At 71.7% G+C, this 56872-nt stretch carries 52 protein-coding genes, 1 tRNA gene and 1 pseudogene; 40 read left to right on the top strand and 14 right to left on the bottom strand.

Features of this window, described 5'->3' with window-relative positions; translation table 11 throughout:
- The first annotated feature begins 29 nt into the window (after positions 1-29).
- The 7 genes from ACGWYJ_RS27975 (at position 30) to ACGWYJ_RS27945 (ending at position 6346) form a co-directional block, all read left to right on the top strand.
- The gene (locus tag ACGWYJ_RS27975) at positions 30-338 is read left to right on the top strand and encodes a hypothetical protein (RefSeq protein WP_395109360.1); all 309 of its coding nucleotides are present in this window, start codon (positions 30-32) and stop codon (positions 336-338) included.
- Between the two features lie 216 nt (positions 339-554).
- Positions 555-637 (top strand) — tRNA-Tyr (locus ACGWYJ_RS27970).
- A gap of 298 nt (positions 638-935) precedes the next feature.
- Complete coding sequence (locus tag ACGWYJ_RS27965) at positions 936-1367, top strand: glycosyltransferase family 2 protein (RefSeq protein WP_395109359.1); 432 nt, start codon at positions 936-938, stop codon at positions 1365-1367.
- A gap of 69 nt (positions 1368-1436) precedes the next feature.
- Complete coding sequence (locus ACGWYJ_RS27960) at positions 1437-2528, top strand: TetR/AcrR family transcriptional regulator (RefSeq protein WP_395109358.1); 1092 nt, start codon at positions 1437-1439, stop codon at positions 2526-2528.
- On the top strand, positions 2525-3130 hold the full coding sequence (locus tag ACGWYJ_RS27955; RefSeq protein WP_395109357.1) for a transcriptional regulator: 606 nt from the start codon (positions 2525-2527) through the stop codon (positions 3128-3130). Before ACGWYJ_RS27960 ends, ACGWYJ_RS27955 begins: the two co-directional genes overlap by 4 nt.
- Before the next feature lie 12 nt (positions 3131-3142).
- Complete coding sequence (locus tag ACGWYJ_RS27950; RefSeq protein ID WP_395109355.1) at positions 3143-4648, top strand: pyruvate, phosphate dikinase; 1506 nt, start codon at positions 3143-3145, stop codon at positions 4646-4648.
- A 69-nt stretch (positions 4649-4717) separates the two neighbouring features.
- Positions 4718-6346, top strand: coding sequence for an alpha-amylase family glycosyl hydrolase (locus tag ACGWYJ_RS27945; RefSeq protein WP_395109353.1), 1629 nt, complete (start codon positions 4718-4720; stop codon positions 6344-6346).
- Here ACGWYJ_RS27945 and ACGWYJ_RS27940 read toward each other — a convergent pair.
- The 7 genes from ACGWYJ_RS27940 to ACGWYJ_RS27910 all read right to left on the bottom strand — a co-directional run bounded on the left by ACGWYJ_RS27940 (position 6319) and on the right by ACGWYJ_RS27910 (position 11353).
- Positions 6319-7782: a hypothetical protein gene (locus ACGWYJ_RS27940; RefSeq protein WP_395109352.1), complete on the bottom strand. Its 1464-nt coding sequence runs from the start codon at positions 7780-7782 to the stop codon at positions 6319-6321. The genes ACGWYJ_RS27945 and ACGWYJ_RS27940 overlap by 28 nt on opposite strands.
- Complete coding sequence (locus ACGWYJ_RS27935; RefSeq protein WP_395109350.1) at positions 7769-8041, bottom strand: hypothetical protein; 273 nt, start codon at positions 8039-8041, stop codon at positions 7769-7771. Before ACGWYJ_RS27935 ends, ACGWYJ_RS27940 begins: the two co-directional genes overlap by 14 nt.
- 117 nt (positions 8042-8158) lie before the next feature.
- Positions 8159-8443 (bottom strand): hypothetical protein, encoded by a 285-nt coding sequence (locus ACGWYJ_RS27930; RefSeq protein WP_395109348.1) that lies wholly within the window; start codon positions 8441-8443, stop codon positions 8159-8161.
- A gap of 312 nt (positions 8444-8755) precedes the next feature.
- The gene (locus tag ACGWYJ_RS27925; protein WP_395109347.1) at positions 8756-9013 is read right to left on the bottom strand and encodes a hypothetical protein; all 258 of its coding nucleotides are present in this window, start codon (positions 9011-9013) and stop codon (positions 8756-8758) included.
- A gap of 303 nt (positions 9014-9316) precedes the next feature.
- Complete coding sequence (locus ACGWYJ_RS27920) at positions 9317-9556, bottom strand: hypothetical protein (RefSeq protein ID WP_395109346.1); 240 nt, start codon at positions 9554-9556, stop codon at positions 9317-9319.
- A 201-nt stretch (positions 9557-9757) separates the two neighbouring features.
- Positions 9758-10516 (bottom strand): cache domain-containing protein, encoded by a 759-nt coding sequence (locus tag ACGWYJ_RS27915; RefSeq protein WP_395109344.1) that lies wholly within the window; start codon positions 10514-10516, stop codon positions 9758-9760.
- A gap of 54 nt (positions 10517-10570) precedes the next feature.
- On the bottom strand, positions 10571-11353 hold the full coding sequence (locus ACGWYJ_RS27910; protein WP_395109343.1) for a FadR/GntR family transcriptional regulator: 783 nt from the start codon (positions 11351-11353) through the stop codon (positions 10571-10573).
- 505 nt (positions 11354-11858) lie between these two features.
- Here ACGWYJ_RS27910 and ACGWYJ_RS27905 point away from each other — a divergent pair.
- The 5 genes from ACGWYJ_RS27905 (at position 11859) to ACGWYJ_RS27885 (ending at position 18099) form a co-directional block, all read left to right on the top strand.
- Positions 11859-13379 (top strand): APC family permease, encoded by a 1521-nt coding sequence (locus ACGWYJ_RS27905; protein ID WP_395109341.1) that lies wholly within the window; start codon positions 11859-11861, stop codon positions 13377-13379.
- A gap of 12 nt (positions 13380-13391) precedes the next feature.
- Positions 13392-14585 carry a cytochrome P450 gene (locus tag ACGWYJ_RS27900; protein ID WP_395109340.1) on the top strand — a complete coding sequence of 398 codons (1194 nt, stop codon included), beginning with the start codon at positions 13392-13394 and terminating at the stop codon, positions 14583-14585.
- Positions 14586-14684: 99 nt separating this feature from the next.
- Positions 14685-16016 carry an NAD(P)/FAD-dependent oxidoreductase gene (locus ACGWYJ_RS27895; RefSeq protein ID WP_395109339.1) on the top strand — a complete coding sequence of 444 codons (1332 nt, stop codon included), beginning with the start codon at positions 14685-14687 and terminating at the stop codon, positions 16014-16016.
- Positions 16017-16027: 11 nt separating this feature from the next.
- On the top strand, positions 16028-17407 hold the full coding sequence (locus ACGWYJ_RS27890; protein ID WP_395109337.1) for a glutamine synthetase family protein: 1380 nt from the start codon (positions 16028-16030) through the stop codon (positions 17405-17407).
- Positions 17404-18099 carry a substrate-binding periplasmic protein gene (locus tag ACGWYJ_RS27885; RefSeq protein ID WP_395109336.1) on the top strand — a complete coding sequence of 232 codons (696 nt, stop codon included), beginning with the start codon at positions 17404-17406 and terminating at the stop codon, positions 18097-18099. Before ACGWYJ_RS27890 ends, ACGWYJ_RS27885 begins: the two co-directional genes overlap by 4 nt.
- Positions 18100-18105: 6 nt before the next feature.
- Here ACGWYJ_RS27885 and ACGWYJ_RS27880 read toward each other — a convergent pair whose 3' ends face one another.
- Together ACGWYJ_RS27880 and ACGWYJ_RS27875 are read right to left on the bottom strand one after the other, a co-directional pair.
- Positions 18106-18588, bottom strand: a complete 483-nt coding sequence (locus ACGWYJ_RS27880) for a DUF3515 domain-containing protein (RefSeq protein WP_395109335.1) — start codon at positions 18586-18588, stop codon at positions 18106-18108.
- A 13-nt stretch (positions 18589-18601) separates the two neighbouring features.
- Complete coding sequence (locus ACGWYJ_RS27875) at positions 18602-18835, bottom strand: Lrp/AsnC family transcriptional regulator (protein WP_285698818.1); 234 nt, start codon at positions 18833-18835, stop codon at positions 18602-18604.
- 94 nt (positions 18836-18929) lie between these two features.
- On the opposite strand from ACGWYJ_RS27875, the gene ACGWYJ_RS27870 reads away from it, so the two are divergent.
- The 3 genes from ACGWYJ_RS27870 (at position 18930) to thiD (ending at position 21372) form a co-directional block, all read left to right on the top strand.
- Positions 18930-19850 (top strand): thiamine-phosphate kinase, encoded by a 921-nt coding sequence (locus ACGWYJ_RS27870; RefSeq protein WP_395109334.1) that lies wholly within the window; start codon positions 18930-18932, stop codon positions 19848-19850.
- A 108-nt stretch (positions 19851-19958) separates the two neighbouring features.
- Positions 19959-20549 carry a cellulose binding domain-containing protein gene (locus tag ACGWYJ_RS27865; RefSeq protein WP_395109333.1) on the top strand — a complete coding sequence of 197 codons (591 nt, stop codon included), beginning with the start codon at positions 19959-19961 and terminating at the stop codon, positions 20547-20549.
- Between the two features lie 22 nt (positions 20550-20571).
- A complete protein-coding gene (gene thiD, locus ACGWYJ_RS27860) occupies positions 20572-21372 on the top strand; it encodes a bifunctional hydroxymethylpyrimidine kinase/phosphomethylpyrimidine kinase (protein ID WP_395109331.1) in 801 nt (266 codons plus the stop codon).
- Positions 21373-22145: 773 nt separating this feature from the next.
- Here thiD and rpmB read toward each other — a convergent pair.
- On the bottom strand, positions 22146-22340 hold the full coding sequence (rpmB, locus tag ACGWYJ_RS27855; RefSeq protein WP_395109330.1) for a 50S ribosomal protein L28: 195 nt from the start codon (positions 22338-22340) through the stop codon (positions 22146-22148).
- Between the two features lie 256 nt (positions 22341-22596).
- On the opposite strand from rpmB, the gene ACGWYJ_RS27850 reads away from it, so the two are divergent.
- The 3 genes from ACGWYJ_RS27850 (at position 22597) to ACGWYJ_RS27840 (ending at position 28396) form a co-directional block, all read left to right on the top strand.
- Entirely contained in the window at positions 22597-24171 is a 1575-nt protein-coding gene (locus tag ACGWYJ_RS27850; RefSeq protein WP_395109329.1) for a DAK2 domain-containing protein, read from the top strand.
- Between the two features lie 30 nt (positions 24172-24201).
- The gene (recG, locus tag ACGWYJ_RS27845; RefSeq protein WP_395109328.1) at positions 24202-26403 is read left to right on the top strand and encodes an ATP-dependent DNA helicase RecG; all 2202 of its coding nucleotides are present in this window, start codon (positions 24202-24204) and stop codon (positions 26401-26403) included.
- A 130-nt stretch (positions 26404-26533) separates the two neighbouring features.
- Entirely contained in the window at positions 26534-28396 is a 1863-nt protein-coding gene (locus tag ACGWYJ_RS27840; protein WP_395109326.1) for a protein kinase, read from the top strand.
- A 107-nt stretch (positions 28397-28503) separates the two neighbouring features.
- Here the strand turns inward: ACGWYJ_RS27840 and ACGWYJ_RS27835 are convergent, their stop codons facing one another.
- Positions 28504-29502 carry an LPXTG cell wall anchor domain-containing protein gene (locus tag ACGWYJ_RS27835; RefSeq protein ID WP_395109325.1) on the bottom strand — a complete coding sequence of 333 codons (999 nt, stop codon included), beginning with the start codon at positions 29500-29502 and terminating at the stop codon, positions 28504-28506.
- A 255-nt stretch (positions 29503-29757) separates the two neighbouring features.
- Between ACGWYJ_RS27835 and rsmD the strand changes: the two genes are divergently transcribed.
- From rsmD to ACGWYJ_RS27770, 13 genes are all read left to right on the top strand, one after another.
- On the top strand, positions 29758-30342 hold the full coding sequence (gene rsmD / locus ACGWYJ_RS27830) for a 16S rRNA (guanine(966)-N(2))-methyltransferase RsmD (protein ID WP_395109323.1): 585 nt from the start codon (positions 29758-29760) through the stop codon (positions 30340-30342).
- A gap of 99 nt (positions 30343-30441) precedes the next feature.
- Positions 30442-30921, top strand: a complete 480-nt coding sequence (gene coaD, locus ACGWYJ_RS27825; RefSeq protein WP_395109322.1) for a pantetheine-phosphate adenylyltransferase — start codon at positions 30442-30444, stop codon at positions 30919-30921.
- A 124-nt stretch (positions 30922-31045) separates the two neighbouring features.
- On the top strand, positions 31046-31741 hold the full coding sequence (locus ACGWYJ_RS27820) for a YceD family protein (protein ID WP_395109321.1): 696 nt from the start codon (positions 31046-31048) through the stop codon (positions 31739-31741).
- A gap of 1 nt (position 31742) precedes the next feature.
- Positions 31743-31922, top strand: a complete 180-nt coding sequence (gene rpmF, locus ACGWYJ_RS27815) for a 50S ribosomal protein L32 (RefSeq protein WP_285698798.1) — start codon at positions 31743-31745, stop codon at positions 31920-31922.
- 376 nt (positions 31923-32298) lie between these two features.
- On the top strand, positions 32299-33102 hold the full coding sequence (gene rnc, locus ACGWYJ_RS27810; RefSeq protein WP_395109320.1) for a ribonuclease III: 804 nt from the start codon (positions 32299-32301) through the stop codon (positions 33100-33102).
- Position 33103: 1 nt separating this feature from the next.
- A complete protein-coding gene (mutM, locus tag ACGWYJ_RS27805) occupies positions 33104-33982 on the top strand; it encodes a bifunctional DNA-formamidopyrimidine glycosylase/DNA-(apurinic or apyrimidinic site) lyase (protein ID WP_395109319.1) in 879 nt (292 codons plus the stop codon).
- A gap of 14 nt (positions 33983-33996) precedes the next feature.
- Positions 33997-34293: an acylphosphatase gene (locus ACGWYJ_RS27800; RefSeq protein ID WP_395109364.1), complete on the top strand. Its 297-nt coding sequence runs from the start codon at positions 33997-33999 to the stop codon at positions 34291-34293.
- A 178-nt stretch (positions 34294-34471) separates the two neighbouring features.
- On the top strand, positions 34472-34669 hold the full coding sequence (locus ACGWYJ_RS27795) for a hypothetical protein (protein ID WP_285698794.1): 198 nt from the start codon (positions 34472-34474) through the stop codon (positions 34667-34669).
- A gap of 729 nt (positions 34670-35398) precedes the next feature.
- Positions 35399-39061, top strand: coding sequence for a chromosome segregation protein SMC (gene smc / locus ACGWYJ_RS27790; protein ID WP_395109318.1), 3663 nt, complete (start codon positions 35399-35401; stop codon positions 39059-39061).
- Between the two features lie 614 nt (positions 39062-39675).
- Complete coding sequence (gene ftsY / locus ACGWYJ_RS27785) at positions 39676-40836, top strand: signal recognition particle-docking protein FtsY (RefSeq protein WP_395109317.1); 1161 nt, start codon at positions 39676-39678, stop codon at positions 40834-40836.
- Positions 40837-41017: 181 nt separating this feature from the next.
- Complete coding sequence (locus ACGWYJ_RS27780) at positions 41018-42370, top strand: ammonium transporter (RefSeq protein ID WP_395109316.1); 1353 nt, start codon at positions 41018-41020, stop codon at positions 42368-42370.
- On the top strand, positions 42367-42705 hold the full coding sequence (locus ACGWYJ_RS27775; protein WP_395109315.1) for a P-II family nitrogen regulator: 339 nt from the start codon (positions 42367-42369) through the stop codon (positions 42703-42705). The genes ACGWYJ_RS27780 and ACGWYJ_RS27775 overlap by 4 nt, the downstream gene beginning before the upstream one ends.
- A 14-nt stretch (positions 42706-42719) precedes the next feature.
- Complete coding sequence (locus ACGWYJ_RS27770; RefSeq protein WP_395109314.1) at positions 42720-45149, top strand: [protein-PII] uridylyltransferase; 2430 nt, start codon at positions 42720-42722, stop codon at positions 45147-45149.
- A 54-nt stretch (positions 45150-45203) separates the two neighbouring features.
- Here ACGWYJ_RS27770 and ACGWYJ_RS27765 read toward each other — a convergent pair whose 3' ends face one another.
- Positions 45204-46112 (bottom strand): hypothetical protein, encoded by a 909-nt coding sequence (locus tag ACGWYJ_RS27765; protein ID WP_395109312.1) that lies wholly within the window; start codon positions 46110-46112, stop codon positions 45204-45206.
- Between the two features lie 72 nt (positions 46113-46184).
- The gene (locus ACGWYJ_RS27760; RefSeq protein WP_395109310.1) at positions 46185-46898 is read right to left on the bottom strand and encodes an RNA polymerase sigma factor; all 714 of its coding nucleotides are present in this window, start codon (positions 46896-46898) and stop codon (positions 46185-46187) included.
- Positions 46899-47220: 322 nt separating this feature from the next.
- Here ACGWYJ_RS27760 and ffh point away from each other — a divergent pair, with 322 nt between their 5' ends.
- From ffh to lepB, 7 genes are all read left to right on the top strand, one after another.
- Positions 47221-48795 carry a signal recognition particle protein gene (ffh, locus tag ACGWYJ_RS27755; protein ID WP_395109309.1) on the top strand — a complete coding sequence of 525 codons (1575 nt, stop codon included), beginning with the start codon at positions 47221-47223 and terminating at the stop codon, positions 48793-48795.
- Between the two features lie 632 nt (positions 48796-49427).
- Positions 49428-49886, top strand: a complete 459-nt coding sequence (rpsP, locus tag ACGWYJ_RS27750; RefSeq protein WP_395109308.1) for a 30S ribosomal protein S16 — start codon at positions 49428-49430, stop codon at positions 49884-49886.
- A 1-nt stretch (position 49887) separates the two neighbouring features.
- A complete protein-coding gene (locus tag ACGWYJ_RS27745) occupies positions 49888-50130 on the top strand; it encodes an RNA-binding protein (RefSeq protein ID WP_026414632.1) in 243 nt (80 codons plus the stop codon).
- Positions 50131-50132: 2 nt separating this feature from the next.
- Entirely contained in the window at positions 50133-50720 is a 588-nt protein-coding gene (rimM, locus tag ACGWYJ_RS27740) for a ribosome maturation factor RimM (protein ID WP_395109306.1), read from the top strand.
- Positions 50717-51502 carry a tRNA (guanosine(37)-N1)-methyltransferase TrmD gene (gene trmD / locus ACGWYJ_RS27735; protein WP_395109305.1) on the top strand — a complete coding sequence of 262 codons (786 nt, stop codon included), beginning with the start codon at positions 50717-50719 and terminating at the stop codon, positions 51500-51502. The genes rimM and trmD overlap by 4 nt, the downstream gene beginning before the upstream one ends.
- Positions 51503-51637: 135 nt before the next feature.
- Positions 51638-51988 carry a 50S ribosomal protein L19 gene (gene rplS, locus ACGWYJ_RS27730; protein ID WP_285698780.1) on the top strand — a complete coding sequence of 117 codons (351 nt, stop codon included), beginning with the start codon at positions 51638-51640 and terminating at the stop codon, positions 51986-51988.
- Positions 51989-52473: 485 nt separating this feature from the next.
- Complete coding sequence (gene lepB, locus ACGWYJ_RS27725; protein WP_395109304.1) at positions 52474-53394, top strand: signal peptidase I; 921 nt, start codon at positions 52474-52476, stop codon at positions 53392-53394.
- A gap of 1624 nt (positions 53395-55018) precedes the next feature.
- Here the strand turns inward: lepB and ACGWYJ_RS27720 are convergent.
- Positions 55019-55750 carry an SDR family oxidoreductase gene (locus ACGWYJ_RS27720; RefSeq protein WP_395109303.1) on the bottom strand — a complete coding sequence of 244 codons (732 nt, stop codon included), beginning with the start codon at positions 55748-55750 and terminating at the stop codon, positions 55019-55021.
- A 95-nt stretch (positions 55751-55845) separates the two neighbouring features.
- Between ACGWYJ_RS27720 and ACGWYJ_RS27715 the strand changes: the two genes are divergently transcribed.
- Positions 55846-56676 carry a LysR family transcriptional regulator gene (locus ACGWYJ_RS27715; RefSeq protein WP_395109302.1) on the top strand — a complete coding sequence of 277 codons (831 nt, stop codon included), beginning with the start codon at positions 55846-55848 and terminating at the stop codon, positions 56674-56676.
- A 37-nt stretch (positions 56677-56713) separates the two neighbouring features.
- Positions 56714-56872, top strand: a pseudogene (locus ACGWYJ_RS27710) (IS5/IS1182 family transposase); the annotation flags it as partial.

Here is a 56872-nt window from a genome sequence, read left to right as displayed (position 1 = left end):
ACTGTTCTTGTTAGCCGGGGGAGGCGACCATGTATCGCCGTGTTTCCATCCTGGCCGCGCTCACGCTCGCGGCCGTGCCGCTGCTCGGCGCCTGCCAGAGCAGCTCCTACTCGTGCAGCGGCGGCGTCTGCCATGTGACCGTGAAGGGAGCCGGGCAGACCCTGGAGCTGAACCACAACTACCTCACGGTCACCGAGATTTCGGGCGACGCGATGACCGTGCGGATCGGCACCTCCGACACGGTCACCATCGCGCGGGGCCAGAGCTCCCAGGTCGGCCCCGTCACCATCAAGGTCACCTCCGTCGACGGCGACGAGGTCAAGTTCGACCTGACCTGAGGGGCACAGGGGAACGGCCGAGTACGGGGGCCGGCCGGAATTCACGGTAAGCCGCGGTCGGCGATCGCGGCCGGGCGGAAAATCGGCGGGTGAAAGCACCGGAGGTCAATGCCGCCCGGCCGTGAGAACACCATGGCCGGAGAAAATCGATGGCCCTTCCCGCCGACCGCGCGTACCGTTCTGAAAGTACGGGAGCGGCGCCGCCGCCGACCCCGAGGGGCGTCGCCGACGTGGGAGAGTCGGGCCTGGCTGTAAACCAGGTGCCTTGTGCTCAGGGGGTTCGAATCCCTCACGCCCTACCGGCCTCGGATGATGACGGCATTGCCTTCCCCGAACGAATTCTGGTCCATTTTGCCTCGCGCGTTCACCAAGCCCGGCGCTCTTAGTTCCTCCTGCGGCGTCTCTTGTAGTGACCCTTGAGGACACGCTGCGATCGCCCCGGCGCCCGGCCTTGACCACGAGCGGTCAGGGCGGTGGTTGCGGGCCGCCGATGCGGGAACCTGAAATCGGCCGAGGGGGCTGCTGAGCGCGGTCTTCCCCGGCACCCGCTGGTTCGACCCGGAGGCGCCCGGCCCGTGGTCCAGCGAGGTGCAGCAGGTGCCGGTGGTGACCGGCGGATACCTGCTCGTCTCCCGCCGGGCCTGGGAGGACACCGGGGGCTTCGACCGCGGCTTCGTCATGTACGGGGAGGACGCCGACCTGTGCCTGAGGGCCGCCGCCCTCGGCTACCGGCCCACCGTGACGGGACGGGCCGTGTTCCGCTACGAGGGCGGAGCGCCGTCCCTCGGCCCGGACAGGCTCGCCATGCTGTTCACGGGCAAGGCCACCGTGATGCGGAGGCACGTGGGCAAGGGCGCGGTGCGCTTACTGGTCTTCGGCGTGTTCCTCCGGTCCAGGCTGAGCCGCCTGGTGCGCGCCCGTTCCGCCGAGCAGGGAGGTCCCGCGATCACACGGGAGGACTGGCGCAGGCTGTGGGAGCTGCGCCGCGCATGGTCCAAGGGATGGCCGGAGGCGCGCCCCCGGAGCTGAACTCAGATGTTGAGAACATCCGGATGATGTGAGTATCTTGACTCCCGTGAGCGATATGAGGGCGGCCGGATGGCCAGGCTGACGCGGGCGCAGCAGCAGGAACGCACCAAGGCCGCGGTGCTGGCCGCCGCACGGGAAGAGTTCGCGGAACGCGGATACGCCGACGCCAAGGTCGACCGGATCGCCGAGCGCGCCGACATGACCCGCGGCGCGGTGTACTCCAACTTCCCCAGCAAGCGCGCGCTCTACCTGGCGGTCCTCCTGGACTCGCTGCGGCCCCCCGCCCCGGTCGAGCCGCCCCCCTCGCGCCTGGACGAGGCGCTGGGGGCGTTCGCCCGCGCCTGGCTCGACCGCCTGCCGCTGATGGGCGACACGTCCGCGGGCGGACGGCTGCACCTGCGGTCGCTGGCCGGGGTGTTCGACGACGGACCCGGCCGTCCGGTGCTGGCGCAGGTCATGAAGCTGGAGGCGCTGCTGCTCGGTCTCGCTCTGGAGTCGCGCGTCCCGATCCCCGCCCGTCGCGTGCGCCTGGCCGAGCTGGTCCTGACGCTGCTGGACGGCGCGGGGCACCTGGCCGAGGCGGCGCCCGGGTTCGGCGACCCCTTCGACCTGGCGCTCGCCTGCCGCCACCTCGCCGGGCTCGACCTCGGCGACACCTGGGACCGGCCGCACCTGGCCTACGCCGTCGCCGCCCATCCCGTCCGCGAGCCCTGGCGTCCCCCGGAGGAGGCGCGGGACGAGATCACCGGCCGCACGGTCACGCCCGACGCCGACGGCGTGGTCGCGGTCCTGGGGACGCGGCGGCTGGAGGCCGCGGAGGAGGCCGTGCGGGCCGCCCGGTTCGGCGACCGGGTCACCGTGGCCGTGGTGACGGCCGACCCCGCCGAGATCGGGCGCCTGGTGCGGCTCAGGATCGGCGACCTGACCGGATGCCTGCGGGGCGTGTTCGGGAACGACACCTGGCCCGGCCTCCACCTCGTCCTGGACGACGGCGCCGCCATCGCCACGGCGGCGGGGATCCAGGACCCGGACGACATCACCGAGGCGGCCGTGCGCGTCCGCGAAAACCGGATCGTCGCCCGCGCCGTGGGACGCGGCGCCGCCCACGCCGCCGCGACCGCGGAGCTTCCCGCCGGCCGTCCCTGCGAGGAGGGCCGATGAGCGGCGACCTGATGGTGCTGCACGCCCTCCGCTGCGTCGGGTTCGCCAGCGTCGAACGGCTCGCGGAGGCGACGGGGCTGCCCGAGGCCGACGTGGAGTCCGAGCTGATCGATCTCGCGGTGACCGGCCTGGTCACCTACGAGCTGGGACTGTTCCGCGCGTGGGGACTGACCGACGCCGGGCGCGCCGCCGCGGCCAAGCGGGTCTCCGACGAGCTGGACACTGCGGGGGCGCGCCAGGCGGTGGCCGCCGCCTTCGACGACTTCCTCGTGCTCAACCCGGAACTGCTCGACCTGTGCGGCGCGTGGCAGACCCGGGTCGTGGACGGGGTGACGACCGCGAACGACCACACCGACGCCGCCTACGACGGCCGTGTCCTGGACCTGTTCGCCGACTTCCACCGGCGTGCCGATGGCGTCTGCGCGGACCTGGCCGCGGCCCTGCCCCGGTTCTCGCGATACCGGGACCGGCTCACAGGCGCCATCACGCGCGCCAGGCACGGCGACCTGGGCTACCTGACCGACAGGCTCGACTCGTACCACACCGTGTGGTGCCAGCTACACGAGGATCTCCTGGTCACCCTCGGCATCCCACGGTACTGAGACCGCACGGCCATGGCCTGGATCAAGCCGCTGTCGGCGGAGACCGCGGACGACCGGACCGTCCTCGGTGGCAAGGCGCACGGCCTCGTCGTCCTGCGGCGCCTCGGACTGCCCGTGCCGCCGGGGTTCGTCATCACCACCGGGGCGTGCCGCGCCTTCCTCCGCGACCGGCGCCTTCCCGACGGCCTCACCGCCGAGCTGGCCGCCGCCGTCCGCGACCTGGAGGCCGTGACGGGACGGCGTCTCGGCGGGCGGGAACGGCCGCTGGTGGTCTCGGTCCGCTCGGGCGCGAGCGTGTCGATGCCCGGCATGATGAGCACGATCCTCAACCTCGGCCTCACCACCGCCGCCACGGCCGGGCTGGCGGCCGAGACGGGGGATGAGCGGTTCGCCGCCGCCTCACGCCGTAGGCTCCTGTCCGCTCTCACGGGGCCGGTCCCGGACGACGCGGCCCGGCAGTTGGAGCACGCCGTCGCGGCCGTGTTCTCGTCCTGGGACACCCCGCGCGCCAGGATCTACCGGGAGCTCCACGGCATCCCGCACGACCTCGGCACGGCCGTCATCGTGCAGGCCATGGTGTTCGGGAACCGCGACGGCCGCAGCGGCACCGGCGTCGCCTTCAGCCGCGACCCCAACACCGGTGAGCGCGTCCCGTACGGGGAGGTCCTGTTCGGCGCCCAAGGCGACGACGTCGTGTCGGGGAGGTCGATGACGAGGCCCCTGACCGACCTCGCCGACAGGGAACCGGCCGTGTGGGCGGACCTCCTGGGCGCCATGGCCGGGATCGAACGGCATTACCGCGACGCGTGCCAGGTGGAGTTCACCTTCGAGTCGGGTGGGCTGTGGCTGCTCCAGGTGCGGCCCGGCGGCCTCGTGGGACGCGCCGCCATCCGTGTCGCCGTCGACCTGGCCGACGAACGGGTCATCGAACGGCACGAGGCCCTGCTGAGGGTCTCACCGCGCCACGTCCACCACGCCCGTACGCCGCGGATCGAGACGGCCGGGGCGCGGCTCGACATCCTCACCCGAGGGGTGGGCGCCGTCCCGGGAGTGGCCACCGGCAGGGTGGCGACGACCGCCGAGAGGGCGGTACGGATGGCGGCCGGTGGCCCGGTCATCCTGGTGCGCCCGGAGACTTCACCGGCCGACCTGTACGGGCTGACCGCGTCCGCCGGGGTCGTCACGGCGCGCGGCGGGCCCGCGAGCCATGCCGCCGTCGTCGCCCGCGCCATGGGCAGGCCCGCCGTCGTGGGAGCCGCCGACCTCACCATCGACGCCGCCGGCTCTCTGCGGGTCGCCGGACGCACCGTCCCCGACGGCGCGCTCATCACCATCGACGGAACGGGCGGGGAGGTCGTCGCGGGCAGCGCCCCCGTGAGCACGGCCCCGGCCGACGACCACCTGCGCCGCCTGCTCGCATGGGCCGACGACGTGTCCGGCGGCTCCGGCGAGAGCGCCGACGAGGGGGCCGGTCGGCTCGCGGCGGCGCGCGCCGTCCTGCTCGGCGGGCGGCCGTGACCGGGCTCGCGGAGGCGAATGCCGGAGGGGGACTTTCAGAAGATCCACTCGCCGGGCACGATCGAAGACGTGCGCAGTGACCCCACCCCCCGCTCCCGGCCGGCCTGGCTGGCCGACGCCATCCTGTACCAGATCTATCCGCAGAGCTTCGCCGACTCCGACGGCGACGGCATCGGCGACCTCAACGGGATCACCGAACGCCTCGGCCATCTGTCCTGGCTCGGGGTGAACACCATCTGGATCAACCCCTGCTTCGCGTCGCCGTTCCGGGACGCGGGCTACGACGTCTCCGACTACTTCTCCATCGCGCCCCGGTACGGGACGGAGGACGACCTGGTACGCCTGGTGGAGACGGCGCGCCACCACGGCATCCGGGTGCTGCTCGACCTGGTCGCGGGTCACACCTCCGACGAGCACCCCTGGTTCACGGCGTCGGCGAACGACCCGTCCGACCACCGGTACATCTGGGCCGACACCGGCGAGCCTCCCCGCGGCTTCGTCCCGTCCCCCGGCGGAAGGCGCGGCGCGTACCTGCCGAACTTCTTCCCGACCCAGCCCGCGCTGAACTTCGGCTACGCCCGCAGGGCGCCGTCGGAGCCGTGGCGGCAGCCGGTGGACGCGGACGGGCCCCGCGCCAACCGGGCCACGCTGCGCGAGATCATGGACCACTGGCTGCGGCTGGGGATCGCGGGCTTCCGCGTCGACATGGCCTCGTCCCTGGTGAAGGACGATCCCGGGTTCCGCGAGACCTCGCTGTTGTGGAAGGAACTGCGCGCGTGGCTGGACCGCGCCCATCCCGACGCCGTGCTGCTGTCCGAGTGGGGAGACCCGGCGGTGTCGGTGCCCGCGGGCTTCCACGGTGACTTCTTCCTGCACTTCGGAGGCGACGGCGACGGCCTGGCCCTGCGGTCGCTGTGGAACAACCACGGCGGCATCGACATGGAGCACTGGAGGGCCGTCGACTGCTTCTTCGACGCGGGGGGCAAGGGATCGCCGCGCCCGTTCGTCCAGGCGTGGCTGGCGGCCACGGAGACGATCGGCGACGCGGGGCACATCGCGTTGCCGACGTCCAACCACGACTTCTCGCGGCTGGGCTGCGGTCCCCGGACGCCCGAGGAGCTTCCCGCGGCCTTCGCGCTGCTCCTGACCTGGCCGACGCTGCCCGCCATCTACTACGGCGACGAGATCGGCATGCGCTACATCCCGGGGCTGCCCGACAAGGAGGGCAGTGTCATCGGCTTCGCCGGTCCCGACTACAACCGCGCGGGCTCCCGCACCCCCATGCAATGGGACTCGGGGCCGAACGCGGGCTTCTCCACCGCGCCCGCCGACCGCCTGTACCTGCCGATCGACCCCGACCCGTCACGTCCCACCGTGGAGGCCCAGCGCGCCGACCCGGGCTCGCTGCTGAACCTCGTGCGCCGCCTCATCGCGCTGCGCGCGTCGTCCCCCGAGCTGGGAACCGGGGCGGAGGTGCGAGTCCTGCACGACGGCTTCCCCTTCACCTACGTACGGGGCGACCGGTACCTCGTCGTCATCAACCCCCGACGCCGGCCCGCCGCGTTCAGGCCCGCCCGGAAGTCGGGCCGGGGCGCGATCGGCACGGGGCGCCTGGTCGAGGGACGCGGCGTCACCCTCACCGGCGACGGCGTGGAGGCCGAGGGCTTCTCCTACGCCATCGTCGACCTGGCCGGCTGACCGTCGGGCACCGGCTCCGGTTCGGGCGGACCCTGGACGTACAGGACGAGCCTCCGCACCACCCACCGGGTCATCTGGTACAGGATCAGCACCACGCCCAGCGGCGGCAGCAGCAGGAGCAGGATCTGCAGTCCCGAGGTGACGAGTTCCAGCGTTCCCGCGTCCCCGGCCATCGCGGTGGCGGCGAGGTGCTCGATCATCCACCAGCCGGAGGCGAACAGCCGGGGGAGCTGCGTCGCGATCAGCCCGAGCTGGAAGGCCAGCGCGGGCAGGACCGTCAGCACCCACAGCGTCACCACCAGCTGCGGCCAGCGCTTGAGCTCCTTCAGCCGGGCGTCGGCCGGGCGGCGCAGCAGGGTGCGGCGCAGGATCGGCCCGATGTACTTGAACAGGTCGGGGACGCCGATCAGGTCGGAGATGATGTAGTACCCGTCGAACCGCAGGCTGGGCAGCAACTGCTGGACGATCTCGAAGTTGACGTACAGGATCGCCACCAGCAGCGGCTGGAACCCGGTCTGCAGGTAGAGCAGCGTCAGGGCGACGACGAAGACGCCGTTGAAGTACACCCCGGCCAGGTCGGTGCGGACGCGCCCGGCGACGCCCAGCCGGTACGACTCGGTGACGTCGGTGTAGAACGCCGGCCACACCAGGTAGATGCCGCAGCCCATGGCGCCCGGCCGGACGCCGCTGTACCGGCAGGCGGTGGCGTGGCCGATCTCGTGGAACGCGCACGACAGCACGCCCAGGCCCATGACCAGCAGAATGGTCACGGGGGCGAGGATGAGCTGGTGCAGCGCGTCGCCCAGCGAACGGGTCGTGAACAGCCAGACCTCGCTCACCAGGATGGCGGCGACCATGACCACCATCACGGCGGGGCGGAACAGCCATGAGAACAGGCCGCCGAGGAACCAGGTGGCACGCTCCGGCAGCACGGCCATCTTGAAGCGCAGCCCCAGGAACGGGTTGGCCTTCACGACCGGCGGCGGCGTCCCGTCGCTGTAGGAGGTGATGCCGAGGGGGGCGAGCTTGCGGTCGACGAGATAGACGACCTGCTCTCCGGTGATCCGGACGCCAGCGGCACGGCTGACGTCCTCGGCCACCCTTTCCAGCGTCTGGCGGGGGTCGGCGGTGGGGGCGGCGTCGCGGTACTCGCCCAGGGTCCTGACGACCAGGTACAGCAGGGTGGGAAGCCGGACGAGCTGCCGGTTGGGCAGGCAGACCAGCTGGGACGGCTCGCGGTACCCGGAGTGCTTGAACTGCCCGACCAGCTCCGCGCCGTCCGCGAGGACGGGCAGGGTCAGCGGAGCCGCCCGCATGGGCTGTCCGGCGGGGGGCTCGCCGCCGGTCCCACCGGCGGTCATATGGGAGGTGGCCGCGTCGGGGGCCTCGGCGGGGGTGCGCGGGTTCCTGGCGCGCAGGCTCCTAGCCCCGCGCATGGACGACACCGGGGACGCAGGTCATCGTGGAGTACGGCGCCTGTGCCAGCAGCCCGGTGCCGAGGACTCCGGGCGTGCCTTCGGAATGGGTCACCTGGCAGGCGTAGAACACCTCGGTGCTCGGGCTCGCCATGTAATGGACGGGGGCGGAGCCCGGTGCCGGAACGCCGTTCGACAGCGCCAGCCGCGGGGGCAGCACCTCGGCCGTCAAACGGTCGAGATCGGCATAACTCAGTTCTTGGCCACCAGAGTGGTTCATTTTGTCTGCGTTCCCTTGGCGGAGGATGTGGTGGAAATGGGGCGAGAAGAAGGGGAAGGGCTGGCATTGCGCCAGCCCTTCGCACGGGCGTGAACCCGCCTAGGTGTTGCGTGCGGCTCAGTGGCCGGAGATCGAGGTGCCCGGGACGCAGGTGAGCGACTGGTGGTCGTTCTGCGCGTGCAGGCCGACGAGCTGGAGCAGGCCGCTGTCGGGCTTGCTGATGTGGCTCTGGCAGGCGTTCTGCGCGATCGACGAGCCCGCGCCGTTGTCCCAGCCGGAGCCGTTGTTGTTGTTGTAGGAGTCGCCGCCGTTGCCGCCCACCAGGAGGGTGGAGAGCACGGCCCGCTCCGGCAGGACCTCGCCGGCCAGCTCGTCCAGCTCGGTGTAGCTGAGTGTCTTCATGGGGTTTTTCCTCTTTCTCGTCGCTTCCGGTATATAAGCCGATACCGGATGTCCTGCCCCCGCTCTCGTCGAGCGGGGGCACGTCTAGGTATATCGGCTCTCGCTTTCGACGGCAAAGGGTAAGCGGGCGCGTTTCTCTCGCACCTGCCCATACCGTCGGCAAAGGGGTTGTAAAAGGTAGGGCGATCGACCTTCAATAAAGTCCGGAATGATATTCCAAATCGGATTTACAAAGCGATCGCGGCATGGAGGGCCGGAAGATGCGAAAAGGCGGGAGGCCGGTGGCCTCCCGCCTTGGGCGTGACGACGACGTCAGCGGCGCTTCTTGTGGTGCTTGTGGATGTTGATCTTGTTGTCCTGGTCGTTGTCCGAGAGCGCGGACGTGCTGCCGCCGCAGTTGGCGTCCTTCTGGATCGCGAGGATGCCGACGTTGCAGAGCAGGTTGACCTCGAGAACCTTCTCCTGGTTCACCGTGTTGTCGTCGTCGTTGGCCATGGCGGGCGTCGCCGTGAGCATGGCCCCGCCCAGCGCGGCGGTGAGCATTCCGGCCGCTGCCAGTCGCTTGAGCATTTGAGCCTCCTAGCCTCTCTCGAGAGCGCTTCGCGCCTACAGCGGTGTAGGCACGGTTATTAGTAACACGATGTCGCGCATTTCATTCGCTGTGGAGCGCGCGAATCGGCGTCGTTGACCATAACATTGCCCGTCCGCTGGGCGCGCTTGGCGAAAATGGCCGAACGGCGATAGGTATCCGACATTCCGGGCTGTTCCAACTTCTCTGGAATATCGGAATGCGCGGTTTTGCGGGGCGGCCGGTGCGGCGGCGAAAAAAGGGCAGGGAGCCCGACGGCTCCCTGCCCCGAGTGCTGCCTCGGCTCAGCGGCGGACGTTGACCTTGGTTTCCTGGTCCCTGTCGGAGAGCACCGACTTGGTGCCGCCGCAGTTCGAGCCCTTCTGGATTCCGAGCACCGCGACGTTGCAGAGCACGTTGAGCTCGGCGACCTTCTCCTGGTTGACGGTGTTGTCGTCGTCGTTGGCCAGCGCGGGCGTGGCCGTCATCAGGGCGCCGCCGAGCGCGGTGGTCACGATGGCGCTCGCGGCCAGTCGCTTCATCATATGAGCCTCCTAAGCTCATCCGCGGAGAGTTCTGTCGATGCCTACATGAAGTAGTGCACCGTTAGAACTAGCACGCACCCTCGTCTTTCATGCGGAACGGTGTGATCAATTGACCGACCTTGACATTAATATGGGCGATCGTTGAGGCCGCTTGAAAGATGACGTCAATGGGGCGGCGCCGAAGGCAAGGCGGCGGACCTTTCAGGGAGTCAGAAGGTACAGCCGCAGCTCCCCGCAGCGGGCCAGGGTGCCCCCGCCGGGGACGGCGACCGGGGCCCCGGTGCGCTCCACCGTGGCCAGGTCCAGGCGCCGGAGTAACGCCCCCGTCACATGCCGCGCGGAACGAGAGATGATCACCCGGCCCTGCGCGTTGAGCAGGATCCCGCCCGGCGGCAGCAGCGGCAGCACGGTCTTCTCCACCGTCCGCAGGTAGAGGTCGGCACCGGTGATCCCGAGGAACGTCTCGCCCTCCAGCACGGGCGTGGACATGGTGAGGATGTACTGGTCGGTGCCGTGGTAGTCCACGTACGGGCCGTGCATGTTGGGGCCGCGCGTACGGTCGGGCACGGTGAACCAGGGGCGTCCCGTGTAGTCGTAGAAGCCGCGGCTCGCCGGGTCGAGGTCGACCACGAGCCGTTCGGGATCGCCGCCCTCGCCCGCCTGCCACCACTCCAGCCACAGCGGCGCGTCGCTGAGCAGGTCGGGCGCGGCGACGAAGCCGCTGCCGGTGACCAGGGGCGCGTGCTCCCGCAGGATGCGGAACACCTCCCGCCGCACCGGGGCGAGCTCGTCCCGCGCAGGACGGGCGCCACGGCCTGACGCCGCCCGGACCACCTCCACCACCTGGGCGCTGAGCCCCTCGATGGAGCGCAGCACGGAGTCGAAGACCTGCCCGACGGCGGACTCGCCCTGAGGGTGGCCCTCCGGAGCGGGGGTGCGTGCGGGTTGGCGTCGTCTCACGTGGGTCACCTCACGGTCGGTGGGCGCCGCCGGGTCGCGCCCAGGGCCGGGCAATCATGGTGCTACGCCTTCCGCTTCCTCGCCTCCCGATTCGACGAGGCTGAGGTGCAGTTCGACCAGGCGCTCGATGGCCTCGGTCACGTGCCGCCTGGCCAGGTCCGCCGCGCGGGCCGCGTCCTCGGCCGCGATGGCGGCGACGATCTCGCGGTGCTGCCGGTCCAGCCGGCGCCTGGTGCGGGCGTCGGCGCCCGGCAGCCACAGCAGCGGGCCGATCTCGGTCTGCAGCCGGATCTCCTCGCGGGTGAGCCGTGCCGACTGCGCGGCGGCGGCCACCTCCACGTGGAACCGCCCGTCGGCGTGGTGCCGCCGTTCGCCCGACTCTGCGTCCGCGAACGCCGCCGCCGCCTCGCCGAGCCGCTCCAGGTCGTCCGGCGAGGCGCGCTCGGCCGCGAGCAGGGCCGCGCCCGCCGCCAGCGACGAGTAGTGGTCGCCGAGGTCGCGCAGGTCGGCCACGGTCAGATCGCGCAGGCGGCGCCGCAGCCGCCCCGCGGTCTCGCCCTGCTCGGGCGCGCGCACGAAGCTGCCGCCGCCGCGCCCGCGCCGCGTCACGATCAGTCCCTGGTTGCGCAGCTCGCTCAGCGCCTCCCGGACCGTCACCGTGGCGACGCCGAGCTGCGCGGCCAGATCCGGCTCGCTGGGCAACTGCTCCCCGTCCGCGAGCAGTCCCAGCGAGATCGCGTCGGCCAGCCGGCGGGTGATGGCCTCCGCCCTGCCCAGGTTCTCCAGGGGCGCGAAGACGGCGAGCCGGGCGGTCACGGACGCGTCCGGTGCGGGCATCGTTCTCCCTTCTCTCCCTGCCTTCTTCCGCCTTTCTCGTGCCGCGGAAGGCCGGCGGGCGCGGGGCCGGGCACCAGGTGGGCGGCGAGTTCCCGCCGACCTCTTGCCAGAAAATATCTGGCGCCATATCTTTTCGGCCAGAGAGCGGTACCCCGCTCTCCGAGGTGGCCTCGCCGACATCAGTCTCGCAGGCCGGCGTCCCGGAACCCGCCGGGACGGCGGCACCGCGACCCGAACCGCAACACCCCGTCTGGGGTCCGTCCCAGACGGTTCGACGCTGCCGCGTGACCGCTGAACGCGATGGGACCGCCCCCCTGTCGACGGGTCCGGTCACGCGGTGCTTCCACCCGCCGGGCCGGTCCGCGGAGCCAAGCGCCGGCGGAGTGGAGGGGAACCGGCCCGGCCGGATCTTCCGAGGGGTGTGGGGGGCGTATCCCCGCACCGAACGGACCGGCCGTGGCGCCGAGGACGCGCCGGCACGTCCGCAGACAAGGGAGGACCACTGGTGTCCACCGGCAAGGAGACCGGGGCGGTTCCACCGCCCGCCCGACCCCTCGACGACGACGCCGAACGGCTCGCCGCGCTCGGCTACGAGAGCCACTTCCGGCGGGACATGAGCCTCTGGGCCAACTTCTCCCTCGGCTTCACCTACCTCTCGCCCGTCGTCGGCGTGTACTCGCTGTTCGCCATCTCGCTCGCCCAGGCCGGCCCGCCGATGATCTGGGCGTTCGTCATCGCGGGGCTGGGCCAGCTGCTGGTCGCGCTGGTCTTCGGCGAGATCGTCTCGCAGTACCCGGTCAGCGGCGGCATCTACCCCTGGGCGCGGCGGCTGTGGGGGCGCCGCTGGGCGTGGATGAACGGCTGGATCTACCTGGTGGCGCTGCTGGCCACCATCGCCGGCGTCAGCTACGGCGCCGGGCCGTACGCCGCGGCGATGCTCGGCTTCGACGCCTCGGTCAACGCCACGATCCTGTGCGCGCTGGCGATCCTGGCGGTCGCCACGCTGATCAACCTGTCCGGGACCCGGTGGCTGGCGATGGCCGCGATCGTCGGCTTCACCGCCGAGCTGGTCGGCGCGCTGGTCGTCGGGGTCTGGCTGCTGGTCACCGAGCGCCACCACGGGCTCGGGGTGTTCTTCGATGGCCAGGGCGCCGGGGAGGGCGGCTCGTACGCCGCCGCCTTCCTGGCCGCCTCGCTGATCGGCATCTACCAGTACTACGGCTTCGAGGCGTGCGGCGACGTGGCCGAGGAGGTCCGCGACCCGGCCCGGCGCATCCCGAAGGCGATGCGCATGACGATCTACGTGGGCGGGGCCGCCGCCACCTTCGTCGCGCTGTCGCTGGTGCTCGCCGTGGCCGACTTCGGCGCCGTCGTCTCCGGCGCGGACGCCGACCCCGTCACCACCGCGCTCACCGCCGCGTTCGGCTCCGGACCCGTCAAGATCGTCCTCGGGATCGTGCTGATCTCGTTCGTGTCCTGCGCGATGAGCCTCCAGGCCGCGGCCAGCCGGCTGACCTACGCCTACGCCAGGGACGACATGATCGTCGGCAGCCGGGTGCTGGCCAGGTTCTCGCCGACCCGGCACGTGCCGCCGTACGCGCTGCTGCTGGCCGCCGTGCTGCCCGCCGTGCTGGTCATCGGCTCCAAGCTGTCCACGGACGCCCTGACGAAGATCATCTCGTTCGCCGCGCTGGGCATCTACCTGGCCTTCCAGGCGGTGGTGCTGGCCGCGCTGCGGGCCAGGCTCAAGGGCTGGCGCCCGTCGGGGTCGTTCACGCTGGGCCGCTGGGGCCTGGTGGTCAACGTCGCCGCGCTGGTGTACGGCGTCGCCGCGATGATCAACATGTCCTGGCCGCGGACGCCCGACGTGCCCTGGTACGACAACTACATCGTGCCGCTCTCGGCCGCCATCGTGATCGTCGCCGGGCTCGCCTACATGGCCGCCACCCGCCACTACGGCCGCGGCGACACCCCTGCGGGCGACGCCGTTCCCGCGCCCGCCGCGGACCCGCTCGCGACCCGCTGAGAGGAGTGACCCGTGAGCTCCCGGACCGCGCCGTACTTCAACATCGCCGACCCCGCCTTCTCCGTCCAGTCCCAGGAGGTGCGGGACGCGCGCGAGCACGGCTGGTACGCGCGCACCAACTACGGCATCGCCGTCCTGCGGTACGAGGAGGTCGGAGAGCTCCTGACGCATCCCAAGCTGCGGCAGGGAAGCGTGAAGTGGCCCGAGCACCACGGCATCACCAGCGGGCCGTTCGCGCGATGGTGGTCCAACTGGGTGCTCAACAAGGAGGGGCAGGACCACCGCCGGCTGCGCCGCCTGATGAACCCCGCGTTCTCCCGGCGGCTCATCACCGGGCTCGTCCCGCGCTTCCAGGATCTGGCCGGCGAGCTGGTGGACGCCTTCGCCGAACCGGGCCGCTGCGAGTTCGTCACCGAGTTCGCCGAGCCCTACGCGGCCCGGGTCATCGCCATCATGCTGGGCCTGCCCGAGTCCGCATGGAGGATGATCGCCCGCGAGTCCGCCACCATCGGTCTGGCGATGGGCGTGACGATCGCCGAGGACCTGCCGAAGATCGAGGCGGCGCTGGACGACCTGTACGGCTATGTGGACGAGGTGATCGAGGACCGGCTGCGGTCGCCCCGCGACGACTTCGTCACCACCCTCGTCCAGGCCGAGGCCGACCAGGACCGGCTGAGCCGGGCCGAGCTGCGGGACTCGATGGTCCTGCTGATCTTCGGCGGGTTCGACACCACCCGCAACCAGCTCGGCCTGGCCATGCGGACGTTCCTGCGGCACCCGGACCAGTGGGCGCTGCTGGGCGAGCGGCCCGAGCTGGGGCCCAAGGCCGTGGAGGAGGTCATGCGGGTCGCCCCGACCACCACCTGGGTGACCAGGGAGGCCCTGGAGGACTTCACCTACAAGGGCCTGGACGTCGAGGCCGGGACCACCGTCCACCTGTTCACCGAGTCCGCGGGCACCGACCCGCGCGCCGTGCCGGACGGCACGTTCGACATCACCGCCGAACGTCCCGCGCACTTCGGGTTCGGCGGCGGCATCCACTACTGCCTCGGCCACCTGGTGGCCCGCACCGACATGAGCGTGGCACTGCCCCTCCTCGCGCGCCGCATGCGGGACCCGCGCGTGGACGGCGAGGTCCGCTCGCTGCCGCTCAGCGGGAACACCGGGCCCATCACACTGCCCCTCGCGTTCACCCCGAGGCCCTGAGCCCCGAGCCGCCGGGGCCTCGTCCCACCCGCCGGAACCGTAACCAGAGGAGTCCCCTTGATGAAGGTCGTACGTCCCGTCCGGATCGGGGCCTGACCGTTGGCCGGACAGGTCGTGATCGTCGGCGCCGGGCTGGCGGGACTGCGCGCGGCCGAGCACCTGCGCGCCGCCGGATGGGACCGGGCCATCACCGTCGTCGGCGCGGAGGAACACCTCCCGTACAACCGGCCGCCGCTGTCGAAGGACCTGCTCGTCGGCGGCACCGGGACCGCCGGCGCGGCGGAGGCGCACGCCTGCGCGTACCGGCGGTCCAAGAGCGTGGCCGACGTCCGCTGGCGGCTCGGCACCCCGGTCGTGCGGGCCTCGCTGCGGGCCCGGTCGGTGACGCTGGCGGACGGCACCGTCCTCACCTACGACGGGCTCGTGGTGGCCACCGGGCTGCGCCCCTCCCGCGCCGCCATCCCCGGCCCCGACTTCGGCCGGTACGTACTGCGCACCCTGGACGACGCGCTGCGGCTGAGGGAACGGCTCGTCCCCGGATGCTCGGTGGTGGTCGTCGGCGGCGGGTTCATCGGCTGCGAGGTCGCCGCCACCGCCCGAACGGCCGGATGTGAGGTCACCGTCGTCGAGGCGGGCGCCGAGCCGATGGAACGGGCGATCGGCCCCGAGCTGGGCCGCGTCCTGCGCCGCCACCACGAGGACAACGGCGTGCGGTTCGTGACCGGGCGGATCGTCTCCGAACTGCTGTCGGACGGGCCGTGCGAGCGCGTCACCGGCGCGGTGCTGGACGACGGGACCGCGATCCCCGCCGACCTCATCGTCGAGTCGGTCGGGTCCCGGCCCAACGTGGAATGGCTCGACGGCAACGGCCTCGACCTCCACGACGGGGTGGAATGCGACAACTGGATGCGGGTCGAAGGACTGCCCGGCGTGGTCGCCGCCGGGGACGTGGCCCGCTTCCCCAACCCCCGGTACGACGACGTGCCCCGCAGGGTCGAGCACTGGGGCGTCACCGGCGACACCGCCCGGCGCGCCGCCGCGACACTGGCCGCGCACCTGGGCGTGCGATCCCACGACGACGGCCCGTTCACCCCGTTGCCATCGTTCTGGAGCGACCAGTACGGCGTACGCGTGCAGAGCTACGGAGCGCCCGCCCTCGGCGACCGCTGCGTCCTGCTCGACGGCGGGCTCGACCACCCCCGGGCCCTGACCGGCGGCGTGGCGATGGCGTACTACCGCGACCGGCAGATGGTCGGGGTCGTGCTCGCCGGGATCCCCGCGTCCCGGCACCGCCACTACCGCGAACTGGTGGCCGACGCCACCGTCCCGTCCCGAGCCTGGACGCCCGAGCGCCCGGAACGCGGCCGGGCGTCCTGGCCCGGGGACGTGGGGGGCCGTCCCCCCGAAGTGATCCGACCGCTCACCGTCTGAGGGAAGGTCCCATGCCCGCCACCACGGCTCTCGACGAGCACAAGGAACGCAACGCCGCCGCGATGGACGACGTCACCGCCCGCGTCCAGGAGTCCGGTGTCGAGTTCATCTACTACCAGACCGTGTCGCTGACCGGCCGGATCGTCGGGAAGGTCGTCCCGGCCCGGCACCTGCGCCGCAACCTGGAACGCGGCGTCAACCTGCACCGCACCGCGATGTCGGACCTCCAGGTCGACCGGTTCGGCAACCTGCTCGGCGGCGGCACCGAGGCCAAGGAGTTCACCGCCGTGCCCGACGCCGACACGTTCGCGGTGCTGCCGTGGGACACCACCGTCGGCCGGTTCTTCTGCAGCGTGTACGAGCCGGGGCACTTCCCCGGGATCGGCGGCAGCCCGCTGGCCACCGACGCCCGGTCCAACCTGCGCCGCGTCCACGACGCGTTCACCGAGGCCACCGGGCTGCGGCTGCGCAGCGGCTGCGAACCCGAGATGACCTGGACGGGTCCCGGGCTCGACGTGCACGTCAAGCCCGGATCCAGCCCGTCCTACCACGTCGACAGCCTGGAGGTGATGCGCCCGATCTTCCAGCGGGTGATCCGGTACGCGCAGGCGCTCGGCCTCGACATGATCGAAGGCGACTACGAGGACCCGGGGCAGCTGGAGCTGAACTGGATGTTCGACGACGCCTGCGTCACCGCCGACCGGCTCGTCACCTACCGCCAGATCTGCAAGCAGGTGGCCCGCGAGATGGGCGTCACCGCCAGCTTCATGCCGAAGCCCGCCGCCGGGGTGATGGGCAACGGCTGCCACCACAACCTCAGCCTGTGGCGCGGCGACCGCAACATCCTCGCCGACCCCGGCGTGACGGAACTGCACCTCACCGAGGAGGGCAGGCACGCGCTCGGCGGCGTCCTCAGCCACGCCGCCGGGATGATGGCGCTGATGGGCCCCACGGTGAACTCCTACAAGCGCTACTGGGACGCGGGCCAGTTCGCCCCGTCCCAGATCAACTGGGGCATGGACAACAAGACCTGCACGGTGCGGCTGTCGGCCAACGGACGGCTCGAATGCAAGCTGCCCGACGCGTCCGTCAACCCGTACCTCTCCCACGCCGCCGTCATCGCCGCCATGAAGGACGGCCTCGACCACGCCATCGACCCCGGCCCGCCACAGGTTGCCAGCAGCTACGAGGCCGCCCCCTCGAAGTTCGAGCCGCTTCCGCTGACGCTGCGGGACGCCCTCGACGCCTTCGCCGCCGACGCCGTCGTCCGCGGCGCCTTCCCGGAGGCGATGTCCGCGCTGTACCTGGAGCTCAAGAGCGACGAGTGGGCCCGGTTCTGCGGCGCCATCACCGACTGGGAGCGCGAGATGTACACCGAGCACCTTCCGTGACCGAGCCCCTGCGGCTGGCGTGCATCGACGCGGAGGCGCCGCCGCTGTTCTCGCGCAGCCCCGACGGCGTCACCCGGCACGGCTACGAACCCGACGCGGCCGCCCTGGTGGCCGAGGTGATGGGCCGCCCGCTGCGCTGGGTCTTCATGCCGTGGGCCGAGTTCGTCCCGTCCCTCCAGGCCCACGAGGTGGACGCCGTCTGGTGCGGGCAGGGCATCACCGAGGAGCGCCTGCGCCACGTCGACTTCACCCGTCCCTACGCGGTGTTCAACGAGGCGGTCCTGGTACGGCGCGGCGCCGGCATCACCTCGCCGTCCGGACTGCGCGGCCTGCGCGTCGCGGCGATCGAGGGCAGCACCAACATGGCGCTGGCCGAGACGTTCGAGGGCGCGGCCACCGTGCCGTTCGGCGGCGAGACCGACGACGTCTTCGGCGACATGCTGGCCGCGCTGCGCTCCGGCGAGGTCGACGCCGTGGTGGACGACGACGTGGTCTTCGTCCCCTTGGCGGAGGACGCCGACTTCGACCTGGCCTTCACCGTCCCCACCGCGAACCGGTGGGGCGTGGCCGTGGCCAAGGACCGACCCGGAACACGCTCCGCCCTCGACGACGCGCTGGCCACCGTCATCGGGGACGGCCGCCTGCGGCGGATCTGGAACACCTGGATGCCGACGCTGCCCTTCCCGCTGTGAACGGCGTCAGATCTGCCCCTCGGGCTTCTTGGGGATCGTGGCGGCGATCGGGCGGCCCAGCTCGATCAGCACGTCGCCGGGCGGACTGTACTTCGGCGGGACGGTCACTTCCACGTACGTCTGCCGTGACACGGCGGTGAACGTGACCGGACGGTCCGCGGGCTGGCCGAACCAGTCGACGCCGTTCACCGTCACCAGCTGCGCGTCCGGGGTCAGCGCGGCCGGGCGCGGCACGCCGCAGCGCAACGCGATCGCGGGCGAGCCCCACGCCGCGGTCAACGGTGAGTCCGGGGAGGTGTCGCGGCGCTCGGCGCCCAGCACCTTCTCCGGGAGCCGCAGGCCCGCGCACAACCGCGCGCCCGCCGCGTCCGGCGTCGGCACCGGGACCCGCACGGCGCCCTCCCCGCATCCGGCCACCAGCAGCAGCCCGGGGAGAAGCGTGGCGAGGAGGCGCCGCCGCGCGCCTCGCCGTCCAGATCGAGCCGGCACGGGAACCTGGGAGCTAGATGTGCACGATCGGGCAGGTGAGCGTCCGGGTGATCCCCTCGACCGCCTGGATCTGCGCCACGACGAGCTTGCCCAGCTCGTCGACATTGCGCGCCTCCGCTCGCACGATCACGTCATAGGGCCCCGTCACGTCCTCCGCCAGCGTGACGCCCGGGATGCCGCCGATCTCGCGCGCCACCTCGGCCGCCTTGCCCACTTCGGTCTGGATGAGGATGTAGGCCTGCACCATCCGTCCTCCCCGGGCGGAGAATAAACGTCGGACGGTCACCGTATCGTGTTACACGCCGCCCTGGCCCCTCGGGGCGGCGGTGGGACGGGGGCGGATGAGCAGCATCGGGGAGCTGGGCGAGTTCGGGCTGATCACACGGCTGACCGATCGGCTGCGGCAGGGCCCGGCCGTGGAGCTGGGGCCCGGCGACGACGCCGCGGTGGTCCGGGCGCCCGACGGGCACGTGGTGGCCACCACCGACCTGCTCGTCGAGGGCCGCCACTTCCGGCGCGACTGGTCCGGCCCGTACGAGATCGGCTGCAAGGCCGCCGCGCAGAACTTCGCCGACGTCGTGGCCATGGGCGCGCGGCCGACCGCCCTGCTGGTCGGCCTGGCGGCACCGGCCGACACCCCGGTCGAATGGGCCGAGCAACTGTACGCGGGGCTGGGCGAGGAATGCGCGATGGCCGGCGCGTCCGTGGCCGGCGGCGACGTCGTCGCCGCGCCGCTCATCACCCTCGCGATCACCGCGCTCGGCGACCTGGCGGGCCGGCCGCCGCTGACGCGCTCCGGCGCGCGCCCCGGCGACCTCGTCGCCGTCCGGGGACGCCTCGGCCACTCCTCGGCCGGGCTGGAACTGCTCGACGCCGGCAAGGACGAGCCCGCCGAGCTGATCGAGGCGCACCGCCGGCCCCGCCCCCCGTACACGGCGGGGGAGGAGGCCCGCGCGATGGGCGCGACCGCCCTCATGGACGTCAGCGACGGCCTCCTCCAAGACCTCGGCCACATCGCCAAGGCGAGCGGCGTCCGCATCGAGGTGGACTCGTCCGCCGTCCCGGTGCCGCGGGAGCGCGGTCCCGGCGGACTTCGCCACGCCCTCACGGGTGGGGAGGACCACGCCTTCGCCGCCACCGTCCCGCCGGGCACCGTGCCGCCCGCGTCCTGGACGGTCGTCGGGAGGGTCGCCGAAGGCGCGGGCGTGCTGGTCGACGGCGGGCCCTACCAGGGAGGCGGCTGGGACCACTTCCGCCGGTGAGCCACAGGGGACACGGGCGGCCGTCGTGTTCCCGCACAACCCTTTGGGCGTCTGGTAGGCATGCTTGATACGGGTTTGGTATACATCCTGTGATCGAAGAGGGATGGGATGGGACGACACTCCAGGCACGCGCGAACCGGGGACGAGGGCGCACCGCCCGACGCCGACCCTCCGCTTCCCGGGCCGCGCCCCTCGGGCACCCGCAGGAGACTGCCGTCGATCCCGGTGCCGCTGCTCCCGATCGTCGCGCTGGTCCTCGCCGTGGGCGTGGTGTCCTACGCGCTGAGCACCCAGCAGATCGCCCTCAACTTCGCCGGCGGCGCCCCGCGGGAACCGACCAAGGAAGGCCAGGTGTCCCAGCGCCGCCCCGGCGCCACCGAGCGCCCCGACGGGCTCGTCGTCGCGTTCAGGCTGGTCGGCAAGACCTCGGACGGCTTTCGCTTCACCACCACCATCGCCAACCGCGGGAACCGTCCCGTGCCGTCCTGGACGATGTCCTTCCGCATCCCCAACGCCACGATCGTCGCCGTGCGCGGCGCCACCGCCGTCCGCACCGGCGCGCTCGGCCTGGTGCGCAGCCCCGCCGGCGCCCCCGCCCTCCAGCCGGGCGGCAAGGTCAAGGTCACCTACCTCGCCCGCGGTGTCGCGAGGGGCCCGTCCTCCTGCAAGCTGAACGGCCTGACCTGCACACGCGTGTAGATATCGCCCTAGAGTGGGCATCGTGACCGATTTGATCGAGAACCAGGCGCCCCCGCTCGTCCTCACCATCGCCGGCTCGGACTCCGGAGGCGGCGCGGGCATCCAAGCGGACCTGAAGACGATGCTCGCCCTCGGCACCCACGGCATGAGCGTCATCGCCGCCGTCACCGCGCAGAACTCCCTCGGCGTCCAGGGCTACTGGGAACTGCCCCCCGAAGCCGTCCGAGCCCAGCTCGACTCGGTCCTGTCCGACATCGGCGCCCACGCCATCAAGACGGGAATGCTGGCCTCCACCGCCCTCGTCGAAACCGTCGCCGAAGTCCTGGCCGACGCCACCGCCCCCATCGTGGTCGACCCCGTCGGCGTCTCCAAGCACGGCGACCCCCTCCTCGCCCCCGACGCCGTCGACGCCGTACGCTCCGCGCTCCTCCCCACCGCGACCGTCGCCACCCCCAACCTGTGGGAAGTGGAACAACTCACCGGCGTGAAAGTCGTCGACGAGACCGGCCTCCGCGAAGCCGCCGAAGCCGTCAAGGCCCTCGGCCCCCGCTGGGTCCTGATCAAAGGCGGCCACCTCCCCGGCGAACCCGCCGACCTCCTCTTCGACGGCGAACACGAACACCGCTTCACCGCCCCCCGCCACAACAACCGCCACACCCACGGCACCGGCTGCACCCTGGCCTCCGCCATCGCCTCCTACCTGGCCCGAGGCGAAGACGTCCCAACCGCCGTAGCCAAAGCCAAGGACTACGTCACCGGCGCCATCGCCGCAGGCTTCCCCCTAGGAAGCGGAATCGGCCCCGTCAACCACGCGTGGCGTTAATTGCAAGCACGAGCTGCGCTCGTCTTTATGGCAAGCACGAGCTGCGCTCCTCGCCTGGCGGCTCGTCGCTTGTCGTGCTTGCGGCGATCGCTGCATCGCTTCGACTCGCCCAGGGGCTCGCTTCGCGATCAGGGTCTCGCTGGCGCTCGCCCCTGCCTTCGGTCGCGATCGCAACGCTTGGCCGCCGTTCGGTGCCGGGGTGACGGGCTGAGGCAGTTGCGATAAGTGTTTATCGCGACTACGAGCTGCGCTTCTCGCTTGGGGGCTTGGAGCTGGGTGCGGGGCGTTTATCTCGGCCGCGGGCCGCGCTGCTGACCTGGCGGATGAGAAAGTGGGCGCCCGGCGCCGCAGGCGCCGCCAATGAACATCTTGCAACGACCCCAGCCCGTCACCTCAACTCCGAACGGTCGCTCAAGCGTTGCGATCGCGTCCGAAGGCAGGTCCGAGCTTGCGAGGATCTGATCGCGAAGCGAGCCCCCTAGGGCGAGTCGAAGCGATGCAGCGATCGCACGCGGTGCCGGAGAAGGAGGGCGCCTAGCGCCCGACGCCGCAGGCACCGCCAATAAACACAGCCGCAACTGCCTCAGCCCGTCACCCCGGCCCCGAACGGCGGCCAAGCGTTGCGATCGCGTCCGAAGGCAGATTCGAGCGTTAGCGAGAATCTGATCGCGTAGCGAGCCCCTGGGCGAGTCGGAGCGATGCAGCGATCGCCGCAAGCACGACAAGCGACGAGCCGCCAGGCGAGGAGCGCAGCTCGTGCTTGCCAATAAACACTAAACGCTGGGCTTGATGACCTTGCCGGCCTTGATGCAGGACGTGCAGGCGTTGATGCGCTTGGTGCTGCCGTTCACGACGGCGCGGACGCGCTGGATGTTGGGGTTCCAGCGGCGCGGGGTGCGGCGGTGCGAGTGGGAGACGCGCATGCCGAAGCCGGGTCGCTTGCCGCAGACGTCGCAGACGGAAGCCACGGGAAACTCCAAGTGGTGTCGATGCTGTGAGCCGGAGTGGCCGTATGCCGGGCCGGGGTTGGCCGGGCCGGTCGCTGGGCCGCTCGGAAGGCGCCACGGGAGGTGGCGCACGGATCAGGGTAGCCGACGGCCGTCCATCTAAGCGAATCGGCCGGCCGATCGGTGCCGGTACAGAGGTATCTGCCGGAGTAAGTAGTACCTTCCTGTGGGAGGAGCGAGGGGGCCGAGTGTGGGCGAAGTCCTCGACGGAATCGCGGTGCGGAGGTGGAGCCGGCTCGCGGCCGAGGCGCTGGGCCGGACCCGGGGTGAGATCGACGCGCTCAACGTGTTCCCGGTCCCGGACGGTGATACGGGGACGAATCTGCATCTGACCGTTCTGGCCGCGGCCGACGCGGTCGCGGAGCTGCCCGGGGACGCGGGTGTCGAGGAGACGTGGCGGGCTCTGACGCATGGGGCGCTGGTGGGGGCCCGGGGCAACTCGGGGGTGATTCTGAGCCAGGTGTTCCGCGGCCTGGCGGAGATCGTGGGGCGTCCGGAGAACGCGGCGGACGGTGTGGCGTTCGGTGAGGCGCTGGGGTACGCGTCGGTGTTGGCGCGCAACGCGGTGGAGCGTCCGGTCGAGGGCACGATCCTGACCGTTCTGGAGGCGGCGGCGAGCGCGACGGGGGAGAACGGCGATCCGGGGCTGGCCGTGGTGGCGCGGGCGGCGGCGGATGGGGCGCGGCGGGCGTTGCGGCGTACGACGGACCAGCTTGACGTGCTGGCGCGCAGCGGTGTGGTGGACGCGGGCGCGGCCGGGTTGTGCGTGGTCTTGGACGCGCTGGCCGCCGTGATCACCGAGGAGTACCCGGAGCGGTACGAGATCCCGGCGCGGGCGCCCTCGCCGGTGCGGGACGAACGGGCCGGGCCACCGCCCACGGGTCCCGGTTACGAGGTCATGTACCTTCTGGACGCCCCGGACGAGGCCGTCCCCGATTTGCGCACCGTCCTGGACGGCCTGGGCGATTCGCTGGTCGTCGTGGGCGGGGACGGGCTGTGGAACGTCCATGTCCACGTCGATGATGCGGGCGCCGCGATCGAGGCCGGGTTGGCGGCGGGCCGTCCGTACCGCATCCGTGTCACCTATCTGCATGACGGCGATTCCCCGCATCAGGGGCGGCCCGCTCCCTGCGTGGGGCGCGCGGTGGTGGCGGTGACGGCGGCGGAGGGTCTGGCGGCGCTGTTCGAGAGCACCGGCGCCCGTGTCGTGCGGCGCGAGCCGGGCACGGTGCCGCCGCTGGCGGTGCTGGCCGAGGCGATCCTGGCGGCGGGGGACGAGGTGGCGGTGCTGCCGAACGAGCCGGAGGTGCTGGCCCTGGCGGAGGCGGCGGCGGAGCGCGCGCGTGACAGCGGGGCGCGCATCGCGGTGGTGCCGGCCATGGCGTCGGTGCAGGGGCTGGCGGCGCTGGCGGTGCACGATCCGCTGCGCCGGTTCCCCGAGGACGTGATCGCGATGACGCGGGCGGCGGGCGCGACCCGGTTCGGGCATCTGGAACTGGCCGTGGAGGAGGCGGTCACCAGTGTGGGCCTGTGCCAGCCCGGCGACGTGCTCGGCTTGATCGAGGGGGACGTGGCGATGATCGGCTCGGATCTCGCCGGGGTGGCGGCGGACGTCCTGGACCGGATGCTGTCGGGCGGCGGCGAGCTGGTCACGCTGATCCACGGGGTGGACGCGCCGGACGGCCTGGTCGGGTCATTGGAGTCCCACCTGCGCGACCGGCACCCGGACGTGGAGGTGTGCGTGTACGAGGGCGGCCAGGTGCGTTCGCCGCTCCTTATAGGAGTGGAGTAAGGGTCGGAGCCGCGCGGTAGAAAGGGGACCGTGGCGAATCTCGACGAGCCGTTGTACAAGGTGCTGGGCGACAAGACCGCCAAGGTGCTGTCCAAGGGTCTGGGCCTGGAGACGGTCGGCGACCTGCTGCACCACTACCCGCGCCGGTACGCGCACAGGGGAGAGCTGACGCCCCTGAGCGGGTTGCAGGACGGCGAGCACGTCACGGTGATGGCCGAGGTGGTGAAGGTGCAGGGGCGTCCCCTGACCCGCAGTCCCGGCTACGTCCTGGAGATCACCGTCACCGACGGCACCGGGCTGCTCAAGCTGAGCTTCTTCGGCAAGCGGGGCTCGTACCGTCCCGAGCGGGAGCTGTCGCCGGGCACGCGCGGCCTGTTCGCGGGCAAGATCACCACGTATCGGCCGCGTGGCGGGAAGCCGCAGCGGCAGCTCGCCCATCCCCAGTACAAGGTGGTCGCGGCCAGGGACGCGGAGGAGGCGGCGCAGGAGTGGGCGGACGAGATCATCCCGATCTACCCGTCCACCAAGGGCCTGGACATCGAGACGATCGGCAAGTCGGTCGGCACGGTGCTGGACAATCTGCGGCTGGACGCCGACCCGATGCCGCGGCTGACGCTGAAGCGGCACGGGTACATCGGGCTGCGCGAGGCGTACGAGGGCATCCACCGTCCCAAGTCGTGGGAGGAGCTGCGCAAGGCCCGCGCGCGCCTGAAGTGGGACGAGGCGTTCGTCCTCCAGGTGGCGCTGGCGCAGCGCCGGATGGCCGCCGCCCGGCTCCCCGCCAAGCCGCGCCCCCCTGTCGAAGGCGGTCTCCTGGACGCGTTCGACGCCCGCCTCCCGTTCGAGCTGACCCCTGGCCAGCGTGAGGTGGGCCGTGAGATCTCCGAGGACCTCTCCCTGTCCCACCCCATGCACCGCCTCCTTCAAGGCGACGTGGGGGCGGGTAAGACGGTGGTCGCGTTGCGGGCGATGTTGCAGGTCGTGGACGGCGGCGGGCAGGCGGCCCTGCTGGCGCCGACCGAGGTGCTCGCCCAGCAGCACTACCGTTCGATCACCACGATGCTGGGCGAGCTGGCGCAGGCCGGGCAGATCGGGGGAGCCGACAACGCGACAAGGGTGGCGCTGCTGACCGGCTCGCAGGGCGCGAAGGCGCGCAGGGCGGCGCTGCTGGAGGCGGCGTCCGGCGAGGCCGGGATCGTGGTGGGCACGCACGCGCTGCTGGAGGAGCACGTCCAGTTCGCCGATCTCGGGCTGGTGGTCGTGGACGAGCAGCACAGGTTCGGCGTCGAGCAGCGGGACGCGCTGCGCGAGAAGGTGCCGGGCGGGCGGCCGCACGTGCTGGTCATGACCGCCACGCCGATCCCGCGGACGGTGGCGATGACCGTCTTCGGCGACCTGGAGACGTCCGTGCTGGGCCAGCTCCCCGCCGGACGGGCGGAGATCAGGACACATGTGGTGCCGCCGGAGAAGCCCGCCTTCCTGGCCCGCGCCTGGGAGCGGATCAAGGAGGAGGCCGCCGAGGGCCGCCAGATCTACATCGTGTGCCCGCGGATCGGGGAGCGGGAGGGGGACGAGGGCGACGGGGCCGCCGCCCCCGGCCCGGCCGAGGACGGCGACCGCCGGTCACCGCTGGGCATCATGGAGCTGCTACCGCGCCTGGAGGAGCTGCTGGCGGGGCTGCGGATCGGCGTCCTGCACGGCAAGCTGCATCCCGACGAGAAGGACGCCACGATGCGCGCGTTCGCCCGCGGCGAGCTGGACGTGCTGCTGGCCACCACGGTGATCGAGGTCGGGGTGGACGTCCCGAACGCCACCGTGATGGTGATCATGGACGCGGACCGGTTCGGGGTCTCCCAACTGCACCAGCTGCGCGGCCGGGTCGGCCGCGGCACGCTCCCCGGGCTGTGCCTGCTGGTCACCGACGCCGAGCCGGGCAGCCCGGCGCGGGAGCGGCTGGACGCGGTGGCGTCCACGACCGACGGGTTCCAGCTCTCCCGGCTCGACCTGGAGCAGCGCCGCGAGGGCGACGTGCTCGGCGCGAGCCAGGCGGGCCGCGCCTCCAGCCTGCGGCTGCTGACGCTGCTGCGGGACGAGGAGGTGATCCGGGACGCGAGGGACGAGGCGACGACGCTGGTCGAGGCCGATCCCGACCTGGCCGGCCACCCTGGGCTCGCGGCCGAGCTGGCCACCCTCCTCGACGAGGAGCGCGCGGATTACCTGGAGAAGGCGTGACCTGGGAAGGCATGGCCGGGATAGGGGAGTTGGCCGGTTTGCCTGGGTGACCGGAAGGGTGCGATCTGACATCATCCGCAGTAATCGGCACGTTACGCCGTGGCGGGTCCGTACCTGACGGAGGAAAGCGATGACGTCCGTTCGCCCCCTGCTGCCCAGCGATCCGGAGAGGCTGGGGCCTTACCAGGTCAAGGGGCGGCTGGGCGAGGGCGGCCAGAGCGTGGTGTTCCTGGCCGAGGGTGAGGACGGCCGCGAGGTGGCGATCAAGCTGCTGCGCGCCTCGCTCAGCCGCAACCCCGAGTGGCGGGCGAGGTTCGAGCGGGAGATGGAGCTGATCGGCCGGGTCGCCGGGTTCTGCACCGCGCAGGTCCTGGACGCCGACGTCTCCGGCGAGCTCCCGTACGTGGTGAGCGAGTACGTGCCGGGCCCGTCCCTGACCGAGCTGGTGGGCGGGGACGCCGGGCCGCGCACCGGCACCGACCTGGACCGGCTGGCGATCGGCACGGTCACCGCGCTGGCGGCCATCCACCGCGCGGGCATCCTGCACCGCGACTTCAAGCCGGCGAACGTCCTGATGGGCCCGGACGGCCCGCGCGTGATCGACTTCGGGATCGCGCGGGTGATGGGCTCGGCCGCGGCCAAGGGCAGCGGCGTGGTGGGCACCCCCTCGTACATGGCGCCCGAGCAGGTCACCGACGGCGAGCTCGGTCCCGGCGTGGACATGTTCGCCTGGGGCTCGACGATGCTGTTCGCGGCGACCGGGCGGCACCCGTTCGGCAACGACACGATCTCCGCGGTGTTCCACCGCGTTCTGAACTACGAACCGGACATGTCGGCCCTGCCGGATTCGCTGCGCACGGTCGTGGCGGCCTGCCTGGCGAAGGACCCGGCCTACCGTCCCGGGGCGCAGGAGGCGTTGCTGGAGCTGCTGGGCAGCCAGGACACGGTGGCGGCGGAGCCGGAGGGCGCGCTGACCACGGGGGCGTCCTTCGCGGGCGGCGCCCCGGCCGGGTCGTTCGCCGGCCAGGGCGGGTTCGGCGGGCCCGCGGGCTTCGGGATCGGGCCGGGCGGGTTCGGCGCCGCGGCCGAGCCGGGGCCGCCGCCCGGTGGTCCGGGAGCGCCGCCGGTCCCCGGGCAGCCCGTCACCTTCCCGCCGCATCACACCATCCCGCCCGGCTCGGCCAAGCGCCGGCTGCGGATCGCCGTGGCGGTGGCGGCTACGCTCGTCCTGCTGGCGGGCGGCGGCGCCGCGTACGCGCTGGCGTCCGGCGGGAAAGGCGATCCCCGGCCGTCGCCCTCCGCCTCCCCGGTGGCGGACGTGGCGGTGCCGCCCGCCGGCACGGCCGAGGCGACCCGCACGGCGGGGGAGGCGATCAAAGCCGTGCTGAGCTTCGACTACCGCCGCATCGACCAGGACATCGCGGCCGCGCACGCCCGGATCACCCAGCGGTACCGCGCCGAGTACGACCGCCAGCTGGAGACCAGCAACTGGCGCACGCAGCTGCGCGACAGGCGGAGCACGATCAGCGCGGCCATCACCGACTCGGCGGTCATCGCGTCGTCGGGCGGCACGGTCACCGTGCTGTCGTTCGTGAAGCGGACGGTCACCGCCGCGGACGCGCAGCCGAACCTGCTGAACGAGCCGATGCGGGTCACCATGGTCAGACGGGGCGCGTCCTGGCTGCTGGACACCTTCTACGTGCTGCGCGCCGACTCCGTGCCGCGGCTGGCGTCGGCGGGCGACGCCTGGCCCAGGGCGAAGGGGCGGGCCCTGATCGACGCGGTGAACCGGAGCCGGCCGGTGACGTCCGGCACGCCGGTCGAGACGGCGGTGCGTCCCGGCGGGCCGGCCGACCGGCCGACCGCGCTGGTCGTGGTGGGGGAATGCGCCAAGGACCGTTGCCGGAGCGACGACAAGATCAGCATGCATCGGCTGGAACTGCGGCGGCAGGGCCAGGACGGATGGCAGGTCGCCAGGACCGAGCGCTTGTGAAGGGCGACACTGAACGGAGCCTTAACGGCTTTCGAGTGATCAGCGGGGAATGACGGAAACGGGACGCCCGTCGTCGGGCGTCCCGTTTCCCCGTGCCGTCCCGGTGGTCAGTCCGCCGGCTCCTCGGCCTTGCGCCTCCGGGTGAACGCGATGGCGGCGCCGCCGGTCACGATCGCGGTCAGGCCGATCGCCGCGAGCGAGAGGCTGTCGGTCCCGGTGAAGGGCAGGTCCTCCGTCGGCGCCGCGTCCGCCTGCGACGCCTGCGGGATCTCGGCCTGCGGGAGGTCGGGCAGCAGCGGCGACGAGGGATCGCCCGGGATCGGGGGTGTGGGCCCGGGGCCGGGGCCTCCGCCCGGCGGCTCGCCCGGTTCTCCGGGCTCTCCGGGGTCGCCCGGTGCTCCGGGGATGTCCACGCAGGTCACAGGACCGACGCACACGTTCGCGCCGGCATTGGCGCCGATCCGGCCCGGCCTGACGACCGCGCCGCCGCCTACTTCGGCGTTCGCGCCGATGCCGAGGACGTAGCCGCCCAGCGCCACGTTCCCCTCGGCCTCGGGATCGCCGATCGCGATGTCCTCGGCGGAGAGCCTGCCGTCGGCCTCCACCTTGAGACCGGCCGGTCCGAGCAGCGTGCGCAACCCGGCGTCGATGACCAGCCCGCCCTTGAGCGTCAGCTTCTTGGGGTCCACTTCGGGGGACAGGCCGATCCGCAGATGACCGGGCTTCTTGCTCTCCTTCGTCTTCCCGGCCTTGGCGGCGGGCTTGGCGGACTTCGCCGGGCCGCTGGACGTGGTGCGCGGTGTCCGGGACGTCCCTGTGCCGCCCGACGTCGCCTTCTGGACGCTCGGCGGTTTGCTGACAGAGCCGGGAGCGGACGGTGCCGGGGACCCGCCGGTGCTCGTCCGCGACTCCGGCGCCGACCCGCCGGACCCGAGGAGGGCTCCGGTCAGGCCCCCGATGGTGCCGGTGAGGGACGAGGTGAGGTCGGCCAGGGGGGAGCCCGAGCCTGAGCCACCGCGGGTGTCGGCCTGCCCGACCCCGCTCATGGCCGCCAGACCCAGAACCGTCGCGCCCGCCGTCACCGCCAGCCTTCTACCGTGGTGCACGAGGTACTCCTGGGGGGTATAGCCTCTACAACAACCTGCGTTCACCCTGACACGGCAGGTAGCCGCTAGGGAATACCGATCGCCGGATTCGCTCGCGAATTCGTGAATTGGCGCGAAGCTCCGGCGATGCCCGTGGCGCCCCGTACCGGGAGCGCGGAGGAATGGCGGCCCATGACCGAATCCCCATGAGCGAATCGGTGAAATCCCGGCATGCCGCCGTCCCCTCCACTCTCCGCCGACCCCGATACTTGAGAAATGACCAGGGTGATCGCGGGCAGTGCGGGCGGGCGGCGGCTGGCCGTGCCGCCGGGACGGGACACCCGTCCCACCAGCGACCGCGCCCGGGAGGGCCTGTTCGGCACCGTCCTGGCGCTGCTGGGCTCGCTGGACGGCCTGCGCGTCGCCGACCTGTACGCCGGATCCGGCGCGGTCGGCCTGGAGGCGCTGTCGCGGGGCGCCGCGCACGCCCTGCTGGTGGAGTCCAACCCCCGCGCCCTCAAGGTCATCCGCCGGAACGCCGCCTCGCTCGGCCTGCCCGGCGCCCGTCCCCAGGGCGGCACGGTGGAACGCCTCGTCGAGCGCGAACCCGAGGGCGGCCCGTACGACCTGATCTTCGCCGACCCGCCGTACGCGCTCGCCGACACCGCGGTGACCAGGCTGCTGGAGGCCCTCCGCGACCACGGCTGGACCGTCCCCGGAACGCTGGTCGTGGTCGAGCGCGCGGCGCGCGGCCCGGCGCTGAGCTGGCCCGAGGGGTACGCGGCCGAGCGCGACCGGCGCTACGGCGAGGCGGTGTTCTGGTACGGCAGCGCCACGTCGACCGAATCGGCTTCGGCGTGACCGCGACCCGGTGACAAGGCGCCGGAGGCCGGTTTGGTACCGTCGCGCCGCAGGGCCCCCACCTGCACGGAAGCCCAGACGCAAGGATGGAGCCGCCTCGTGCGCCGTGTCGTTTGTCCAGGCTCATTCGACCCCGTCACCAACGGCCACCTCGACATCATCAGCCGGGCGTCCCGGCTCTTCGACGAGGTGGTGGTCGCCGTTCTGATCAACAAGACCAAGAAGGGCCTGTTCAGCATCGACGAGCGGATGGAGATGCTGGAGGAGGTCACCAAGGAGTACGGCAACGTCAGGATCGACAAGTGGCACGGGCTGCTGGTCGACTTCTGCCGGCACAACGACATCCCGGTGATCGTCAAGGGCCTGCGCGCGGTCAGCGACTACGAGTACGAGCTGCAGATGGCCCAGATGAACCATCGGATGGCCGGGGTCGAGACGATGTTCATGTCGACCAACCCGCTCTACTCCTACCTGTCCTCCAGCCTGATGAAGGAGATCGTCAAGTACGGGGGCGACGTGTCCGGGCTGATCCCGGAGCTGGTGCACACCCGGCTCGCCGAGCGGCTCCAGGAACCGTAGGCCGCCGGACGGCGGGCCGCGAGCGTGAGCCGCGTGACGTACGGGCGAGGGGCGTGCGAGTTGGGTGCGGACCGTCGCGTTGGGTACCCTGGTACCTCGGCCTGGACCGACGGCCGCGAATCCCATGGCTCACGAAAGCAGGATCACTCTGTCACGCCTCGACCCGAACGCCCCTCTCGTGCTCGACACCCGGGCGCTGGGCAGGCAGCCCGGGTCGTCGCGCGAAGAGGTCCTCACCGTGCCGGCCCCGGCGGATTTGGGCGTCGAGATGGTGGGCGTGCCCGAAGGGGCCGTCATCGAGCTGCGCCTGCGGCTGGAGGCGGTGCTCGAAGGCGTGCTCGTCACGGGTACCGCGCGGGTTCCCCTCGAAGGGGAGTGCGCGCGCTGCCTTGACCCGATCGCCTCGACCTTTGAGGCGGACTTCCAGGAGCTCTTCGTCTATCCTGACACCCGCTCCGGCCGAGGCGGGGGCGGGCCCCCGCCAGGGGGCCGGCATGAGCAGGGCGCGGACGACGAGGAGCTTCACCTCGAGGGCGATCTGATCGATCTCGAGCCGGTGCTCCGGGACGCGGTGGTGCTCGCGCTGCCGCTGTCCCCGCTGTGCCGGGACGACTGTCCCGGCCTGTGCCCGGAGTGCGGCGTCCGGCTCGCGGACGCCGAGCCGGACCACGGCCACGCCGTCGCCGACCCTCGCTGGGCGGCGCTGCGGGGCCTGACCGGCGACGGCCTCGCCGCCAACGGCGGGCCGCCGCAGGCATCCCCCGGGGGGAGTGGCGCCCGCCGGGCATCCGACCGACGAGAAGGAAAGCAGGAGGGCTGACGTGGCCGTCCCCAAGCGGAAGAAGTCGCGGAGCAACACGCGGCACAGGCGCGCGCAGTGGAAGGCCACCGCGCCCAACCTGGTGCAGTGCCCGACGTGCCGCGACTACAAGCTCCCGCACATCGCGTGCGGAACGTGCGGCACCTACGACCGGCGGCAGGTCATCACCCCGTCGGCCTGAGTCCGGCCTCGCGAGGGGCGGAGCCGCGGTCGGCGCGGGCCCGCCCCTCCCGATGCGCGGGCCGCCGGGTGCCTGAGGTCACCCGGCGCATCGTTGTCTAAGGTGAAGCCTTGTAGGCGAAAGCCATTGGACCAGCCTTGTCCACCCGGCGGGTGACGCCGGCGTGGTGGCGGCGAGGTGCGGCGCCCGAGGCCGTGGTGCACGCCGGGGACATCGTTCGACCGGCGCGCACCTCGTCTTCGTGGACCTCTCCTCGGCCGTGCGGCCGCGCCGTCCCGGGCTCCGTCCGGGCCGCCCTGGGCGACTCCGGGCGCCCGGTGCGTCACACGCCGCCATCGGCGCCGCCGGCGCGGCGCCAGGCTTGCGAGGAGGGCCTGTGAGCGGTAGGAGAACCGAGCCCGCGCCGGACCGCGCGGAACTGACCCGCGCGCTCGGCGTCGAGGTGTCCGACGACCTTCTCGAGCGCGCGCTGACGCACCGTTCCTTCGCGTACGAGAACGGTGGCCTGCCCACCAACGAGCGCCTGGAGTTCCTGGGCGACTCGGTGCTGGGCCTGGTCGTCACCGACACCCTGTACCGGGGGCACCCCGACCTCCCGGAGGGGCAGCTCGCCAAACTGCGCGCCGCGGTGGTCAACATGCGCGCCCTGGCGGGCGTGGCGCGCGGCCTTGGAGTCGGCGACCACATCCGCCTGGGCCGTGGCGAGGAGGGGACGGGCGGACGCGACAAGGCGTCCATCCTCGCCGACACCCTGGAGGCGCTGATCGGCGCGGTGTACCTGGACCGCGGCCTGGACGAGGCGGCCGCGCTCGTGCACCGGCTGTTCGACGCCCTGATCACCCGGTCGGCCGGGCTGGGCGCCGGTCTCGACTGGAAGACCTCCTTGCAGGAGCTCACCGCCGTCGAGGAACTGGGCGTCCCCGAGTACCACGTCGCCGAGAGCGGCCCCGACCACCAGAAGACGTTCCGGGCCGCGGTGCGGGTCGGCGGCACGACCTACGGGTCGGGCGAGGGCCGCAGTAAGAAGGAGGCCGAGCAGCACGCGGCCGAGGCCGCCTGGAACGCCATCCGCGAGATGGCCGTCCGGCGCGAGTCCGGGGGCGCCGCCGAGCCGGGGGACTCCGGCACGTCCGGTACGGGCAACGGGGCCGATGGGGGCTCCGCGGGCAGGCGGTCCTAGCGTGCCCGAACTCCCCGAGGTCGAGGTCGTCCGCCGCGGCCTCGACCGCTGGGTCACCGGGCGCACCATCGCCTCCGCGGTGGTCCTGCATCCGAGGGCCGTGCGCCGCCACGCGGAAGGTCCCGCCGACTTCGCCGGGCGCCTGGCGGGCCGCACCATGGCGGCCCCGCGCCGCCGCGGCAAGTACCTGTGGATCCCGCTGGACTCGGGCGAGACGTTGCTGGCCCACCTGGGCATGAGCGGGCAACTGCTGGTCGGTGAGCCCGAACGTCCCCGCGAGAAGCACCTGCGCGTCCGCGTCTCCTTCGCCGACTCCGCGACGGGCGGGTTCGACCTGCGGTTCGTCGATCAGCGCACCTTCGGGCACCTGATGGTGACCGAGGAGACGGCCGGTGTCGCGGGCACGCCCGTGCCCGCGCCCATAGCGCACATCGCGGCCGACCCCCTTGAGGACGCCTTCGACGACGAGGCGTTCTACCGGGCGCTGCGCCGCCGCCGCACCGGCGTCAAACGCGCGCTCCTCGACCAGTCGCTCATCAGCGGGGTCGGCAACATCTACGCTGACGAGGCACTGTGGCGCGCCAGGCTCCATTGGGCGCGTCCGACCGAGACCCTGACACGGCCGGAGGTGCGCCGCGTGCTGGACGGGGTGCGCGAGGTCATGACCGCCGCCCTGGCCGTGGGGGGCACCTCGTTCGACAGCCTCTACGTCAACGTGAACGGGGAGAGCGGCTACTTCGACCGCTCCCTGGACGCCTACGGGCGCCGCGACGAGCCCTGCCGGCGCTGCGGGACGCCGATCCGGCGCGACGTCTTCATGAACCGGTCTTCCTACAGCTGTCCCCAGTGCCAGCCCCGCCCGCGCCGGGCACGATACTGAGCGTGGACGATGTGATGGGTGGTGCCGCTGAGGGGCAGGAGACGGTGCGGCTGACCGCGTGGGCGCGCGGTCGCGTGCAGGGCGTGGGCTTCCGGTGGTGGGTCCGGTCACGGGCGCTGGAGCTCGGCCTGAACGGCAGCGCCACCAATCTTGAGGACGGCCGCGTGGAGATCATCGCCGAGGGACCGCGGGCGTCGTGCGAGCGGTTGCTGGACCTTCTGCGGGGCGGCGACGCCCCCGGGCGGGTGGACGGAGTCGCGGAGCGGTGGAGCGAGCCGCGCGGCGAGGATCCCGGTTTCTTCGAACGCTGATCGGGTATGGGCTAGTGGTTTGTACCTGCTAAACTAGTGACGACAGGTTGTTACCGGCCTGTGATGTGCGTCTTGACCAGGACTCCGGCCGGTGCGACTCTAGACGATACGCGCACCGGTTCGAGTTGCTTCTCGTGCGCGATCCCTGCTGGTTACTCAGCGTGGAGGACCCTTAGTCATGGCGAAGGCTCTACTCGGCCACGTCGGCGGTCCCGACCCCCGGATGGTCGCGGAGATGCGGCGCCTTCAGCAGCGCGTACGTGATCTGGAAGCCGAGCTCGTACGGCTTCAGGCGGAGAACGACGCACTCGCTACGGCGGCGGACGACGACGTATTGTCGCTCGGTGTGAAGGACCGCGAACCGGCGCTGACCTGATCAGCGCCCGCTCGAGGTGAACATACAGGGACGCCGTCCATAGGCGTCCCTCATGTTTTCACCCACCCCCGTGATCGGCCGGCCCTACCCAGAGTGATCGGCTCGGCTTGATCGTCTCGTCGATCGGCGCACGAGTTCCGTCGAATCCAGAACCGGTCGCTCCGCCGATCCCGCGGACCGGCGTACCGTCCCATAGAGACCTTCTCCACGCTCCTCCGGCGGGCACCGCCTCCCGGCGTCTCCGATACTTCGGATCGTTCCATGGGCGACGGCGGTGTCCCTTTTTATGTGTTTCGGCGGCTTTTACCGGCTTTTCTTTCGGCGTTGATCGCCATGCGTTCCTTCGGGCCGTTCGAACACGACGCACGGGCGAAGAGGGCGAGCAGGGCCGGAGAGCGCCGGACGGCTCCGGCCGGGGCGCCGGGCGAGCGGCGCAACGCGCGGCGGCGGCGCACCCGCGACGGCGGTTGGCGACATCCATCCGGGCAGATCGTGGCACATTGGAGGGGAACCGCCACGCGGTTGACGGGCCGGAAGCGTCCCGGCCGGTATCGTCGAACGGGCCCCGGAGGAACGTCACGGGCCGGGGCAGGGGGCGGAGCCTCGCGGGGGCGCGGGGCGGAGCTCCCGCGCGGGGCGTCCATGCCCCCGTAGCGAGGAACGAGCGAAGGGGCGGGCCCGCCCCGCCCTGGGGGTCTGGGGGTCGGACCTCCAGAAGAAAGGGAGCGCGTGTACCTGAAGAGCCTGACGCTGCGCGGCTTCAAGTCCTTCGCGTCCTCCACCACCCTCAAGTTCGAGCCGGGGATCACCTGCGTGGTCGGGCCCAACGGCTCGGGAAAGTCCAACGTCGTCGACGCGCTCGCCTGGGTGATGGGCGAGCAGGGGGCGAAGTCCCTGCGCGGCGGCAAGATGGAGGACGTGATCTTCGCGGGGACGGCCAGCCGGCCGCCGCTGGGCCGCGCCGAGGTCGTGCTCACCATCGACAACACCGACGGCGCGCTGCCGATCGAGTACACCGAGGTGACCATCAGCCGGCTGATGTTCCGGTCCGGGCAGAGCGAGTACGCGATCAACGGGGACCACTGCCGGCTGCTGGACATCCAGGAGCTGCTGTCGGACTCGGGCATCGGCCGCGAGATGCACGTGATCATCGGGCAGGGCCAGCTTGACCGGGTGCTGCACGCCGGTCCCGAGGGCCGCCGCGCCGTGATCGAGGAGGCGGCGGGCGTCCTGAAGCACCGCAAGCGCAAGGAGAAGGCGCTGCGCAAGCTGGACGCGATGCAGGCCAACCTGACCCGCGTCCAGGACCTCACCGGAGAGCTGCGCCGCCAGCTCAAGCCGCTGGGCCGGCAGGCCGAGATCGCGCGGCGCGCCGCGGTGATCCAGGCGGACCTGCGGGACGCGCGGCTGCGGCTGCTGGCCGACGACCTGGTCACCCTGCGCACCAAGCTGGACCAGGAGGCGGCGGACGAGGCCGCGGTGCGGGAGCGCAGGGCCGAGACCGAGCGCGCGCTGGCGGAGGCGCAGGAGCGCGAGGCCGCGCTGGAGGCCGAAGAGGTCGCGCAGGCGCCCATGCTGGCCCAGGTGCAGGACACCTGGTTCAAGCTGTCGGCGCTGAAGGAACGGCTGCGGGGCGTGGCCGACCTCGCGGCCGAGCGGCACCGCAACGCCGCCGAGGCCCGCGACGAGGAACGCCGTGGCCGCGACCCCGAGGACATGGAACGTGAGGCCGCCGAGGTGCGCGAGCAGGAGGAGATGCTCCGCGCCGCGCTTGAGGAGGCCCAGGACGGGCTCGCGGCGGCCGTGGAGAGGCGCTCGGAGGCGGAGGAGTCCCTGGCGGCGGAGGAGCGGCGCCTCCAGGCCGCGGCCCGCGCCGCCGCCGACCGCCGTGAGGAACTGGCGCGGCTGCGCGGCCGGGTCGAGGCGCTGCGCAGCAAGGTCCAGGCGGGACGATCGGAGATCGGACGGCTGGAGGAGGCGCGCGCGGAGGCCGAGCAGCGCGTCCACACGGCGCGTGCCGAGTACGAGGCGTTCGAGTCCGAGGTCGTGGACGACCCCGAGCTGCTGGCCGAGCATGAGATGGCCCAGGAGTCTTTGGAGACGGCCAAGGAGGCACTGGAAGCGGCCAAGGCGGCCGTGGACGGGCCCAAGCGCGCGCTCAAGGACGCCCGCTCGGCCGTGAACGCTGCGCGTTCGGCCGACCAGGCGGCACAGAAGCAGGTCGCGGCGCTCCAGGCCCGCATCGAGGCCCTCAACCTGACCCTGGCCAGTGCTGCCGAGGGCGGGGAGGCGGTGCTGGCGGCGGGCGCGGACGGGACGTTGGAAGGCGTCCTGGGCACGGTCGCGTCGCTGCTGACCGTACGGCCGGGGTACGAGACGGCGATCGCCGCCGCACTGGCGGGTGCGGCCGAGGCCATCGCGGTGGGTTCCCTGGACGTCGCAGAGGCGGCATTGGCGCTGCTGCGCACACGCGACGCGGGCCGGGCCGGGCTCCTGATCGGCGGCACTCCCTCCGCTGCCGGCCCGGAACCCCGGAGGATCCCCGGGGTCGACTATGCGATCGACGCGGTGACCGTACCGGACACCCTGCGTCCCGCCATGGCCGACCTGCTGCGCGACGTGGCGGTGGTGGACGACGTGCCCGCGGCCGTGGCCCTGGTACGGCGCGAGCCGGGGCTGAGGGCCGTCACGAGGGACGGAGACCTGGTCGGCCCCCACTGGGCCCAGGGAGGCGCCGCCGGAGGCGCACAGAGCCTCCTGCAAATGCGAGGCACCCTCGACCAGGCCACCGAAGACCTCGCCGCGGCCGAGGCGGAGGCGGAGCGCTCCGCCGCGGCCCTCGCCGAGGCCACCGCGGCCGAGCAGCACGGCCAGGCCGCCGTTGACGCGGCCCAGGCCGCCGTGAACCAGGCCCAGGGCGGGGTCAACCAAGCCCAGGCCGACCTCGACCGCGTACGCGGCAGGCTGCGTGAACACGAGGCCCAGGCCGCCCGGGAAGCGCAACGGGCGGCGCGGCTGGAGGCCGACGTGCGGGCGGCACGCGGTGAGGTGGAGCGCCTCACCAAGGCCCTGGACGCCGCCAACGAGTCCCTGGAACGGGACGCCCAGGCCGCCGAGGAACTCGCCGAGCGCCTCGCCGAATCGGAGGAGGCGGCCGAGGTCGCCGACGATGCCGGGCACGACACCCAGGCGCGGGACGAACTGAGCGCCCGCTGCCAGGAACTGCGCGCCGCCGAGATGGAGGCGCGCCTGGCCGTCCGTACCGCCGAAGAACGCGTCCAGGCCATCGCGGGCCGCGCCGACGCGCTCGAACGCGGAGCACGCCGCGAACGCGAGGAACGCGCGAGGGCCGCCCGGCGCCGCGCCCGCCGCGAAGAACAGGCCAGGACCGCCGAAGCCGTCCACAAGGGCGCTCAGGCCGCGCTAGGGCACATCGAGACGTCCCTGGAGACCGCCGTGACGCGGCGGGAGGCCGCCGAGCGCGCACGGGCCGAACGGGAATCCGAGCTGAAGGTCATCCGGACGCAGGTACGCGAACTCTCCAGCACCCTGGAACGCCTCGTGAACGTCGTCCACGGCAGCGAAGTGGCCCGCGCCGAACAGCGCCTGCGCCTGGAACAGTTCGAGCAGCGCGCGCTTGAGGAGTTCGGCCTCGAAGTGGACGCCCTCGTCGCCGAGTACGGCCCCGACCAGCCCATCCCGCCCGGCCCGGAAGCCGCGGAGGACGCACAGCCCATCCCCTACGACCGCGCGGAACAGGAGAAACGCGCCAAGGTCGCCGAGCGGCAGCTCAACCAGCTCGGCAAGGTCAACCCCCTGGCCCTGGAAGAGTTCGCGGCCCTGGAGGAACGGCACGCCTTCCTCACCTCGCAGCTCGAAGACCTCAAGAAGACCCGCCGCGACCTGCTCAACATCGTCAAGGACGTGGACGACCGGGTACAGCAGGTCTTCGCCTCCGCCTACGAGGACACCGCCCGCGAATTCGAGCGGATCTTCGCCCGGCTGTTCCCCGGCGGCGAAGGCAGCCTGTCCCTCACCGAACCCGACGACATGCTCACCACCGGCGTCGAGGTCTCCGCCCGCCCACCAGGAAAAAAGGTCAAACGACTGTCCCTGCTCTCCGGCGGCGAACGCTCCCTGGTGGCCATCGCCTTCCTCGTCGCCGTGTTCAAGGCACGACCCTCGCCCTTCTACGTCCTCGACGAGGTCGAGGCCGCCCTGGACGACACCAACACCCAGCGCCTCCTCCGCGTCTTCGAGGAACTACGCGAGTCCTCCCAGCTCATCGTCATCACCCACCAGAAGCGCACCATGGAAGGCGCCGACGCCCTCTACGGAGTCAGCATGCGCGGCGACGGCGTCACCCAGGTCGTCAGCCAACGGCTGGGGTAGTGCTTATTTGCAAGCACGAGCTGCGCTCCTCGCCTGGCGGCTCGTCGCTTGTCGTGCTTGCGTGCGATCGCTGCATCGCTCCGACTCGCCCAGGGGCTCGCTGCGCGATCAGGTCCTCGCAGGCTCGGACCTGCCTTCGGTCGCGATCGCAGCGCTTGGGCGACCGTTCGTGGCTGGGGTTGGGGGCTGGGGTGAGTGCGAGAGGTGATTATTTGCAGGTGCGAGCTGCGCTCCTCGCCTTGACGGCTCGTCGCTTGTCGCATCTGCGTGCGATCGCTGCATCGCTCCGACTCGCCCAGGGGCTCGCTTCGCGATCAGGTCCTCGCAGGCTCGGACCTGCCTTCGGTCGCGATCGCAGCGCTTGGGCGACCGTTCGGGGTTGGGGGTGGTGGCTGAGGTAGTTGCGGAGTGTTTATCGCGGGGCGAGCTGCGCTCGCCCTTGCGGGCGGGGTCGTGTCGTTTGGGGTCGATGGTCGGGTTGCGTGCCTGACGATTGCCTGGGACCCGGCGGGTGGGGCCGGGCTGGTTCGGTTGTGGGGGTTGGGTGAGCGTTCGGGGTGTGGGTGGGGAGGTCGTTCGGTGCATCGGGGGGTGTCTGAAAGACTGGGTGGGCTATGGACTATGTGATCCTCTTCTCCGTGCTCGGCGTGGTGGCGGTCGTCGCGCTGATCATTGGGGCCGTCGCGTTTCTGCGGCCGGGGCGTGGCGCGGTGCGGCCGCCCGCCGAGCGTCCCTCCGAGCGGCCGCCGGCCGCAGGCACCACCACCGTTGAGGAGGGGGAGGCGGCGGCGCCTCCGGCGGAACGGGCGCCGCCCGTCGAGGCGGTGCCCCGGGTCGAGATCGAGGTTCCGCCGCCGTCCGCGGGGCGGCTGGTGCGGCTGCGGGCGCGGCTGGCGCGTTCGCAGAACACCTTCGGCCGGACGCTGCTGGGGTTGCTGTCGCGCGAGACGCTGGACGACGAGGCGTGGGAGGAGATCGAGGACACCCTGATCGGCGCCGACATCGGCGTCACGGTGGCCCGGCAGATCACCGAGGACCTGCGTACCCGCGTCCAGGTGCTGGGGACCCGCAGCCCCGAGGAGGTGCGGGGCCTGCTGAAGGAGGAGCTGATCAAGCAGATCGGCGCCGACCTGGACCGGTCGCTGCGCACCGAGTCGCACGGCAACCGTCCCGCGGTGCTGATGGTGGTGGGCGTGAACGGCACCGGCAAGACCACCACCTGCGGCAAGCTCGGGCGCGTGCTGGTCGGGGACGGGCGCAGCGTGGTGCTGGGCGCCGCCGACACCTTCCGGGCCGCCGCGGCGGACCAGTTGGAGACGTGGGGCGCGCGGGTGGGCGCGCGGGTGGTCCGCAAGGAGGAGGGCGCCGACCCCGCCAGCGTCGCGTTCGACGCCGTGAAGCAGGGCATCGACGCCCGGGCCGACACCGTGATCGTCGACACCGCCGGCCGGCTGCACACCAAGGTCGGCCTGATGGACGAGCTCGGCAAGGTCAAGCGGGTGATCGAGAAGCAGGCCACGGTCGACGAGGTGCTGCTGGTGCTGGACGCCACCACCGGGCAGAACGGCCTCCAGCAGGCCCGGGTGTTCGCCGAGGTAGTCAACGTGACCGGGATCGTGCTGACCAAACTGGACGGCACCGCCAAGGGCGGCATCGTCGTCCAGGTGCAGCGCGAGCTGGGGGTGCCGGTGAAGCTGGTCGGGCTGGGCGAGGGCCCGGACGACCTGGCCCCGTTCGAGCCGGAGGCGTTCGTCGACGCGGTGCTGGGCGACTGAAAGCGCGGCGGACGCCGCCCCCCGGCGGCGTTCCGTGGGGCTGTGAGGATTCTGAAACATCTTGGAAACACACCGCTGAGGGGTTTCACACCGTAGAAACACGAGGGCCTTTCAGGCGAAACCGCTGCATTCGAATCTCGGAGCAGTCCAAGTTCCCTGTCGAGGAGGGGCTCTCCCCGAGATGAATGTAGATAGCGGTAGTACCGCCTGGATGCTGACGAGCACCGCACTCGTCCTGCTGATGACACCGGGCCTGGCGTTCTTCTACGGAGGGATGAGCAGGGCCAAGAGCGTGCTCAACATGATGATGATGAGCTTCGTCAGCATCGCCGTGGTGGGCATGGTCTGGATCGTTTACGGCTACTCCCTCACCTTCAGCGAGGCAGGGGGCCTGAGCGCGTTCATCGGCGGGCTTGGCGACTGGGGACTGGTGGGCCTGGAGACCGCGGCCAGCGCCGACGACGGCTCAGGCATCCCGCAGCTGGTGTTCGTGGCCTTCCAGGCCACCTTCGCGATCATCACGGTCGCCCTGGTCAGCGGCGCCGTGGCGGACCGCGCCAAGTTCGGCGCCTGGGTGGTGTTCACCCTGTTCTGGGTGACGCTGGTGTACTTCCCGATCGCGCACTGGGTCTGGTGGAGCGACGGTGAGGAGAACGGTAAGGCCGGCTGGTTGTTCGACCTCGGCGCGCTTGACTTCGCGGGCGGCACGGTCGTCCACATCAACGCCGGTGTCGCCGCGCTCGCGCTCGCCCTGGTCCTGGGCCGCCGCAAGGGCTGGCCGAAGGACCCGATGCGCCCGCACAACCTGCCGTTCGTCCTGCTCGGCGCCGCTCTGCTGTGGTTCGGCTGGTTCGGCTTCAACGCCGGTTCCGCGGTGGCCGCGGACGGCCTGTCGGCCGTCGCGTTCATCAACACGCTCGGCGCCACCTGCGCGGCCGCGTTCGCCTGGATCGTCGTGGAGAAGCTGCGCGACGGCAGCTCGACCACGCTCGGCCTGGCCTCCGGCATCGTGGCCGGGCTCGTCGCGATCACCCCGGCCTGTGGCTTCGTGACCCCGCTCGGCGGCATCGTGATCGGCCTCGTCGCCGGCGCGGTCTGTGCCTACGCGGTCGGCTTCAAGTACAAGCTGGGGTACGACGACTCGCTCGACGTGGTCGGCGTCCACATGGTGGGCGGCATCATCGGCGCCCTGCTGATCGGCGTCCTGGCCACCACGGCCGTCAACGACGGCGGCGCGGACGGGCTGCTGGCGGGCGGCGGCGCCTCGCTGCTGGGCAAGCAGGCGGTCGCCGTCGTGGCCACCCTGGTCTACTCGTTCGTGGTCACCTTCCTCATCGCCAAGGTCATCGACCTGATCATGGGCTTCCGGATCAGCGAGGAGGACGAGGTCGCCGGGATCGACAGCGCGGCCCACGCCGAGACCGCCTACGACTTCGGTAGCGTCCACGCCGGTGTGGGGGCCTCGCTGCCCTCGTCCGCGACCGCGGCCGGCGCCCCGGCCGGCTCGGCCACGAAGGTGGAGGCAGACGCATGAAGCTGATCACAGCGGTCATCAAGCCGTTCAAGCTGGACGAGGTGAAGGCGGCCCTGGAGACCTTCGGGGTCAAGGGCCTGACCGTCAGCGAGGCCAGCGGGTACGGCCGGCAGAAGGGCCACACCGAGGTCTACCGCGGCGCCGAGTACAAGGTCGACCTGGTGCCCAAGCTCCGGGTCGAGGTGCTGGTCGACGACGACGACGCCGACGACATCATCGACGTGATCGTCAAGTCCGCCCGTACCGAGAAGATCGGCGACGGCAAGGTCTGGGCGGTGCCCGTCGAGACCGTCGTCCGCGTCCGCACCGGCGAGACCGGCACGGATGCCCTGTGACCCTGTAGGGACGGATGACGCTGGTTCACGGCACTCTCGGGGGAGAGACACACGCGGCCCGCGCAGCCCTCGTGGCGGCGCGGGCCGCGCGCGCTGGTGAGCTCGACCACTGGCTCACCGGCCTGCTGCTGGGCGGCGTCAGCCCCGGTCTGCGGGGACGACCGGTCCTGACCGGACCGGACGGGGGCGGCTTCACGGGCCATCGGCCCGTGGACGGCGTGGCGCTGGTCGCCGTCGGCAGCCACGCGCGGCGCGAGCTGACGCCAGGAGGGGACTTGGACCTGGTCCTCCTGCACCGGGGACGCCCGGACGTGGCCGAGGTCGCCGACCGCGTGTGGTACCCGATCTGGGACTCGGGGGTCCGGCTCGACCATTCGGTGCGCACCGTCCACGAGGCCAGGGAGGTGGCCCGCGCCGACATGAAGGCGGCCCTGGGGTTGCTTTCGGCCCGCCGTATCGCGGGTGAGCACTCCCTGGTGGACGAGATGCGCGCGGCCGTCCTGTCGGACTGGCGCGCCGACGCGCGCAAACGCCTGGCCGAGCTTGCGGAGATGTGCCGCAAGCGCTGGGAGTCCAAGGGGGAACTGGCCTTCCTACTGGAACCCGACCTCAAAGAGGCCCATGGGGGCCTGCGCGATGTGAACGTCATGCAGGCCGTCGCCGCGTCCTGGGTGGCTTCGGCCCCGGATGCGCGCGTCCGGGCCGCCTATGACCTTCTCTTGGACGTGCGGCACGCGCTGCATGAGGTGACCGGGCGGGGCACGGACCGCCTCGTCCTCCAAGAGCATGAGGCGGTGGCGCAGGCGCTGGGCATGCTCGACGGCAACGTGCTGCTGCGCAACCTCGCGGAGGCCGCGCGCACGATCACGTATGCCGGTGACCATCTCTGGCGGCATGTCGAGCGGTTCTGCGCTCCGCGCCGAACGTCGGCTGTGCGGGTGGCGCGCACCCCGTCCGGTGCCGGTGCGCGTGGTATCGAGCGCACGCCCGTAGGGGACGGTGCCGTGGAGCAGGAGGGCGAAGTCGTCCTGGCCCGTGGCGCCGACCTGGGCGACCCCGCGCTCACCCTGCGCGTGGCCGCTGCGGCGGCTCAAGCCGGGCTTCCCTTGGCTTTGGCCACCGTGGGGCGGCTCGCCGAGCACGCGGCCCTTCCTCCCGTGCCCTGGCCCGCCGAGGCACGGGACGCTCTGGTCTCGCTCCTGGGAGCGGGGCCTGCGGCCATCGGCGTATGGGAGGCGCTGGACCAGGCCGGGCTCATCGTCAGGCTGCTGCCCGACTGGGAACGGGTACGCAACCGTCCGCAACGCAACCCCGTGCATCGCTTCACCGTCGACCGCCATCTGGTGGAGGCGGCCGCCAACGCCGCCGCGCTCACCCGTGAGGTGTCCCGCCCTGACCTGCTGCTGGTCGGCTCCCTCCTGCACGACATCGGCAAGGGCTGGCCGGGAGACCACTCCGTGAGCGGCGCCGTCGTGGCCCGTGACCTGGGCGCGCGCATGGGTTTCGACGACGGGGACGTCAAGGTGCTGGAGGCCCTCGTCCGGCACCACCTGCTGCTTCCCGACACCGCGACCAGGCGCGACATCACCGACCCCAAAACGATCGAGGTGGTCACGTCCGCGGTGTCCGACGTCCCCGGCAGGGAACGCGAGCTGGTGGAGCTGCTGGCCGCGCTGGCGATCGCCGACGGGCTCGCCACCGGGCCCGGGGCCTGGGGCAACTGGAAGGCGGGCCTGATCGCCGAGCTGGCCCGGCGCGCCTCCGCGGCCCTCGCGGGCGGCACCCCGCCCCCGGCCCCGCACCTGAGCCCCTCCGAGCTCGCCCTGGCGCGCCATGACGGCGGTTCCGTACGCGTCCTGGGGTCCCGGGTCACCATCGCCGCTCCGAACCGTCCAGGGCTGCTCTGGAAGGCCGCGGGAGTGCTCGCCATGCACCGGCTGGCCGTCCGCACCGCCCGGCTGTCGTCCCCCGCGCCCGGGGACGGGGCGCTCGGGACGGCGGTGCTGGAGTTCACGGCCGTTCCCGAATACGGCAACCCGCCCGACCCCGCCGCCCTGGAGGCCGACCTGCGCCGCATGCTCGCCGACCGCCTTGACGTGGCCGCGCGCCTGGAACGGCGGGCCCGGTCGTTGCGCGTACGGACCGGCATCCCCGTCCCCCCGCCCCGGGTCACCATCGTGGACGACGCGTCCAGCACGGCCACCGTCGTGGAGGTACGTGCCCACGACCGTCCGGGGCTCCTGTGGCGCGTCGGCCAGGCGCTGGGGGAGTGCGGGCTTCAGGTGCGGGCCGCCCAGGTGGACACGCTTGGATCGGACGCCGTCGACGTCTTCTATGTAGTGGACGAGTCCAACCGGCCCCTCACCGAACCCGCACGGCTTTCACGCGTACGGCAGCACGTCTTGGCCGCGTTGCAGCCACCGGACAGGCAGCAGGCCGGGTAAGGGGGGCGGAGAGACGGCCACGGGGGCACGACCGCCTCTCCGCCCGGTCCTGGATCAGGAATCCGCCGGATCCGGGTCCGCTGAGGGTTCCTCCGGCTCGGATTCCTCCATGGTGGTGGGCGTCTCCTGCTGCGTTCCGCCGGTCGTCGAGCGCTCGGCTTCATCGGGAGTGTTCGGGACGCTGGGCGTGTCGCTGTCGTCCGTGACGTCGTCGGTATCGTCGTCGCTTTCGGACGCCCCGCTCGTGGCCGTATCGTCCGCATCCTTGTCCGGACGCCCCTTGGGCGTGGGCTTGACCTTGTCCTCGTGGTCCTTCCCCGGGGTGGCCTTGCTGCTCCCATGGTCGTGCTCGGCGGGGCCAGGCGGGTGCGTCAGCAGCACATCGCAGTAGGCGCCCACCTTGGCCGCGCCTCCCGCGGCCGAGACCAGCGCCTGCATGGTGGGCCTGTTCAACGCGTCCTGGCGCCTGTGCGGGGGCATGGCGTTGTAACTGCGGCACATCCCTAGCACGGCCGGGTTCGGACGAGTGCGCAACGGTCGGGAAGTGCCCGCTGAGCCCACCGGGCTCGGGTCCGTCCGCGACGGCTCCGCCGGGGACCCGGACGCGGACGGCCGGGGCTGGAGCAGATCCACCTGCAACGCCCCGGCCTGGACCGCGACGAAAACCCCGCCGGCCGCCGTGGCCGTCGCCAAAGCCACCGCCGCGAACTTCACCGGCAGCAGCCGGGCGAACGGGAACCAGGCCCGCCCGGCCTCCTGAGGTGACGGGTCGCCTGGCGAGAGCGCGGCGTGAAACGCGGCCACGGCGGCCTCCTCGCCGTCCAGCTCCGCGTCCCTGGCTGGTGCCGACGCGGCGGCGAGGAGATCGGCGAGGAGATAGGGAGCGGAGGCAGGGGCGCCGGGGACGCCGTCGAGCAACCGCTCGGCGACGTCGCGATCCAATCCCTTGCCGTCCGTCCTCATCTCATCCTCTTCAGCGCCACCGCGCCCGGAGATGTCACACCCGTCACCGCGAACCGCGTCTCCCATCCCGTGCTACCCCCCGCCCTCCGGGGGCGCCTCGCGTCCAGGACGCCCGGCGGACGGCGCCGCGGCGGAAGGCGCCGCGCCCGACCGCTCGGCGGAGGCGACAGCGCCCGCTCGCCCGCTCTTCCGGGACCCCGCGTCCGCCTTGGCGGCGCCGGTCTGCGCCGTGAGGCGCTCCGCCAGGCGGCGCAGGCCGCGGTAGGCCGCGGTGCGGACCGCCCCTGCCCGCTTGCCCAGAACGCGTCCCGCCTCCTTGGCGTCCAGGCCGACCACCACGCGCAGCAGCACCGCCTCCGCCTGATCACGCGGCAGGTCGCAGATCAGCGCGATCGCCGAGCCCGTCGACAGGCGCTCCAGCGCGTCCCGTTCGGTGTCGTCACGGGCCACCAGGTCGGCGAGGGAGTCGACGTCGACCCCGCCGTCCGGGCGGCGCCCGGCACGGCGCAGATGGTCCAGGGCGCGATGCCGGGCGATCGTGGACGCCCATCCGCGGAACCGGTCATAGTCCCCTGTGAACGACCCGAGATCACGCGCGATCTGCAACCAGGCGTCGGCGGCGACGTCCTCCGCCTCCGTCCCCACCAGGGCCCGCAGGTACCTCAGCAGCCTGGGCTGAAGATCGCGGTACAGCAGGCGGAACGCGTCCCCGTCGCCGTCCTGCGCGGCGCGCAGGGCCGACTCGAGCTCCGGGACGCCCGGCCAGGGCGTCGCGCGCTCCCTCATGCGGCGCCCCCTCCCGAATGGCCGTACACGCCACGGACGCCCAGGCCCCCCGGAACGGCCGCGCCGCTCACGCGGTCGTCTCGTGCGCCCGCGGGCGGCCACGTCATCACCTGTTGGACCTCGCGGTATGGGGGATTCCTGACGGTCTCAGGGGCCATACGGCGTCGCCACAAGGCTCCCCTTAAGCGTTCAGCGTACGTATCAGCCCAGTCGTCACACCTGGATTGGCGGAACTTCCGTGATTCCGGCGGGGGCGGGAACCACCCATCGACCCGATACCCTGAAGGTTGATCCCAGAAGCTTCCAAGGACGGTCCAGACACGTGTTCGAGACGCTCTCCGACCGGTTGACGACGGTTTTCTCGTCGCTGCGCAGCAAAGGCCGGCTCTCCGAGGCCGACATCAACGCGACGGCCCGCGAGATCCGTGTCGCGCTGCTCGAGGCCGACGTCGCCCTGCCCGTGGTCAAGGACTTCATCGCGCAGGTCAAGGAGCGGGCCCGGGGCGCCGAGGTGTCCCAGGCGCTGAACCCGGCACAGCAGGTCGTCAAGATCGTCAACGAGGAGCTGATCGGCATCCTCGGCGGCGAGACCCGCCGGATCCGTTTCGCCAAGACCCCGCCCACCGTGATCATGCTGGCCGGTCTGCAGGGCTCGGGTAAGACCACCCTGGCGGGCAAGCTGGCCCGCTGGCTGAAGTCCGAGGGTCACGCGCCGCTGCTGGTGGCCGCCGACCTCCAGCGTCCCAACGCCGTCCAGCAGCTCCAGGTGATCGGCGAGCGCGCCGCCGTGCCCGTGTACGCGCCGGAGCCCGGCAACGGCGTCGGCGACCCGGTGGACGTGGCGCGCCGCTCCATCGACCACGCCAGGCACGCCCAGCACGACGTGGTCATCATCGACACCGCGGGCCGCCTCGGCGTGGACACCGAGATGATGCAGCAGGCGGCCGACATCCGCGACGCCGTCAACCCGGACGAGATCCTGTTCGTGGTCGACGCCATGATCGGCCAGGACGCCGTCACCACCGCCGAGGCGTTCGTCCAGGGCGTCGGGTTCGACGGCGTGGTGCTGACCAAGCTTGACGGCGACGCCCGCGGCGGCGCGGCCCTGTCGGTACGGCACATGACCGGCCGTCCCATCATGTTCGCCTCGACCGGGGAGAAGCTGGAGGACTTCAGCGTCTTCCACCCGGACCGGATGGCGGGCCGCATCCTCGACATGGGCGACATCCTCACCCTGATCGAGCAGGCCGAGCAGGCGTTCGACTCCGCCCAGGCCGAGCGGATGACCACCAAGTTCGCCTCGGGCGAGGACTTCACCCTCGAGGACTTCCTCGAGCAGATGATGATGATCCGCAAGCTCGGGCCGATCGGCAACCTGCTCGGGATGATGCCCGGCATGGGCCAGGTCCGCGACCAGGTCAGCAAGATCGACGACAAGGACCTGGACCGGGTCGCCGCCATCATCCGCTCGATGACGCCGCAGGAGCGCTCCAACCCCAAGATCATCAACGGTTCCCGCCGGGCCCGCATCGCCAAGGGCTCCGGCGTCACCGTGGGCGAGGTCAGCAGCCTGGTCACCCGGTTCTTCGACGCCCAGAAGATGGTCCGCCAGATGGCCGGCGGCATGGGACTCCCCGGCATGCCCGGACGCCGCAAGGCCGCGAAGGCCGCCAAGGCCAAGAACAAGAAGGGCAAGCAGCGCAGCGGCGACCCGCGCAAGCGCGCCGCCGCCCAGCGCGCCGGAGGCGATGGCCAGCGCCAGCAACCCGCCGCCGGCGTCCCCCAGAACCTCCCCCCGGGCCTGGGCGGCCAACTCCCCCCCGGCCTGGGCGGCCAGCTCCCCCCCGGCTTCCAGATGCCGGACCTGGGCAAACTTCAACCCCGCAGAAAGAAGTAACCCACCAACCGGCGCGACCCACCCCCCAACACGGTCACGCCCCCGCCATCCGGCACGGACACGAGCCTGAGGTCTGCCGGGCACAGGCGTAAGTCCGCAGCCACCACGAGCGCAAAGCGCGCCATCCGGGCCGAAGCAAACCCACCGCCCGGCACGGTCCCGAACCTGCGCTCGGCACAGGTGCGCGGCCACCGCCCGAGAGGGAGTGCGGCGCAACCCGAGCGCGAGTCCTGGCCAGCACGGGCGCACGGGTGCACCACCCAGCACAGGCGTGGACCCGCCATCCGTGACGGCGTCCGTTTGCGGCCCCAGGCGGGGGTGAAAGTGTGGCTTGGCGCGGGGGTGAGCCTGGCGCGTTGTGCGGGGTTGGCTTGGTGTTCGGGACGGGTTCGGGGCGCCGCTGGGCGGGCTCGGGCGGCCGCAGTGGGCGGGATTCGCGAAGAATGGCCGCGTGTCATCGGCTGATTGCGTCTTTCCCGCTGACGTCTGGCAGAATGGCAGGCTGGAAACCCCGGAGTCGCCAGGCGCCCTCTCTCGTCCTGAGCGCCCGGAGTCCACGAGCGGCCGTGCGCCGGTGTCCCCACCTGGTAACGCCCGTTCACCCCTGTATCAGTCTGGAGAACACCACACCCGTGGCAGTCAAGATCAAGCTCAAGCGTCTGGGGAAGATCCGGAACCCGCAGTACCGGATCGTCGTCGCCGATGCCCGTACCAAGCGTGACGGACGGGCGATCGAGGAGATCGGGCTCTACCACCCCAAGGAGGAGCCCTCGCGCATCGAGGTGAACTCGGAGCGGGCGCAGTACTGGCTCGGCGTCGGCGCGCAGCCGACCCGGCCCGTGCTCAACCTGCTGAAGATCACCGGCGACTGGCAGAAGTTCAAGGGCGAGCCCGGTGCCGAGGGCACGCTCAAGGTGGCCGAGCCCAAGCCCGACAAGAAGGCCGTCTTCGAGGCCGCGGTCAAGGAGTCGATGGGCGACACCGAGGCCCCGGCCACCCAGACCAAGGCCAGGAAGAAGGCCGAGCCGAAGAAGGCCAAGGGCGAGGACGCCAAGGCCGAGGAGTCCACCGAAGCTAAGAGCGAGGGCTGACGTGCTCGAAGAAGCGCTCGAGCATCTGGTCCGCGGGATCGTCGAGAACCCGGACGACGTCCGGGTGCGCGCCCGCAGGATCAGGGGCGGCCGGGTCCTTGAGGTGCGGGTGCACCCCGACGACCTCGGCAAGGTCATCGGCCGCAGCGGGCGTACCGCCAAGGCCCTGCGCACGGTCATCAGCGCCCTGTCCGGGGGCCGGTACGTGCGCGTTGATCTGCTCGATGTCAACGAGGTCCGCTGACCATGACCTCGGGCGGGCCGCCCCCCGATCGTCCTTCGGACGCGGCCCGGGGAGTCCGGGGCTCCGCCCCCGGAAAGGGCTCCGACCCGCTGGTCGTCGGCCGGATCGGACGGCCGCACGGGGTCCGCGGTGAGGTCACCCTGGACGTCCGCACCGACGATCCGGATCTGCGGTTCGCCCCGGGCACCGAGCTCGCCACCGACCCACCGGGTCTCGGCCCCCTGACGGTCGAGCGTGCCCGCTGGCACTCGGGCCGTCTGCTCGTGCGCTTCGCCGGGGTCGGCGACCGCGACGCCGCGGAGAAGCTCCGCGGTGCCTGGCTGGTCGTCGACCCCACCGACATCCCCGTGTCCCCCGACCCCGACGAGTTCCACGACCAGGAGCTCATCGGCCTCACCGCCGTCACCGTCAAGGGGGACGAGCTCGGCGCGGTCAGCGAGGTCCGGCACTCCGGGCAGGACCTCCTGGTGATCCGCCGCCGCGATGGCGGTGAGTCGCTGATCCCCTTCGTCGCCGCGCTGGTCCCCGAGGTGGACGTCGCCGGCGGACGGCTGGTGGTCGACCCCCCGCCCGGTCTCGACGAGCTATGAGAATCGACATCGTCACGATCTTCCCGGACTACTTCGCTCCTCTGGACGTCTCCCTGCTCGGCAAGGCCCGGCGCTCCGGAATCCTGAACGTCCACGTCCACGACTTGCGGGACTGGACGCACGACCGGCACCGCACCGTCGACGACACCCCCTACGGCGGCGGCCCCGGCATGGTGATGAAACCCGAACCCTGGGGCGAGGCCCTGGACACCATCGCGCCACCCGGCTCGCGCGTCCCGCGCCTGCTGGTCCCCACGCCCGGCGGACGCCCGTTCACCCAGGCCATGGCCGCCGAGCTCGCCACCGAGGAGTGGCTGCTGTTCGCCTGCGGACGGTACGAGGGCATCGACTCGCGCGTGGTCGAGGAGGCCCGTACCCGCATGCCGGTGGACGAGGTCAGCCTCGGCGACTTCGTGCTCGCCGGCGGGGAGGTCGCCGTCCTGGTGATCGTGGAGGCCGTGGGCCGTCTGCTCCCCGGCGTCCTGGGCAACGCCGCCTCGGTGGCCGACGACTCGTTCGCCCCGGGCGCGATGGAATCCCTGCTCGAAGGCCCCGTCTACACCAAGCCACCCGTCTGGCGCGACCGCGCCGTCCCGGACGTCCTGCTGTCCGGCAACCACGGGGCGATCGCCCGCTGGCGTCGCGACCAGGCCCTTCGCCGTACCGCGCGGAACCGTCCCGAGCTGCTGGCACGGATGCCCGCCGACGCGTTCGACGAGCGCGATCGGCAGGTCCTCAAGGAGGCCGGTTTTCCGGTGGACGACGAACCTATGGCACACTAGAGCGTCGCCCTGTGCGCGCTGACGCGTGCTGCGCGCGACTTTCGAGCCACCACACATCGCGCGGCGCGACGCCCCCATGCACGATTCGGGAGGGGCCTCTCGACGTCCGCGTTCGACCTGCGAGGAAACGCCGCCATGCACACCCTGATCCAGGAGATCGAAAAGGCCGCGATGCGCACCGACGTCCCGGACTTCCGTCCGGGCGACACGCTCAAGGTGCACGTCCGCGTCACGGAGGGCAACAGGAGTCGTATCCAGGTCTTCCAGGGCGTGGTGATCCGGCGCCAGGGCGGCGGTGCCCGTGAGACCTTCACCGTCCGCAAGGTCAGCTACAGCGTCGGCGTCGAGCGCACCTTCCCGCTCAACAGCCCGTCGATCGACAAGATCGAGGTCGTCACCCGGGGCGACGTCCGCCGCGCGAAGCTCTACTACCTCCGCAACCTGCGTGGCAAGGCCGCCCGCATCAAGGAGAAGCGGGACTTCTGACGCCCCCCGTTCAGGGCAGCCGACCCTCACCCGGCCCCAACCGGGGCCGGGCAGGAAGAGCCACCTTCCGGTGGCGCCCAAGCGACCTCGCGATCCGCCAGACGGAGGGGTCGCCCGGAAAGCCGGCTCCCGCTCCCTCTCAGATCGGCCGGCTGAGCACGTCCACACCGAGCGCGTTCCCTCAAATGCCACCGGCGGACGCCGCGCCCGGTGCAGCCCATCGGGCCCACCGTTAGCAGGCAGGGCACAGGGGACCATCCTCGCCAATCGGCATGACCGACGGACCTTTCCGACGGGCCGAATCGGAAAGTGGAGCCGCGGCCGTCCGTTCGGAAAGGGCTTCTCATCCGGACTCGCGGGAACCGGCGCATCGACCGAGGCGTTGCCGATTTGGCGGTGTACGTCTGTTTGACGCACACGTCCCAGCGGGCGACACGGCCGGGGACACGGTGCCGTGGCCTCGGCGCCGATAGGCTTTCGCTCTGATGGACGACGAGGACGATCGGAGAAACGTGCGATCCGAGGCCGAGGGCGCGGTGCCCGAAAACGAGCAGGCCGTGACCTCCGAGCAGGACTCCGAGAAGGATTCCGACGCCGAGCGGGAGCACAAGCCCGCCAAGGGCAAGAAGGCCAAGAAGCAGGGCTCCTTCTGGAAGGAGCTCCCGATCCTCATCGGGGTCGCGCTCGTCCTCGCACTGGTCATCAAGGCGTTCGCCGTTCAGGCGTTCTACATCCCATCGGGCTCGATGGAGAACACGCTCCAGGTGGGCGACCGCGTCCTGGTCAACAAGATCGTTTACCATACGCGCGACGTGAAGCGCGGTGACATCGTGGTCTTCAACGGCCTGGACTCGTGGGACCCGGAGACCGAGGTCCAGGAGCCCGGCAACCCCGTCGCGAAGCTGCTGCGGACCATCGGAACCGCCTTCGGTGTCGCCCCCACGGAGAAGGACTACATCAAGCGGGTCATCGGCATCCCCGGTGACCGGGTGAAGTGCTGTGACGCCAAGGGCCGCGTCACCGTCAACGGCGTCCCCCTCAACGAGGACTCCTATCTGTTCACCGACCCGGTCACCAATGAACGGAACAAGCCTTCCGATGACCCCTTCGAGGTCACCGTCAAGCCGGGCCAGCTCTGGGTGATGGGCGACCACCGCGACCTGTCCTTCGACTCCCGTTCGCACCGCGGCGACCCGGGCGGCGGCACGATCCCCACCAACCGCGTGATCGGCCGCGCCTTCGTCATCGTCTGGCCCCTGAACCGGATCGGCACCCTCCCGATCCCCGAGACCTACGACCAACGCGGCCTGAACGCCGCCTCCGCCGCCGCACCGGCCACCCCGATCGCCCTGGGCCTGATCGGCGCCGTCCCCATCACCTACCTACGCCGCCGCCTCCGCCGATAACCGCGCGGATATGCCCCGAATGTGGAAGTGATCTCGCCGGCGAGCGAGTGATCAGTGACCCTCGGCCCCGGGCAGCTCGATCATGTGGCCGGGATGAACGGACTCGATCTCCACACGCCCGGGTCGGCGCGACCGTAACCGGCCATGTCAGACCGGCCAACGGCCGCCCCTTCGCCTGCGCCGTGGTCGTGCCGGATCAGCGCCCGGCATCACCCCCGAACCCGCTTCCGGTCGCGGCGCGTACCGGTACGCCTTGGAACACCGGGGCGGAGAGCCGACGGGGGCAGGAGGACGAGAGTCGGCGGCGGACATCCTCCATGTCGAGGCCACGGACCTGTTCGATCACGTTCTCCAGGAGGAATCAGCTCCTGGGTGAGCCGGATATCCGGCCCGCCCGGGACACCGGCCGGGGCCAACGGGCTCCGGCCTTCCGGATCACCACCCCACCTACGATGACCGGGTTGCTCCTCGGGGTCCTGGGATCGCGGCCACGGTCATCGCGTCCGCGCATCGACCTCGCCCCGTGCGAGCCACCCGGCGCGGACCGCCCGGGCGGAAGTGGGGTGTCGGTGGGAGGGATCAGCCGGCGCAGGGTTGCTGCTCTGTCGGGTAATCGGTGATGGTGCTGAACGATCATCACCGCAGCGGGATGCGGTGGCCGAGGATCCGAACCGGCACGGCTGTGCAGCTGCCGCATGATCCCCTTCGTGCGTGTGTTGACGCCTTCGATGCAGCAGTTGTGGTGGGGGCGTCGCGGTCGAACTCGGGGCCGCCTGCGAAGTCGTGCGGGTGGCGCAGGCCGGCGGCCCAGGTGGCGGTGGTCAAGGCGGGCAGTTCGAAGCCTTCGCCCGTGGCGAGGATCCCGGCGAAGCCGCGGACTGTCAGCGGACACGGCAAACTCCCCACCGGCGGACAGACAGCTCCCCGCTGACGGACGGGGAGCCCTCACCTCCACCACCGGGGAGTATCGATGTCCGTCAGTGGGGAGCCTTGTTGTCCGTGACGGGGGAGAAAGCCATCTCCGTTGACAACGGACCAGGGTGGTCGAGCTCAGCCAGCTCGGGGCGGACGGATGTGAGCCCCTACAGCGGTCCGGGGTCGCTGTCACGCAACCTGCCAAGACGGGTGAGCAGGAAACTGGCCAGTCGGCGTGCGGTGATGACGGACCGATCTCCTTCGGCCCGACCTTGGGCGATCTAGTGGTAGGGCGTTAAGACTGCCGGTGTAGCCGAAATGCTTGATCTCATAGAACGGCGGTAGGGGCGGGGAATGCTGAATCGGCGGCGCGCAGGTCCCGCGGGTGGACGCGGTAAAAGTCGACGAGGGTGAGCCGGTAACGCGGCGCGCGACGCAGGGTCTCGCGCTGGGTGGGTACGGGCGTAGCGCTGGACGGTGTTGAGGGACGGGTTCAGACGGCGGGCGCTCCTTAGAGGTCGATTCTTGGTGAGTCGGCGGGAGCAGATGAGGGTTGCGGCGATGTCGACGAAGGCGGGGAAGCGTTCGGGTTTGCGTTCGTAGCGGCCGGCTTCGGCCCGCGCGGGCGACGTGCACTTGGGCCAACGCCGCCCGAAGCCCGGGCCGCTTCAGATCGGGGACGCGGGTTTCGTACGGCTTGGTTGACGAGTTACCAGGGCACCACGCCGGCGTCTTCGAAGAAGGAGCCGGTTGGGCCGTTGTCGGGCAGGGTGGCCAGGTGGATGGCTATGGCGGCGCCTTGTTGGGCGGTGCGGATGCCGCGGAAGCCGTTGAGATCGGTTGCGCAGTAGCCGGGGCAGGCGGCGTTGATCAGGATGTTGGTGTCGTGTAGTTCCTTGGCGTACTGGAGGGTCACGGCGTTGAGGAAGGTCTTGGAGGGCGAGTAGGCGGCGGAGATCGGGCCTACGGCCTGCACGTCGGTCTGAGAGCTCTGGCGGGTGAGAGACCCGACGCTGCTGGACATGTTCACGATTCGCGGTGCGGCGGACCGCCTGAGCAGCGGCAGCATGGCGTTGGTGACGCGGATGACGCCGATCACGTTGGTCTCCACGACCGTTCGCATGGTCGCGGGGGCGACGGTCGTGGGCGTCTGCGGCATCCCACCGGTCACCCCGGCGTTGTTGACCAGCACGTCGAGCCGTCCGAAACGCTCGGAGAGTAGGGAGGCCGAGGCGGTGACGCTCTCGTCGGAAGTCACGTCGAGGGGTACCGCGAACGCGTCGACCCCCTCGGCGCGAAGTTTCTCGACGGCCGCCGAGAGCCGCTCCGGGGACCTGGCCCCCACGCCGACGGTGTGGCCAAGGGCGCCGAGCCCGACGGCGATCTCGTATCCGATTCCCTTGTTGGCGCCGGTGATCAGCGTGATCGTCTGTTCGCTCATACCAGAAATCCTGGCCGTACGGCCGAGAGCACTCCAACACCGACTGGGTAGCGTTCGATACCTCGCGGGTATTGATCCCCGGGTACGGTGAGAGCATGGAGACGCGAGAAGTGCGGTACTTCGTCGCCGTCGCCGAGGAACTCCATTTCGGCCGCGCCGCCGAGCGCCTCGGGATCGCCCAGCCGCCCCTCTCGCGGGCGATCAAGCAGCTGGAACGCCGCCTGGGCGTTCAGCTTCTCGAACGTACCAGCCGTACGGTCGAACTCACTGAGGCCGGAAAGGTCCTGCTCAGAGAGGGCCGGGCTGCCCTCGACGCGGTCGACGCCGCGGCGCGCCGCACCCGCCGCGCCGCCGCCGGGGAGCCGAAACTGGTGCTGGTCACCAAGGCCGGGGCGTCGGGTGAACTGCTGCCGAAACTCCTGGACGCCTACGCCGCCGAGCCCGGCGCGGTCGCCGTCGAGGTCCTGCTGTGCGGGATCGGAGAGCAGGGGCGGCTGCTCCGCGACGGCCGGGCCGACGTGGGCCTGCTGCACAGGCCGTTCGACTCGACGACCGGCCTCGACATCGAGGAGCTGAGCACCGAGGGCCAGATTCTGGTCCTGCCGAAAGACCATCCCCTCGAAGGCCGCGGGGACCTGCGCATGGCCGACATCGCCGGCCTTCCGCTGCCACGCTGGCCGCACTGCGACGGCGGCTACCCCGACGGTCCGGGACCCGAGGTGCACGACCACGCCCAGCTCCTGCAGCTGATCGCGCTGGGCAGGGCGGTGGCCCTACTACCGGAGACCGCCCGGACCCATCTCCGCCGCGACCTGGCCTTCGTGCCGATCCTGGACGCGCCGACCGTCACCACCGTGATCGCCTGGCCGCCGCACAGCCGGTCCCTGGCCCTCGCCGGGCTGATCCAGACGGCCACTCGCCTTTAGACAGTGTTTCGTTTGGTGGGGTCGGTTTCGTTCCGCCGTGACGATGGTGGAGCACCTGGTTCCTGATGAGTTGTGGGAGGTTGCTCCAGCGGGTCGTGCCACCTGCGCCGACGCGTCCACAGGGCGGTGGGCGGCGGCGTGCCGGCGATCGTGAGGTGCCAGCGGCGATCGTGTTCGTGGCCACCGGCTGCGCCTA

The organism is Actinomadura sp. SCN-SB, from assembly GCF_043906805.1.
Lineage (GTDB): Bacteria > Actinomycetota > Actinomycetes > Streptosporangiales > Streptosporangiaceae > Spirillospora.
Note: the sequence above shows the minus strand (reverse complement) of the source record. Positions and strands in the feature narration are given on the sequence as shown.

What these genes read in the sequence shown, in the direction of transcription:
- trmD (WP_395109305.1), top strand. Translation starts at nt 50,717, where the DNA reads ATGAGAATCGACATCGTCACGATCTTCCCGGACTACTTCGCTCCTCTG.
- ACGWYJ_RS27920 (WP_395109346.1), bottom strand. Translation starts at nt 9,556, where the DNA reads ATGATGAAGCGACTGGCCGCGAGCGCCATCGTGACCACCGCGCTCGGC.
- ACGWYJ_RS27760 (WP_395109310.1), bottom strand. Translation starts at nt 46,898, where the DNA reads ATGAGGGAGCGCGCGACGCCCTGGCCGGGCGTCCCGGAGCTCGAGTCG.
- rsmD (WP_395109323.1), top strand. Translation starts at nt 29,758, where the DNA reads ATGACCAGGGTGATCGCGGGCAGTGCGGGCGGGCGGCGGCTGGCCGTG.
- ACGWYJ_RS27935 (WP_395109350.1), bottom strand. Translation starts at nt 8,041, where the DNA reads ATGAACCACTCTGGTGGCCAAGAACTGAGTTATGCCGATCTCGACCGT.
- ACGWYJ_RS27925 (WP_395109347.1), bottom strand. Translation starts at nt 9,013, where the DNA reads ATGCTCAAGCGACTGGCAGCGGCCGGAATGCTCACCGCCGCGCTGGGC.
- rplS (WP_285698780.1), top strand. Translation starts at nt 51,638, where the DNA reads ATGCACACCCTGATCCAGGAGATCGAAAAGGCCGCGATGCGCACCGAC.
- ACGWYJ_RS27930 (WP_395109348.1), bottom strand. Translation starts at nt 8,443, where the DNA reads ATGAAGACACTCAGCTACACCGAGCTGGACGAGCTGGCCGGCGAGGTC.
- ftsY (WP_395109317.1), top strand. Translation starts at nt 39,676, where the DNA reads ATGGACTATGTGATCCTCTTCTCCGTGCTCGGCGTGGTGGCGGTCGTC.
- ACGWYJ_RS27960 (WP_395109358.1), top strand. Translation starts at nt 1,437, where the DNA reads ATGGCCAGGCTGACGCGGGCGCAGCAGCAGGAACGCACCAAGGCCGCG.
- ACGWYJ_RS27765 (WP_395109312.1), bottom strand. Translation starts at nt 46,112, where the DNA reads ATGAGGACGGACGGCAAGGGATTGGATCGCGACGTCGCCGAGCGGTTG.
- lepB (WP_395109304.1), top strand. Translation starts at nt 52,474, where the DNA reads ATGGACGACGAGGACGATCGGAGAAACGTGCGATCCGAGGCCGAGGGC.
- ACGWYJ_RS27975 (WP_395109360.1), top strand. Translation starts at nt 30, where the DNA reads ATGTATCGCCGTGTTTCCATCCTGGCCGCGCTCACGCTCGCGGCCGTG.
- ACGWYJ_RS27800 (WP_395109364.1), top strand. Translation starts at nt 33,997, where the DNA reads ATGGGTGGTGCCGCTGAGGGGCAGGAGACGGTGCGGCTGACCGCGTGG.
- ACGWYJ_RS27890 (WP_395109337.1), top strand. Translation starts at nt 16,028, where the DNA reads ATGCCCGCCACCACGGCTCTCGACGAGCACAAGGAACGCAACGCCGCC.
- ACGWYJ_RS27780 (WP_395109316.1), top strand. Translation starts at nt 41,018, where the DNA reads ATGAATGTAGATAGCGGTAGTACCGCCTGGATGCTGACGAGCACCGCA.
- ACGWYJ_RS27950 (WP_395109355.1), top strand. Translation starts at nt 3,143, where the DNA reads ATGGCCTGGATCAAGCCGCTGTCGGCGGAGACCGCGGACGACCGGACC.
- ACGWYJ_RS27770 (WP_395109314.1), top strand. Translation starts at nt 42,720, where the DNA reads ATGACGCTGGTTCACGGCACTCTCGGGGGAGAGACACACGCGGCCCGC.
- ACGWYJ_RS27720 (WP_395109303.1), bottom strand. Translation starts at nt 55,750, where the DNA reads ATGAGCGAACAGACGATCACGCTGATCACCGGCGCCAACAAGGGAATC.
- ACGWYJ_RS27820 (WP_395109321.1), top strand. Translation starts at nt 31,046, where the DNA reads ATGGCTCACGAAAGCAGGATCACTCTGTCACGCCTCGACCCGAACGCC.
- ACGWYJ_RS27840 (WP_395109326.1), top strand. Translation starts at nt 26,534, where the DNA reads ATGACGTCCGTTCGCCCCCTGCTGCCCAGCGATCCGGAGAGGCTGGGG.
- ACGWYJ_RS27865 (WP_395109333.1), top strand. Translation starts at nt 19,959, where the DNA reads ATGGGACGACACTCCAGGCACGCGCGAACCGGGGACGAGGGCGCACCG.
- ACGWYJ_RS27955 (WP_395109357.1), top strand. Translation starts at nt 2,525, where the DNA reads ATGAGCGGCGACCTGATGGTGCTGCACGCCCTCCGCTGCGTCGGGTTC.
- ACGWYJ_RS27795 (WP_285698794.1), top strand. Translation starts at nt 34,472, where the DNA reads ATGGCGAAGGCTCTACTCGGCCACGTCGGCGGTCCCGACCCCCGGATG.
- ACGWYJ_RS27870 (WP_395109334.1), top strand. Translation starts at nt 18,930, where the DNA reads ATGAGCAGCATCGGGGAGCTGGGCGAGTTCGGGCTGATCACACGGCTG.
- rimM (WP_395109306.1), top strand. Translation starts at nt 50,133, where the DNA reads ATGACCTCGGGCGGGCCGCCCCCCGATCGTCCTTCGGACGCGGCCCGG.
- ACGWYJ_RS27715 (WP_395109302.1), top strand. Translation starts at nt 55,846, where the DNA reads ATGGAGACGCGAGAAGTGCGGTACTTCGTCGCCGTCGCCGAGGAACTC.
- ACGWYJ_RS27910 (WP_395109343.1), bottom strand. Translation starts at nt 11,353, where the DNA reads ATGCCCGCACCGGACGCGTCCGTGACCGCCCGGCTCGCCGTCTTCGCG.
- ACGWYJ_RS27775 (WP_395109315.1), top strand. Translation starts at nt 42,367, where the DNA reads ATGAAGCTGATCACAGCGGTCATCAAGCCGTTCAAGCTGGACGAGGTG.
- ACGWYJ_RS27940 (WP_395109352.1), bottom strand. Translation starts at nt 7,782, where the DNA reads ATGCGCGGGGCTAGGAGCCTGCGCGCCAGGAACCCGCGCACCCCCGCC.
- ACGWYJ_RS27875 (WP_285698818.1), bottom strand. Translation starts at nt 18,835, where the DNA reads ATGGTGCAGGCCTACATCCTCATCCAGACCGAAGTGGGCAAGGCGGCC.